Genomic DNA, 55498 nt, shown 5'->3' with positions numbered 1-55498 from the left:
TCAGCGAAAACTCGGTTTCGCCGCCATCCGAACGCACTGAAATATCTCCGCCATGCAAATTGATGATATTCTTGACGATATACAGCCCCAATCCGGCGCCGGAACGGTCCAGACTGCGAGAACGGTCGGTTTTGTAAAAACGGTCAAACACGTGTGGGATGTCCTCCGGCGCAATGCCAGCGCCGGTGTTTTTGATGGAAAAGGCACACATGGTTCCTTCGGCGTGCGCCCGCAAGGTCAGTTTGCCGTCGGTGTTGATGAATTTGACCGCATTGTCCACCAGATTGTACACCGCACGGAATACATGGTCGCGGTCGCCGTTGACAATCAGGCCGTCCTGGAAGTCAATGTCCACCTCCAGGTTTTTGGACAAGATCTTGCGCTCAAACGACAGGATGATCTGGCTGGACATCTCGGTAAAGTCAAAAGGCGCGGTGTTGAGGATGAGTTCGCCCGATTGAATCTTGGCAGCATCCAGCATACGCACGACCATGCGGCTGAGCCGTCCGACTTCCTCGGAGATGATGCGCAGATATTTCTGCTGCTGGTCGGGCGGGATGGTGCCGTCCAGCATGCCGTCCACAAAGCCGCCGATGGTGGTCATCGGGGTCTTAAATTCGTGCGATACATTGCCGATAAAACCGCGCGTGAGTTCATCGAGCTGGGCCAGATCGCGCGCCATGTTGTTAAAGGATACGGCTAGTTCGTCGATTTCGGTACAGTGATTGTCCTCCGGGACCCGGATGTCGAAGTTACCGGCTGCATATTCCCGGGCGGCCAGCGCCATGATTTTGAGCGGCGCGGTCATGCGGGCCGAGATGAAATAGGAAATAATCAGCGTACCCACCAGCGCGATGAGCATGACCAGAATGAACATGCGGGATACATTGTCCATCATATCGGTGATGACGCTGGCCGGTGAGGTGACAAAGACATAAGCGGTGACCTGTTCGTTTTCATCCAGGCAGGCGGCGCCGACAAAATAGCTGGTCGAAGGCAGGACCCCACCCAGGGTGCTCAGACCGGAATATTGTCCATGGCGCAGCACCGCACGCAGGCTGGACTGCCCAATGGAATCCTTTTTGGGCTTTTCCAGTTCATCCGGAGCGGCATAAAACACCACGTCGCCCGAAGGATTGGCCACCAGAATGCTCACTTGATCGCTGTTGGCAATCTGGGTGATGTAAACATTGTACAGTTCGCGCACCAGTTCGTCATCGAGCGCCTGGGCCGCCACGGTGGTCTGGCTGGCGACCGCAGAAGCTGTCGATTCCAGCTGCTGCTGTTTTTCGTCTTTGACATAGCTGCCAAACTGATAGGAAAAGAGCGTGCCGGCCAAAAGAAAGGCAAAGACGATGAGCAGGCTGTGCGACAGGTAATTGCGGAAGAAAAAGCTGCGTTTCCCCATGACTTACCCCTTTGTTTCGAATTTATAGCCCACGCCCCAAACGGTTTTCAGTTCCCATTTGTCGGATACGCCTTCCAGCTTTTCGCGCAGGCGCTTGACGTGGACGTCGACCGTACGGGTGTCGCCGTAGTAGTCAAAGCCCCACACATCGTCCAGCAGCTGAGCACGCGTAAACACGCGGTTGGGGCTCTGGGCCAGGAAATACAGCAGTTCGATCTCCTTGGGCGGCGCGTCCACGCGCTTGCCGTCAATGACTAGGTCATAGGCCTGCTTGTCGATGACCAGCTTATCAAAGGTCAGTTTGCCGGTTTCATCGCCCGCAAAGCGGCGGAACACCGCGCGTACACGTGCGACCACTTCGCGCATCTCCAAGGGCTTGACGATATAGTCGTCCGCGCCCAGTTCCAGGCCAGATACCTTATCCATGGTTTCGCCCTTGGCCGTAATCATAATGATGGGCATGGTCGAACCCGCGGCGCGCACTTCCTTGCACACCTGCCAGCCGTCCATGACCGGCATCATCACGTCCAGAAGCATCATGTCCGGGTTTTCGGCCTTCCATTTGGACAGGCCGACCGCCCCGTTTTCCGCTTCGGTGATCTCGTATCCTTCGCGCTCTAAGTAGAGGCGCAGAAGTTCCCGGATGTTGTCATCATCTTCGACGATGAGGATCTTTTTTGCCATCTGTGTCATCCCCCATTTCGGTGATAGTCAAAATAAAATCATACATCTTTATTATAAACCTTTTTGGTGCGAACCGGGTGAATTTTTTGTGAACAACCACAAAAAGGCCCGCTGAAAAGCGGGCCTTTGGCAGAGAATCAAGCGCGGATGCGGGCATCCAGTTCGCCGCTGGCGCGTGCCAGCACGGGCAGCAGGACGACCGACAAAATCACACCGACCGCACCCTGCACGATGTTAAACGGTACACCGGCAGCGGTTGCGGACAGGGCCGCTGCAAACGAGCTGCCGCCGACGACCATCATACCGGCTTCGTACAGGTAATAACCGAGCACCATCACGCACTCGGCCGGGATGCCGCCCAAAATGGTGCGCACCGGGGTGCGGAATGCCGACGCATGCAGGTGATGGAACACCCAACCGCCGACAAAGGCGGTCAGCGCCTTGATGATAAGCGTGGCCGGCGCAAAGGCGGCATAGCCGGAAAACAGGTCGGCCAGCATGGAGCCGATGCCAGCTGCGGCGGCGCCCATGCCGGGGCCGAGCAGTACGCCGCAAAGGAGGACCAGCCCGTCGCCCAGGTGGATGTAGCCCAGGGTCGGGGTGGGGAATTTGATCATCATGGTGGCAACCGTGGTAAACGCCGCGAGCAGAGCGGCCAAAATCACGGTGCGGGTGGAACTGCGCTTCATAAACAGGAACCTTCTTTCGTCTGGTGATATTTTATGGTGCCATTGTACTCGGAAAATGGCCTGCCGTAAATCACCAGTTTTCGATATTTTCATAAGGTCAGTTTGAAGCAGTCAGCGCAGCAGGTGGATGCGCCGGAGGTCAGCGCACAAAGAAATCCAGTCCCCAGGCGCAAGGCGCAAGCCGTCTGCCTTGGGCAGGCGGCAGCGCAGCGGCTGCGCGCCGCCCGCGGGTAGCACGACAGCCAGCACATCGTCCGGGCATTCGATGACCCGTTGCACCTGGGCGCGGCAGGCGTCTGGTGCTTCACATAGGCGCAGGGCGTCGGCAGGGATACCCGCCGCGTGCACCGTGTATGCGGGCGTGGCCACACCGGCAAGGCGCAGCCCCCAGGCCGGGATGGACAGCACGCCGTCTGTGAGCGCTGCGGGCGCGATGTTCTCGCAGCCGATCAGCCGCGCGCCCGCCTGGGTTTCCGGGGCGCGGAATAGATCGTTTTTTGGCTTGTTGACTTCAATGCGGCCGTTTTCCATCACGGCCACCCGGTCGCACAGGCGATAGGCTTCGTCGCGGTTGTGCGAGACGAACAGCGTTTCCCCGCCATGGGCGGCGACTACTTCGGCGACAGTTTGCTCCAGTTCCCAGCGCAGAAAGCTGTCGAGCGCCGAAAAGGGCTCGTCCAGCATCAAAAGACGCGGCTCGCTGGCCAGCATGCGCGCCAGCGCGACCCGCTGCTGTTGGCCGCCCGACAGCATGGCGGGCAGACGCTTTTCCAGCCCTTCCAGATGGAACCGGGCGATGAGGGCCGCGATGCGGGCATTCTGCTCGGCGCGCGGCAGTCGGCGCAGGCCGCACCGGATGTTCTGCCAGACAGTCATGGTGGGGAACAGGGCGTAATTTTGGAACAAAAGCCCGACGTGCCGCTGCTGGGGCGGCAGGTTGATGCGCTTCGACGAGTCGAACAACACCTGTCCATCCAGTACAATACGGCCTTCGTCCGGCTTTTCCACGCCTGCGATGCACTTTAAGGTCATCGACTTGCCCGAACCGGATGCACCCAACAGGGCGACCGCCTGCCGGTCGGCTTTTAACTCGACTTCGAGCGGGAAGGCGTCCAGCCGCTTGACAAATTTAGCTTCCAGCACGGCGGGGTGCCCCCTTTCGGTTTTTCTTTTCCAGCAGATTGACGGCCAGCAGCACGGCAAACGAGATGATGAGATTGATGAACACCCACCGATAGGCCAGGGCGTCGTTGGATTCGCGCCAAAGCTGATAGACGGTCGTGGAGATGGTCGCCGTCCGGCCGGGGGTGTAGCCCGAAACCATGCTGGTCGCGCCGTATTCGCCCAGGCCGCGCGCAAAGGACAGTACGATCCCGGCCAGAATGCCCTGCTTGCAGCCGGGCAGCAGCACCCGCCAAAAGAGATAGGTATTCGACAGGCCGAGCGTACGTCCAGCGTACAGCAGATTGCGGTCAAAGCTTTCAAACGCGCCGCGCGCGGTGCGGTACATGAGCGGGAAAGTGACGACCGTAGTCGCAAAAATGGCGGCATACCAAGTCATCGTGATATGCAGGTTCCACCATTCGAGCAGATACTGGCCGATCGTGCCGCGCGGGCCGAGCAGGCGCAGCAGAAAAAAGCCGACCACGGTTGGCGGCAGCACCATGGGCAGGGTCAGCAGACAGTCAAGCGCGCCCTTGAGCGCGCGCGGCACCCGCGCGATGTAATACGCGGCAAAGATGCCGGTAAAAAAGGTGATGACCGTGGAGATGAGCGCAATGCGCAGTGAGTTGTAAAGCGGAAACCAGTCCATACGAATCCCCCAGAAAAAAAGCGGCGCGGGTGCGCCCCACGCCGCCGATTCCGTATCGATTATAACACATCAAAACCAGCTTTTTCAAAGATGGCCGTGCAAGCGTCGGTCTGGAGGAAATCCAGGAACGCCTGGGCTTCAGCCTGGTGCTCGCTGGTCTTGAGGACCGCCACCGGATAGATGGCTGGGGAGCAGCTGCCATCGGGCGCTTCGGCCACGACTTCCACGCCTTTGGCTGCCGCCACGTCGGTCTTGTAGACCACGCCGCAGTCGACCGCTGCCGCTTCCACCTGGGATACGACTTCCTTGACGTTGGTGCCAAAGGTGATCTTACCAGCGGCGTTCATGTCCTCCCACAGGCCGAGGTATTCGTAAATCTCCTGCGCATACTGGCCGACCGGTACGTCCGCGCCGCCCAGCGCAATGCGCGAAACCTTGTCGGTGCCCGCGTCCTCAAACGAAGTGATGCCGTTCTCTGCGCCTTCGGGCACGATCAGCACGACTTTGTTTTCCAGCAGATCAAGCCGCGAGTCACTGAGCACAAAATCCAGCCCTTCGGTGTTGACCGAAGCGTCGGCCGCTGCGTCCAGCTGGTCCATCTGTTTCTGCCCCGCGGACAGGAACAGGTCGCACACTGCGCCCTCCTGAATCTGGGCCTTGAGCGTGCCCGAGGAGTCAAAGTTGTATACAATGGATACGTTGGGCGCTTCGACCTTGTACAGCTCGGCGATTTCGTTCAGCGTTTCGGTCATGGAAGCGGCGGCGAAGACGGTCAGTTCGACCGGCTCGGCGTCCTGCGAGGAGGATGCACCCGCGGAGTCCGCCGCGTTTGTGCCGCCGCAGGCGGCGAGCGATACGCACAGCGCCCCGGCCAGCAGGGCGGAAAGCAAACGATTCTTTTTCATAGTTTTCTCCTGTTTTATTTAGTATTGTTTGGTTTTGTTTATTATATCAAATGACCAAAGGACTGTCAATCGCGGCTGGTTTGACAGGGATTTTTCCGGCCAGTATAATAAAAACAAAAGGAGGCGCATCGGGCATGACGGAGCGTTATTTGACCGCCCAGGAGGTGGCCGACCGGCTGAAAATCAAAAAAAGCACGGTCTATGACATGATCAAAAAGGGGACGCTCCGCGCCACCAAGATGGGCAAGCAGTTCCGCGTGAGCGAGGAGGACGTATACGCCGTGCTGCGTGCAGCCCAGCCGACCGCGCATACCGCGCCCGCCCAGGCGGGACGGTTTATCGTATGCGGACAGGACGCCCTTCTGGACCTGCTGTGCGACAGCGCCAACACGGCCTACGGCGAGCCATTCTTTTTCCGTTCGCACATGGGCAGCTACAACGGCCTGCACGCCATGTATCAGGGGCAGGCCGACGCCGCGACCGCCCATCTGTGGGACATGGAGACCGACACCTATAATCTGCCCTTTATCTCCAAACTGCTGCCCGGCGAGCGGGTGCAGGTCTATCATCTGGTGGGGCGCACGGTGGGACTGTATGTCGCGGCGGGCAATCCCAAGGGCATTCACCGCATCGAGGACTTTGCCCGGCCGGACGTCACCATGGTCAATCGGGAGAAAGGCAGCGGCATCCGCGTGCTGACCGACAGCCTGCTGCTGCGCGCCGGGCTTTCGCCGCGCATGCTCCGTGGCTATGAAGATGTCGTGGGGTCGCATCTGGCGGCTGCGGCCGCGGTCGCGGGCGGTCAGGCCGACTGCGCGGTGGGCAATCAGAAAGCCGCCTTGCAGACCCCGACGATTGATTTCATCCCGCTGCGGGTCGAGCAGTATGACATCGTGTTCCGACAGGACGATCTGTCCCATCCGGCGGTGCAGGCGCTTTTGGGCGTCATGCAGTCGGAGGCGTTCCGCGCGGCTTTGGACGCTCTGGGCGGGTATGACACCACCGGACTGGGCCAAAAGCTTTAAAAAACCCATCCTCCAACACGAGGATGGGTTTTTAAATGACATGCAGCAGGCAAAGCACACAAAACAGCAGCAAAAACAGGGCAGCGGCCCAGAAAAACAGGGTGACAAGCCAACTCCAGAACCGGCGCCAAGGCCGGTCGGCAGCGGCGAGCGCCCGGCCGACGGCATCCGGGTCGCCCATGGAGGCGACAGCCTGCCGGGCAGCCTGTTCGGGGGTCATCCCTTGCGCTTCCAAAAGACGTATGCGGTCGTTTAAATGGTCCAGCAGTTCCTGCCGGACGGCCTCTCGGCGGCGTGGGCTGCGGATGTGTGCACAGACCCGATGGAGCCAGCGGTCAATCGGATGGTCGGGCACAGGCTTCACCTCCCACCGAGCCGCCAAACGAGCGGCAAAGCCGATGGCATTCGGCGCTGTGACGGCGCAGCAGATGCACGCCCGCGCGCGTGAGTTTATAAAAACGCCGGGGGCCTGCTGCGGTCTCTTTTTCGTAGGAACTCACCTGGCCGTCGTCACACAGACGGTACAGAAGGGGATAGAGCATCCCTTCCTCCAAAGCAAAGGACAGGTCTTTGCGGGTTTCCAGCACGTGGATGATCTCAAACCCGGTCTTGTCCCCTTCGCGCAGCAGCGCCAGGATGAGCAGGATGCGGGTCCGGTCGGATGGTGTGAAGTTTTGCGCCATGGGGATTCACCTCCGCATCAAGCGCAGCAGGGCGGGGCGGACAGGGCAGGTTTGTCCATCCGGGAACATCGAGTGATTTTAGTATACCACGCTTTGCCGGAAAATAGAACCCCTGGGGTTGTATCTGTGCGGAGAATCGCCTATAATGAGAGAAAAAAGGAAGAAAGGCAGAATTCCGATGGCAGAGAACAAAACCAATGTCATGCGCATTTTGGAGCAGCATAAAATCCCCTATACCCCGCACGAATACCCGCACGGCAAGGAAGCCGTGGACGGGGTGCATGTGGCCGAACTGCTGGGGCAGGATGTTAAACAGGTGTTTAAAACCCTGGTCGCGCGCGGCAAGAGCGGCAGCATTTATGTGTTTGTCATCCCGGTGGCCGAGGAGCTAAACCTCAAGAAAGCGGCAAAGGCGGTCGGGGAAAAGGCCATGGAGATGATTCACGTCAAGGAACTGCTCGGCCTGACCGGCTATGTGCGCGGCGGCTGTTCGCCGGTCGGCCTGAAAAAGCCCTATCCGGTCACGCTACACGAAAGCGCAAACGACATCCCGACCATCATTGTCAGCGCGGGCAAGATCGGCTACCAGATCGAACTGGCGCCCGCCGACCTCATCGCGCTCGTGCAGGCCAAAACAGCTGACCTCATCTCATAACAGCGTACGCACGTCGGGATACAGCGCAAACACCGGCTGAATGCCCAGCGCGTCCAGTCGCACCAGCTTGGCTTCCAGCGTGCTGTCGTCGTCAAACAGGACAAAATGGCCGTCACCCTTTTCGTCCATATAGGTGAAATATTTGGCGCACAGGTCGCGGGAGAAGAACGACTGGGCGCCATATTTCTGTTGGAGCGCCACGCGGTCGGTCCGGGAAAGCGGCGTGCCCTCACTGCTTTGAGCGGGCAGCCGGTAATCGGCCGAAATAGGCCGCAGTGCAGCCGCCAGCCGTCCCGGATATTGTTCGAGCAAATCGCCCAGATAATCCTCCAGATTGCCGCCCGAAAGTGCGGTTTCGGCCACCAGATGGGCATGCTGCACCTGCGCGGCCTGCCCGACCGGTACGAAAAGCGGCAGGTGGGCGGCTGCGAGCAGCGCATCCAGATCGCGCAATAAGGTATGTACTGCCGGGGTATCCCGTTCAAAATCGGCAAAAATACCGCGCATCCGCCGCTTTTTGACTTCAAACACCAACGCTTCAGCGCAGAATTTGGGGATGCTCCCCTCGATACCGAAGTCGCTGACCCCGAGATATTGTCCTTGGGTCTGTGCGGGCAGGCGCAGCCGCCGGATGCCGCCGCCCGGCCCCACTCCCATGCACAAATGCAGCAGCGGCAGGCCGTAGGCCGAAGCCGCCACCGCATCCGCACCAGCACATACCAACGTCAGGTTCTTTTTCAGCTCCATTGCGAAACACTCCTTTTTTCTGGACTTTTGCGGGTCGGTCGCGTACAATACTATATGTACTCAAAGAGAAATTCAGAAGGAGAAGATTTTCCCTTATGTTACGTTATTTAACGCCAGACTGCGTTTTTGATAGCATTTATGACATCACCCCGGAATTTTTGAAAAGCCGGGGCATCCGCGGTGCACTGATCGATATTGACGGCACGGTATCCTCCCACCGCATCAAACACCCCACCGAAAAGCTGTGCGCTTATATCAAGGGTATGCAGGAAGCCGGCATCAAAGTCCTGTTTTTGTCCAATAATAAGGCTACACGGGTCGGAGTTTTCAGCGAACCCATGGGCATCCGCTGGATCAGCCGGGCAACCAAGCCGCTGACGCGCGGGTTCCGCAAGGGGGCTGCCATGTTGGAGCTTCCCATGCACGAGATTGCGGTCATTGGCGACCAGATCTTTACCGATGTGCTGGGCGGCAACCGCATGGGCGCGCTGACCTGTCAGGTGCAGTCGATCGACCGGGGCGAGTTTTGGGTTGGCGTGCGCTGCCGGTTGGAGCACGGCTTCATCGAGCGCGGCCGCCGGAAAATGCGGGAGGAGATGAACCATGGCAATTAAATTTGGTCCAGCCGGCAATTCCGATTCGTTTGCCGCGGCTGGGTTCAAGGCTACCGTGGATGCGCCCAAGTGGCTGCAAGGTTTGGGGCTGAACGCCTATGAATATCAGTGCGGCCGCGGCGTCAACGTGGGCGAGGAGACTGCCCGCAAGATCGGTGCCCAGGCGGCTGCCCATGGCATCACCCTGTCGCTGCACACGCCGTATTATATCAACCTGTCCTCGAGCGAAGCCGAGCGGATGGAAAAGAACATCGGTTATGTACTCAAAAGTTGCGCCGCCGCCCAGGCCATGGGCGCCGACCATCTGGTCGTGCATTGCGGCGGTGTAGGCAAGCAGTCGCGCGACCGAGCCTTTCAAAATACGATCGTCAATGTGAGGGCCATTTTGCAGGCCGTTCAGGACCATGGCTATACCCAGACCATCTGTTTGGAAACCATGGGCAAACAGAGCGTCATCGGCAGCGCCGAGGAGATTTGCACCCTGGTCGCGTTGGATGACCGCCTGCTGCCCTGCATCGATTTCGGCCACCTCAACGCGCGCACCGGCGGACAGTACAACAGTGCCGAAGCGTTTGCCGCATTGTTTGACCGCATGGAAAACGAGATCGGCCACGAGCGCACGGCGCATTTCCACAGCCATTTTTCCAAGATCGAATATTCGGCCAAGGGTGAGGTGCGGCATTTGACCTTTGCCGATACCGTCTATGGACCGGAGTTTGCGCCTCTGGCGCAGGTACTGGCCGCGCGGGGCTACGAGCCGACCATCATCTGCGAATCGGCGGGCACCCAGGCCGAGGACGCCTGCGAGATGAAACGGCTGTATGAGCAGGCTCTGACGAAAGTTTAAAAAAATACGAAAAAACACTTGCAGTTTTGCGCAGGACATGCTATACTAATTAAGCTGCATCGCAGAACTGCATATGGAGCGGTATCGAAGAGGTCATAACGAGAACGACTCGAAATCGTTTGACGGGTGAAACCGTCCGTGGGTTCGAATCCCACCCGCTCCGCCAGGAAAAAAGACTCCAAACCAAGGGTTTGGGGTCTTTTTGTTTTGCCTGCATGCAAAAAAATCCCCCGGCCAGATAGCCGGGGGAACGGGGTCAATAATCATCGGGCAGCGTGCGCACCCGGCGCGGATTGTCGCGCACCGATTCGGGGAACATGCTGTCAAAGTCGTAGTTTTCCACCAAGTCGCGGAAGAAAGCGTGCATGGCGGGCATGTCATCGGCGGTCATGCCGTCGTTTTTGGCCATGTATTCGGCCAGATAGCGGCTGATTTCGCCCGAGAAATGCACTTCGTCCGTGTAGTTGCCCAGCGGGATGGTGACTTCATCCACCGCAAAGCAATAGTAGTGGACATTCTCATACTGCGGCAGCTCTTCCAGCAGCCGGTCATAGAGCTTCAGCACCGCGGTATAGCTGCCGTCGCGCAGGATACGGTCCCAGTACAGCATGCTGTATGGCGGCGTCATCAAATAAAACTCAGTGTCCGGGTGCGCCTTGACAAACGAAAGCACACACTCTAAATTCTGGTCAATGATGTCGTCATAGGCGTCGGCCGGTTGGGGTTCTTCTTCCCAGTCCGGGCGCACATAACTCCATAGGGCATGCTCGTGGGAAAATTCATACTTGGTGTCCCAGGTAAAGGCATCGTCAAGCGACTGTCCTTCCCCCGAAAGGGTGGCCAGGATGCTTTCGCCGCACTGCTCAAGAATGACATCCTTGTTGAACAGATACTTGACATCGTCAAAGGGATTGAAGTTGTACAGATATTCGGGCAGCGGGGTGGGCTCCTCGTCGTAAGGAGTCATGAGGATTTTGGGGTCGATGCTCCAAAAGACCCGCTTGACATCGTGGGTTTCAAAGCACAGGTTGAGCGCGGTTTCAAAGTCGGAAAAACAGCCGCCCGGGAAGGTCAGCTTGACCGTTTGGGCGTCAAAGAGTTCATTGAACTGCGACAGGCGGAAATTGGCCGTGACCGACGAACCTAGGATGACCGTGTCATATTCCAGGTTTTTGGCCAGACCGGCGTTTTGATACCGCTCGTTGAGATACACGGCCTTGATGTTTCCGTAGGGCAGGTGATACTGGAACGAGGGGTCGATGCCATACACCACCCCGGCGCAAATGGCCAGCAGGGCGATGACGGTCGCCAGGAAACCGGCAAGATATTTACGATACATGGCGGCCTCCTTTTAGAACGTAAAATACAGGAAAGTGCTCACGCCAGTCAGCGAGAGGATGGACCAGAACAGCAGCACCGACGACCCCAGACACAGGGGAACGCTGGGCTGGAAATTTTCCAGCCGCCGCTGCATGTTGCGCGGAAAGACGGCTCCAGCCAGCGCCAGCAGCAGGAACAGCACACAGATGACCGTGCCAAAGACAGTCGCTTCCATGGGCACGAACTGTTCGATCGACGCAAATTCGGTGATGAGGAAACAGTCGGTCAGCCCGGAGGGCAGAGCGCCCCAGCCGCCAACAAACAACCGGCTGAGGAGGGTGCCCGCATCGGCAAACGACGGCGCCCGGAAAAAGACCCAGCACAGGTTGACGAACGCAAAGGTAATCAGCCAGCCGAGCGGGTACGGCAAATGCCGGTCGGTGCGCGAGGCCAGCAGACGGGAGCCGACCATGGCCAGGCCATGCAGCGCACCCCAGAAAATAAAGGTCCACGCCGCGCCATGCCACAGGCCGGACACCAGGAAAATAACGAGCGTATTCAGACAGGTGCGCGCCAGACCGTGGCGGTTGCCGCCCAAGGGGATGTACAGATAGCGGGTAAAGAAGCGGGTCATGGTCATATGCCAGCGCTTCCAGAAGTCCGCGATGCTGCGCGCGCGGTAGGGGGAGTCGAAGTTGATGGGCAGCTCAATGTTAAAGCACAGGGCAATGCCGGAGGCCATGTCGCTGTAACCGGCAAAGTCAAAATAGAGCTGCAAGGTATAGGCGACAATGACAATCAGAGCCGCGGGCAGATTGAGGTCGGACAGGTTGCCCCAGCCCCAGTCGGCCGCCTTGCCCAGCGTATCGGCGATCAGTACCTTTTTAAATAGGCCAAAGGCAAAGGCCGTCAGGCCGCGTGAAAGGTTATAGGCCGACGGGCGGCGCTTGTCCTCATCCCGGATCTGCGGCAGAATCTCCGAATGGAAGGCGATCGGGCCGCTGGTCACATAGGGGAAGAACGATGCAAACAGTGCATATTCGCTCAGCGAATAGCTGGGCGCATCGCCGCGGCGGGCATCCACCAGATAGGAGATCTGCTGGAAGGTGAAGAAACTGATGCCGAGCGGCAACAGAAGCTGGATGGGGTCATAACTTTGTCCCAGCACCAGCGAAACATTTTGCAAAAAGAAATTGAGGTATTTAAAGATGCCGAGCGCGAGCACATTGCACAGCACGCCGCAGACAAGTAGAGCGGTCTTGGTGCGCCGGTAGGGAGATGACAAAATCGAGGTGCCGATCAGGTAGTTGAGCACAATGCTGGCCAGCAGCACAGGCACCGAGCGCAGGTCATTGGCTGCATAAAACCACAGGTTCATCACCAGCAGGAAATACTGCGCATACCGCGGGCGGGTGAAGCGGTTTAACACAAAGTAACCGGCCACACTCAGGGGCAAAAAAACAAAAATGAAAAAATGGGAGTTAAATAACATCGCTTTTCGACTCCAAACACGGTGTTGTATCCGGCCCAAGCGGTCCGGCGAACAAAGATACATCTATTATACCACACAAAGCAGCCGCTTGACAAACCGCCATGCCAATATACAGGAAAATGATCAAAATGGCGTTTATGCAGCCAAAAATGAATAAATATACATCGGCGCAGTCGCTGTCCGTCCGAGCCGCGCAGAGAACCAAAAAAAAGCCGCAAAACGTTCGATTTTTTGGAAAACAAGCCCTTGCTATTCGCCTGAAAGCGTGTATAATAATACCTGTATCAAAAAATAGAAACTGGTAGACGAGGGGTTTACCACACTTTCTTTGATGTAGGAGGAAAGGATTCATTATGAAGAAGAAATTTGCGCTCGTTCTGGCTGCCCTGATGATGGCAGGCACGCTCGCAGCTTGCGGTGGCAGCAACGACCAGCCGGCAGCTGGCAGCTCGGCATCCACCGGTTCGGCATCGTCCGCAGGCAACAGCGCGACCCCGACCGTTGACGCAATCAAGGAAAAGGGCGAAATCGTCATGCTGACTAACGCACAGTTCCCGCCGTTTGAATATCTGGCAGATGACGGCACGGTGCAGGGCGTTGACCCGGATCTGGCACAGGCGGTTGCTGACAAGCTGGGCGTAAAGCTCAAGATCGTAGACATGGACTTTGACGGCATCGTAACCGCACTCAAGTCGGGCAAGGGCGACTTTGCGGCTGCTGGTATGACCATCACCGAAGAGCGTCTGAAGGAAGTTGACTTCACCGACGAATACGTTACCTCGTCGCAGATGGTCATTGTCCGTTCGGACTCCGACCTGGACGGCGATAAGGATGCACTGGATGCTGCTCTGTCCGGCAAGAACATCGCCGTACAGCAGGGCACTACGGGCGACTGGTACGCTTCGGGCGATGAAACCACCGGTTCGACCATCAAGGATGCCAATGTTCTGCAGTTCAAGTCGGCTGTGGAAGCTGGTATGAACCTGGCAAACGGCAAGGCAGATGCGGTGATCATTGACCAGAAGCCGGCCGAAGCCATCGTTGCTTCCCAGGACGGCAAGCTCAAGATGCTGGAAACCAAGCTGACCGACGAGCAGTATGCGTTCGCAGTACAGAAGGGCCAGGAAGATCTGCTGGCTGTCATCAACGAAGTACTGGCTGAGTACAAGGGTGACAAGGTCGATGAGCTGATCAACAAGCACATGGGCATCTAAAAAAGAATAGAAACCACAAGCAGCAGGGGCTGACAGGCTCCTGCTGTTTTGGCAATCGTGAAAACTTTTGTTAAAGGGGAGATGTATGTGAGTGAATGGCTGACAGCCCGCGGCGACCAGCTCTATGGTGCATTCGTAGAGGGTGACCGCTGGAAGCTTTACTTCCAGGGCTTGGGCAAGACCTTACAGATCGCAGCCTGTGCTGTTATCCTGGGTATCGTCATCGGTATTGTCATCGCAATCATCAAGGTGTCGGCCGCCCAGCAGCGGGAAAAGGGCAAGTGCAATGCGATCTTGTGGCTGGCCGAAAAGATTTGTAACCTGTATTTGACCGTCATCCGCGGCACGCCGGTCATGGTACAGCTTTTGATTATCTACACCGGTATTTTCGTCACCATGACCGACGGCACATTGGCGGCTGTGGTCGGTTTTGGTATCAACTCGGGCGCGTATGTGGCCGAAATCATCCGTGCGGGCATCCAGTCGATCGACCGCGGCCAGACCGAAGCCGGTCGTTCGCTCGGTCTGACGTCGGGTATGACCATGCGGCTGATCATCCTGCCGCAGGCGGTACGCAACATTCTGCCGGCGCTGTTCAATGAGTTCATTACACTTCTGAAGGAAACTTCGGTTGCCGGTTATGTCGCCGTACAGGATGTGCTGAAAATGGCGACCAACATCCAAAACCGTGTGTATAACATCGCGCCGCTTCTGATTACCGCGGTGTTCTATCTGGTGCTCGTCGTGCTGATGACCCAGGTACAGAAACTGATCGAAAGGAGACTGGCAGCCAGTGATCGACGTTAAAGACCTACATAAATCGTTTGGGGATCACGAAGTGCTCAAGGGGGTCAATGAACATATCTCCAAGGGCGAAAAGGTGGTTATCATCGGTGCGTCCGGTTCGGGCAAATCGACTTTTCTGCGCTGCCTGAACCTGCTCGAACAGCCGACTTCGGGCACGATCACCTTTGAAGGCACCGACATCACCGACCCCAAGCAGGATATCAACCGCCTGCGCCGCAAGATGGGCATGGTGTTCCAGCAGTTCAATCTGTTCCCCCATCTGTCGGTCAAGGAAAACATCAAACTGGCTCCGGTCCGCCTCAAGATCATGAGCGAAGCCGACGCCGAGAAAAAGGCCATGGAACTGCTCGCGCGGGTTGGCCTGCCGGATAAGGCAGACGCGTATCCGCGGCAGCTTTCGGGCGGCCAGCAGCAGCGTATCGCCATTGCGCGAGCGTTGGCGATGAATCCGGACGTGATGCTCTTTGACGAACCGACTTCGGCACTCGACCCGGAAATGGTCGGCGAAGTGCTCGAACTGATGAAGGAATTGGCCGAAGAGGGCATGACCATGGTGGTCGTTACCCACGAGATGGGCTTTGCCCGTTCGGTGGCGACCCGCGTCATGTTCATGGACCAGGGCGTCATCGCCGAGCAGAACGACCCGGAAACCTTTTTCGACCATCCGCAGCATCCGCGTTTGAAAGAATTCCTCAGCAAAGTGCTGTAATGAAAAAGCCTTCCCCGCTCTATGCGGGAAAGGCTTTTTTTCATGGCCAAAACGGATTGCGCAGGCAGCCGGTTCGGACAAAATATCCTTCGTCCTGCAAGGTTTCCTGGACCGGGCGGGCGGTCTCCAGACGATTGGGGGTATCGGCCTGATTGATAAGGATGCGCAATTGTTCTTTGGCGGCACCGCAGGCACGGATGCTGTCGCGGATGGTTTCCAGCAGATCGGCAGGGTCAAAAGGCCGCTGCGGGTCCTGTGCCATCCGAGGCGAAAGCTGGAACCGATGGCAGACTTCACCGACCGGGCGGTCCAGCGCCCGCAGACCGGCCAAGATCAATACGACATCGGTATCCGGATAGATGACCGGCTCATCCGAACGGTGCAGCTTGGCTGGCAGCTTGCTGGCACCGTCGGCCTCATATAAAATGGGCGTGTCCGCAGCCCGGGCGGCCGCGAACAGGGCAGGGGACAGACCGGTGCACTTGTCCTCCGGGCCAGGATAAGCCGCACAGACCACCTGGCCAGGGAGCAATTTGGCTTGCAGCGCCTCCCAGCAATCGGGCGAATCGAACACATCGCAGGCGTCCGGCGACGGACGGAGGATGTGGGTCGAGGTGGTGATGAGCGCGCCATCGTCCCGCCGTTCGGCGGCCAGACGCCATAAGGCAGTCGTTTTACCGCCCGCGCCAATGATCGCCACCGTATCGCCGGGTGAAAGCTGAAGAGCCTGATGCAGCCGCATGAAAAAGATTCCCCTTTCTAAAAAAAACAGGCGGTCTCTTGCGCGAGACCGCCCACATGATCGATTTATTCCTGCGCCGCCGGAATGAATTTCCGGAAAAAGGACACCGCATAATAGCCTGCCGCTTGGGTCATTTCGCGGGAAGCCACGATTTTATCCGCCAGGGTGATGATCCACGCCTCGGTCGAGCGGGGCACGGAAAAACAAAGCGGAAACATGTGGCTTGCAATGGCATCGCGCTGCCGTTGGCTCAGCCCAAAATGAGCGTGTGCACGGTCGGCGGCAATATCGCCATGAACAAAAGCGTGCATGTGCCGAAAACGCTGCCATCCAGAGAACTGCCGGAGATAGCCTTTAAACCAATCCCCATGCCAGTCATAGCCAAAGAAATCGTGAAGCAGTGCCGCCCGCGTGACCGAACGGACCTGATCGTCCGTAAGCCCAAAGCGATGTGCCAAGGAAAAGGCCACTTTGGCGGTTGCAAGCGAGTGGTCATACACCGAATTTTCGCCGCCATGGTGGACAAACGAACGGGTTTCCAGGAAGAGCGGGTCCCTTAATATGTCGCAGGTGATCTGCTCGAATTCGCTGTCCATTGGAATCACCTTCTAATCCTATCGAGTTTGTACCTTTATTGTATGCCTTTTTTTCGAAAAATACAAGCACAGATTTTTTAGAGTCCTGGGATCTCTCGAAAGACCCGGCGGCTGAGCAGCCAGGCGATGGGCAGGGTCACGATCTCGGCGAGCGGGAAGGCAAACCAGAGCACTGGAAAGCCCACAAGACCGAGCAGCCAGGCGGCTGGCAGCAGCAAAACCAGCTGCCGCAGCGCAGCGGCCAACAGGGCAGTTCCGCTGCGGCCCAGTCCTTGCAGCACGCCGCACAGTGTCAGCGTGATGGCAGAGGGTAAGAAAGACAGCGCAATGATACGGATGGCCAGAACGCCGCCGGTAAACCGTAGTCCTTCCTCGCCGAACAGCGCCAGCAGCGCATGGGGGAACAGCAAAAACAGCAGAGAACCGACCCACATGATCCCCAGCGCAAATAGAACGGCATTGCGGGTCACCCCACGGATGCGGTCATATTTTTTCGCGCCCAGATTGTAGCCAATGATGGGTACCATGGTGTTGGTCAGCCCATACAGGGGCATGTATAAGAAGTTTTGCAGCTTATAATAGACCCCGAAGAAGCCGACCGCAGAAGAACTAAGCGGCATCAGGATGGCATTCATGCCAGCGGTCATGGCGGTCGAGAGCGCCTGCACGGCGGCTGCCGGCAGGCCGATGCGGCACATGCGGCGCACGATGGTTTTGTCCGGTCGTAGCGCGGCCACCGAAAAATGAACATCATGATTGAGTTTGTAGTTGAGCAGGAAGCCGATGGCCATGGCCGTACACTGGCCGATGACCGTGGCAATGGCGGCACCCTTCACGCCCAACGCCGGCGCGCCGAGCAGACCAAAAATCAAAATTGGGTCCAAAACCACATTGATGACCGCGCCGATGCACTGGATAATCATATGATAGACCGTTTTTCCAGTGGCCTGCATGAGCCGTTCGGCGGTGAACAGCAGGAACACCCCGCAGGAAAAGAGGGTGCATACGCGCAGATAGTCGGTGCCCATGGACAGGATGGCGGCCTTTTTGGTAAACAGTGCCAAAAACGGCGTACTGCCAAACCATCCAATCACCGCAAACAGCCCCCAGCATACCAGCGAAAGGAAAATGCCGTTGCCCGCAATGCGGTCGGCCGAGGTACGGTCCCCAGCGCCCAGCGCCTGACTGAGCAGCACATTGAGCCCTACGCCGATGCCGGTCGCCAGCGCGATCATGAGCAGCTGCACGGGAAAACAGAGGCTGACCGCCGTGAGCGCGTCATCGCTGATGCGCGCGATGAACATGCTGTCTACTATATTATAGAGCGCGCTGACCAGCATGGACAGCATCACTGGGATGGACATGGACCACAGCAGCGGCCCGGTGGGCATAACCCCCATTTTATTTTCCTGCGCCATTGCATGATCCCCCTCGATTTGTAGAATGTATAAAAAATGGATGCGTTATAGTGCATGCAATTAGTATATCAGACAAAAAACAAAATGTCATGACTTTTCTGAAAAAAGAAAAAACGGAAGGAAACCCTTCCGTTTGACGTCACACCCATTTGAGGATATCTTTTTTCATCCGCGCGATGATGCGCTTTTCCAGGCGGGAGATATAGGACTGCGAAATGCCCAGTCGGTCGGCGACCTCCTTTTGGGTCAGGCTGTCCCTGCCGCCCAGTCCGAACCGCATGGCGATGATGCGCATTTCGCGGGGCGGCAGGCGGGTGAGCGCCCGGCGCAGCAGTTCGCGGTCCACATCGTCCTCGATGGGACGCATGACGCTGTCCGGTTCGGTGCCCAAAATGTCGGATAGCAGTAGTTCGTTGCCGTCCCAGTCGGACGAAAGCGGCTCGTCAAACGATACCTCGGCGCGTTGGCCGGATACCTTGCGCAGGTGCATGAGGATCTCGTTTTCCACACAGCGCGAGGCATAGGTCGCCAGCTTGACTTTCTTGTCCGGCTTGAAGGTGCCCACGGCTTTGATGAGGCCAATGGTGCCGATGGAAATGAGGTCCTCCACCCCGACGCTCGTGTTTTCGAATTTGCGCGCGATATAGACAACCAGCCGCAGATTGTGTTCGATCAGCTTGTCGCGCGCCCAGCTTTCCCCGGCTTGCAGGGCTTCCAGCGTACGGGCTTCTTCCTCGGGCTTCATCGGCGGGGGAAGTACTTCACCGCCGCCGATGAAGTAGATGCCGTCCTCCCGCCGCAGCCCGAGTCGGAGGAGAAGTTTGTGTAACCATTGGAAAAGCATGCGATTTCGTCCCCTTTCATAGTCCGATGAGTCCTTCGTATCGTCCGCCCGCCACCTGGGCGGGCGAGATGGCCGCCAGCCCGGCCCAGGGCTTTCCGTCCCGCGACGCCTGGTCGGGACGGAAAGCGAGCAGCAGACCGCTCTCTTTCCCGACCGCCCGGTAGGGCAAAAGCTGGAACCGGCCCCGGCAGGCCCCCGGCAGGGCGGCCAGAACGGCCGGTGCGTTGCCCGAGGTCAGTCCGGCCAGTGGCACGGCCGCTTCGACTGGCAGCACCCGGGCCGCGGCCCGCCGGTCGAGCACCAGCGCGGGCCGCCCGCTGACCGGGTCGGCCAGTTCGTTGCCGCTGTCGACCAGAAGGGTAAATTCAGCCGTCTGCCCGGCAAATTCCAACCGGACCCGGGCGGTCTGCCGCCCGCGGACGCCGTCTCCAGCCTGCCCGCGGAACACAAACCCGGTCAGTACCCAGCACAGCACGGCCGTCGCCGCGACCACGCGCAGCGGCACGTCGATATAGTAGCCGCCGCCGGCGAAAAAAGAAGCGTCGCTCACCTGGCCGAGGGCCAGTGCGCCGCCCGCGCAGGCGCAGGAGATCAGCCAAAACAGCAGCGTCAGACGGGCCAGTTCGGCGGCCCGGCGGCCGCCGAAAGCCAGACGGACCATCGCAAGCCCGGCCAGCCCCTGGATGGGCAGGCTGGACAGCAGCTCCAGCCCGGGAAGGCAGCTGAGGACTGCATACCCCGCGCCGCCCGCAGCACCCAGCAGCAGCCGGGGCCGGGTGGCAAAGGTGCCGCTCAGCCGCGCCGTTGCGCACAGGATCAGATAATCCATCGCCAGGTTGACCCCAGCCAGTACGTCCAGATAGATGACCCGCATCACGCCCCTCCTTTGTCCAGCTTCCATTATAGGAGGCGGACGGGCGGGATTTTGTCAAACCGGACGGATGGGTTTTGCCGGACGTGTCCCCAAAACCGGCAGGATTCCCGCAGACAAGCCGGGAAAGGGGGAGAAATGGGGGATTCCCCTGACCGGGGCTTTGTACTATAATAAAGGCAGGTGATGCTATGAATATTTTGATTATTGAAGACGAACGCCGCCTGGCCGATGTTCTGGTGAAGATCATGCAGGAACAGAAATATGCGGCCGAGGCGGTCTATAATGGGCTCGATGGCCTGGAATATGCCCGTTCGGGGCAATACGATGTGGTGCTGCTCGACGTGATGCTGCCCGGTATGAGCGGGCTGGAAGTCGCACGCACGCTCCGGCGCGAAAAGAACACCACCCCCATCCTCATGCTGACCGCGCGCAGCTCGGTCGCCGACCGGGTGGAGGGGTTGGACTGCGGCGCAGACGATTACCTGACCAAGCCGTTTGCCACCGAGGAACTGCTCGCCCGTGTGCGGGCGCTGTCCCGCCGCCAGGGCGAAGTGGTGCTCGAAGCGCTCGAATACGGCGACCTCAAACTCGACCTGAGTACCCACGACCTGCGCCGCGGCAACCGGTCGGTGCGGCTCAACCGTAAGGAGTTTGACGTGCTGCATCTGCTGATGGCCAATTCGCGCATCATTGTGCCCAAGGAAACGCTTATTACCAAGGTGTGGGGGTATGAATCCAACGCCGAGGCCAACAATGTAGAAGCGTATATTTCCTTTTTGCGCAAAAAGCTGATTTACCTCGATTCGTGTGTGAGCATCATCACCCTGCGCAAGGTGGGGTATCGCCTGGAGGGCGGGGAAGCATGATCTCCAAACTGCGGCGCAAATTTGTGCTGGTCAATATGCTGCTCGTGCTGGTGGTGCTGATCGTCGCCTTTGGAGCCATCTCCTTTGCGTATAAAAGCGTCCTGAAAGCCGAGACCGAACAGGCGCTCAGCCAGGCGATTTTGCAGCACAGCAGCACGACCTGGACCAAACCCAGCATCGGCACCGATGAGCATGAAGCGGGCGACCGTGTGCCGACCTTCACCCTGGTGCTCGACAGCGAAGGGGATGTGTCGCAGATCCTGGGCCGGGGAGGGGTGTCGGTCAGCGACGCCGTCGTGGAAAAGGCGGCGCGTCTGGTGCAGGAAGAAGAGGACGACCGCGGTTTTTTGCCCGAACTCTCGCTGCGGTATCTGCGGCGGTATACGATGTCGGGCTGGAAGGTAGCTTTTGCCGACACCAGCCATGAGACCCAGGCCATGCGCAATTTGATCCTGATTCTGTTTGGCATCGGGACACTGTCGCTCGGAGCCTTTTTGTGCATCAGTCTGTTTTTGTTCCGCAAGGCGCTCCAGCCGGTCGAACGTGCCTGGGCGCAGCAGCGGCGGTTTGTGGCAGATGCCAGCCATGAACTCAAACCCCCGCTGACCGTGATTTTGGCCAATCTGGGCATTCTGCTTGCCCATCCCGAGGACTCCATTGCCCAGCACCGCCAATGGGTGGTCAATTCCCGCGAGGAAGCCGAACGCATGAAGAGCCTGGTCGAGGACATGCTGTTTCTGGCGCAGAGCGACGCCGGAGCCGTACCAGCCGAGACCGAACTGGTCAATTTCAGCGACCTGTGTTTGAGCAGTCTGCTGTCGTTTGAGGCGGTGGCGTTCGAACAGGGCATCCGCGTGCGCTCGGATATTGAGCCGGATTTATATTTGCAGGGCGTGGAAGCACAGCTGCGGCAGCTTATCGGCATTTTACTGGACAATGCGGTCAAATATGCAGGCGAGAGCGGTTGGCTGCGGGTAGCCCTGACCCGGTCGGACGGACGGCCCACGCTGGTGGTCAGCAACTCGGGCGACCCCATCCCGGAAAAAGACCTGCCGCATATCTTTGACCGGTTTTACCGGGTCGATGAAGCCCGCGCGGGCGATTCGGGCGGATATGGCCTGGGACTGGCCATCGCCCAGCGCATCGTGCGCAACCATGGCGGACGCATCAGCATCGAAAGCAGTCAGGAGCAGGGCACCGTGCTGCGCATCCGGTTTTAAACATCAAAAAAGACCTTCTGGTTTTTCCAGAAGGTCTTTTTTTTTAAATCTCCATAATGATCGGCAGGATCATGGGGCTGCGCTTGGTCTTTTTGAACAGATAATCGCTCAAAGCGCCCTTGACGGCCAGTTTGATGCCGTTCCAGTCGCGTACGCCCTCGTCCAGGCAGCGGTCGAGCGAGATCTGGCAGGTGGTGCGCAGTTCTTCCATCAGCTTTTCGGCTTCCTTGACATAGACGAAGCCGCGGGATACGATGTCCGGGCCAGCGATGACCACGCCCGAAGTCGCGTCGATGGTCATGACGACCACGAGCAGACCGTCTTCGGACAAGTGCTTGCGGTCACGCAGGACAGCCGAACCAACGTCGCCAATGCCCAGGCCATCGACCAGCACACGGCCGGACGGCACCGGATTGCCCAGACGCGCCGATTTTTCCCCGATTTCGATGGGGCGGCCGATTTCGCCGACGATGACGTTTTTCTTGGGCACACCCATCTGTTCGCCCAAGTGCGCGTGCATGCGCAGCATACGATGTTCGCCATGGACCGGGATGAAGTACTTGGGCCGGCACAGGGCAAGCATCAGCTTTTGCTCCTCCTGGCAGGCGTGGCCGGAAACGTGCAGGGCGGCATTGCGGTCGTAGATGACCTCGGCGCCCTTCTTGTACAGCTCGTTGACCATGTTGTTGATCGACTTCTCATTGCCCGGAATGGCCGACGCTGCAATCAGAATGCGGTCGCCCGGTACAACCTCCACCTGCTTGTGGCTGTTGTAGGCCATGCGGTATAGGGCCGACATGGTTTCGCCCTGGGAACCGGTCGAAACGATCACCAGCTTTTCCCGCGGGTAACGGCGCATTTCGTTCATGTCGATCATGACCTTGGCTTTATCGGTCAGATAGCCCAGTTCGCCCGCGACCTGGGTGATCTTTTCCATGCTGCGACCGCATACGGCAACCTTGCGCCCATATTTGGCGGCAATGTCCAAAATCTGCTGCAAGCGCGATACGTTGGAAGCAAAGGTCGCAATGATGATGCGTTCCCGACAGTTCTTGAAGAACTTTTCCAGACCGGCGCCCACCGTCTGCTCAGACGGGGTATAGCCGGGGCGCTCCACGTTGGTCGAATCGCTCAGCAGTGCCAGAACGCCTTCCTTGCCCAGTTCGCCAAAGCGTGCCAGGTCGATCATCTCGCCCGAAGCCGGGGTGAGGTCAACCTTGAAGTCGCCTGTGTGGATCACCGTACCCAGCGGGGTGCGGATGGCCAGCGCGACCGAATCGGCGATGGAGTGGTTGGTGTGGATGAATTCGATCGAGAAACAACCCAGCTTGATCACGTCGCCTGCCTTGATGCGGTTGAGGCGCACCTTGGACGGCATGCGGTGTTCGGCCAGCTTGGCTTCGATGATGCCGCAGGTCAGGCGTGTGCCATAGACCGGCGCGTTGAGTTCGCGCAGGACATAGGGCAGAGCGCCGATGTGGTCCTCGTGACCGTGGGTGATGAGATAGCCGCGCAGCTTTTTCTGGTTGCGCTTGAGGTAGGTGGTGTCCGGGATGACCAGGTCCACGCCCAGCATGTCGTCATCCGGGAAGGCCAGGCCGCAATCGACGACGATGATGTCGTTTCCGAACTCGATCACGGTCATATTTTTGCCGATCTCATCCAAACCGCCCAACGGGATAATCTTCAGTTTTTCTTTCATAATACAGATATCACTTTCCTTTTCAAAACACAAATTTTCATAAACATCCGGAAAAATCCGGTATTTCAAGGAACAGCCGGAAGCACCGCCAGCCTTCCAAAAACATCCGTGCAAAGGGGCGCGCCACAGCGCCCGCTGACCTGCGCCCGAGGGGGCGCACAAAAAAACACTTATTTAAAACTATATCACATTCGGCGCTGTTTGTACAGAGGGAATCTTGTTATCAGTGTATCATCGGGCGCCGGGATTTATACATGCCGGCGGGATATTTCCCGGCAGGCGCAAAAGATTACAACGCAGATTACAAATTGTAACCTTGTAAATTCGCAGGAGAAAGGACTGTATTCCAAATACAGGAAAAACGAGCTCGAAAAACGATTATAAATCGTAATATAAGAATTAAATATTACGTAATGTATTCGAAAAATAAAAAACTTTTGAAAATCGTTTGACAAAGCGGGGTCCGATGGGTATCATGTGATTACAGAACGGTAACAAACCGAAAACAAACCGGTAACACCGCGAAAACAAAGCGGTAACGCTGGTTTGCCTCACCCGTCTGCGGGTGAAATCTATTGAAATTTAGGAGTTTCTTTTATGTCTTTTTGGAAGAAGAATTTGCTGCGTCAGGTACCTGCGATCGCGTTGTGCGCGGCGCTGGGTATGAGCCACGTTTCGGCGTACAGCGATAGCGCTGCGGCGCTGAGCGAGCTGCCCGCAGCAGATACCACCACGGCGGCCATCGGCATGATCACTTCGGCGGAAAAGAGTGCGGTCGGTTCGGTCCGCACCACCGAGGAGATGACCAAGGCGAAGGAAGACCTGGCGGCCAAGAAGGCGGCTGAAGAGGCAGCCCGCAAGGCGGCCGAGGAAGCTGCCCGCAAGGCGGCTGAGGAAGCCCGCCTGGCAGCCCTCCAGTATACGCCCACCTACGGCCGCACGGTCACCCGTTCGTCGGCTTACAGCGTGACCGAGGCCATTCAGGTCAACGGCCAGGTGATGGGCAACTTTAAACTGACGTTCTACTGCGCTTGCTCGTCGTGCAGCGGCGGCTATGGCGACGGTACCGCGACCGGTACCCGCTGCACCGAAGGCCGCACGATTGCAGTCGACCCGCGTGTCATCCCGCTGGGCAGCAAGGTGTATATCGAAGGCTTCGGCGACTTCATCGCCGAGGACACCGGCGGCGCGATCAAGGGCAACAAGATCGACATCTACCTGAGCGATCACGACCGTTGCTATGAACTGGGCGTCACGAGCGCAAACGTTTATCTGATGAGCTAAGCAAAAGGCCTGCACGAAAATACCGTGCAGGCCTTTTTGTGCGCTTACAGCGCCGCTTCTCCGCGCTCGCGCGTGCGGATGCGCACCGCATCGACCACATCATAGACAAAAATTTTGCCGTCGCCGAATTTGCCGGTGGCGGCTACGTCACAGATGGCGTCAATGAGCGGTTCGGCATCCTCATCCCGCACCACGGCGTCGATGCGGACTTTGTGCATCAGCCCAACTTCGACCTCGATGCCGGGCACGAGCGGGATGCCCGTGATGTTGGGGTCCGCCTTTTGCCTGCCGCAGCCGAGCACATCGCTGACCGCCATGCCGCCCGGTGTGCGGTCGTGCAGCACCTGTTTGACCGCATCCAGCTTTTCCTTGCGCGTGAAGATGATCAGACCTTTCATAGAAGATTCCCCCTCCGATGCGTCCTTCCTTATATTATAGGGCATGACCGGCAGCGGCGAAAGTCCCTTTTGCGTTTTCCATAAAAAATATGCTGCAAGCCGGAAGGCTGGAAAAAGGCGGTTTTGGTAAAAAATTTGTGTCGAAGTTCTGGTCAGAAGGGCACAGACATGCTAAAATAATAAAAGCCCTGTCGAGCCGGCGGGGATGAGGAATGTCGGGGGCGTTTTCCGCCCCTGATTCGATATATAAAGGAGAGATACGCAAATGCGAGTCACTCAGCATCCAATTTTGGATGAACTGGATACATCAAAAACCGTGACCATCTATTTTGACGGCAAGCCGGTGGAAGCGCTGGAGGGCGAACCGATCGCCGCAGCGCTCATCCATGCCGGCATCCGGTCCTTCCGCACCACGGCCAAGCGGCATGAGCCGCGCGGCATTTTCTGTGCCATCGGCCGGTGCACCGACTGCATGATGATCGTCGATGGGGTACCGAACACACGCACCTGTGTGACCCCGGTGCGCGACGGCATGCAGGTGCGCACCCAGCACGGCCTGGGCACCTTTGACGGGGAGGACGGCAAATGAAACAGATCGTAACCGATGTGGCGGTGGTCGGCGCCGGGTCGGCCGGGCTTTCGGCCGCCTATCAGGCCGCAAGCGCGGGCGCCAAAGTGCTGGTGCTCGACGAAAACCATCGCCCGGGCGGACAGCTTTTCAAACAGATTCATAAATTCTTCGGCTCGCGCGCCCATCAGGCGGGCACGCGCGGCTATATCATCGGCCGGGAACTGCTCGCGCGCACGCAGGAGAGCGGCGCCGAGGTCTGGCTGGACAGCTTGGTCTATGGTATGCAGAAGGACAAGTCCCTGGGTGTTATCCATGAGGGCAAGCCGTGTGTCGTCAAGGCGCAGAAGGTCATCATCGCCGCAGGCGCCAAGGAAAATTATATGGCCTTTCCGGGCTCGACCCTGCCGGGCGTCATGGGCGCCGGCGCGGCGCAGACCATGGTCAATGTCAACCGTGTGCTGCCCGGCGAGCGTATTTTGATGCTCGGTTCGGGCAATGTGGGCCTCATTGTATCCTATCAGCTCATGCAGGCCGGGGCCGAAGTGGTCGCGCTGGTCGAAGGCGCGCCCAAGATTGGCGGCTATGGCGTGCATGCGGGCAAGATCCGCCGCGCAGGGGTCCCGATTTATACGGCGCATACGATTAAGCGCGCCTTTGGCGACGGCAAGGTCGAGGGCGTGGAGATCGTAGAGGTCGGACCGGGCTTTGTCCCGATTCCGGGCACTGAAAGGACCTTCCAGGTGGATACCATCTGTCTGGCGGTCGGCCTCAACCCCATGACCGAACTGGTGTGGATGAGCGGCTGTAAATTCTGCTTTATCCCGGCCTTTGGCGGGCATGTGCCGCTGCATGACAGCAATATGGAGACTACGGTGCCGGGCCTGTATGTCGCGGGCGATGTGACCGGCGTGGAAGAAGCCTCCTCGGCGATGGAGGAAGGTAATCTGGCCGGTGTGGCGGTCGCCGAATCGCTGGGGCTGCTCAGTCCGGTGGAGGCCGCCGATAAAAAGGCCGAGATCATGCACCGATTGGATACGCTGCGTTCCGGCATGTTTGGCGAACGCCGCCGCCTGTCCAAGGGGCAGCAACTGCAATATATGGCCGATTACCGGTCCCAAAAGGAGGCGCTGAAATGAAAGGCGTAGTCTATACCGGTGTGCCGTCCAAAGACGAACTGGCCGCCTGTCCGGGTGTGCCGAGCGAAGCGCGCATGCGGCGCGGCCGGGTGGCCTGCATCGAATGTGTGCAGGAGATTCCCTGCAACCCCTGCGAGGGCATCTGCCCGGTGGGGGCCATCACGGTCGGCGAACAGATCACCAATTTGCCCCATTTGCAGGAGCAGAAATGCACGGGCTGCGGCCTGTGCGTGGCAGGCTGTCCGGGGCTTGCCATTACGCTGGTCGATAAGTCGGTGTCGGACGCCGAGGCGGACATCGATTTTCCGTTTGAATATCTGCCTTTGCCGAACGTCGGCGACACGGTGGATGCCGTCAGCCGCGCAGGCGAGGTCATTTGCAAGGGCCGCGTCATGCGGGTGAACAAGCCGGCCGCGTATGCGGGTACGGCGGTCATCCGGCTGCGGGTGCCGATGGAATATGCCGATGAGGTGCGCAGTATGAAGCGCCTGAAAAAGGAGGAAACGCGGGGATGAAGGAAGAAGAAGTACTGATCTGCCGCTGTCAGGAAGTAACTGAGCAGGAGATTTTGGACGCCATCCGCGACGGCGCGACCACGGTCGATGGCGTCAAGCGGCGCACCCGTGCGTGCATGGGCCTGTGCCAGGGCAAGACCTGCGGACGGCTGGTGCAGCGCATCGTCGCGCAGGAGACCGGCAAGGACCCGGCGGAAGTTCTGCCGCAGAAGAGCCGGATGCCGGTGCGCCCGGTCAAGATCAGCGTATTCGGAGGGGACAGCGATGCGTGACGCAGATGTGATCGTGATTGGCGGCGGCATCATCGGCTGTTCGGTCGCCTGGCAGCTTTCCAAGCTGGGCAAAAGTGTGCTGGTGCTCGAGCGCAAGGATGTGGCGTCCGGTTCGGCGGGCGCGACCGACGGCGTGGTCGGTTACCACACCAAAAAACCGGGCAAGCAGATGGATTTGGCCGTGCAGTCGATTGCCATGTTCCGCAACCTGGGGCGTGACTTGGGCGAGGAGATCGAATATGGCTTCCAGGCGGGCGGCATGCAGCCGGTCGAAGATAAAATGCAGTGGGACATCCTGTCCGAGATCGTGGAGCAGCAGCGCAAGAGCGGGGTCGATATCCGCATGATCTCGACCGAGGAGGCGCGGCGCATTGAGCCGCAGCTCTCGCCCGATATTTACGGGGCGCTGTATTCGCCCACGGGCGGCAAGGTCAATCCCTTGAAACTGACCATGGCTTACGCCCGCGCGGCCAAGCGCCTGGGCGCACGCATCCAGACCGAAACCGAAGTGACCGGCTTTATCCGGGAAGATGGGGCGGTCAAGGGCGTGGAAACCAACAAAGGTCCCTTCCGGGCCGATGTGGTCGTGGACGCCTGCGGAGCGTGGGCGGGCAAAGTCGCTGCCCTGTTGGGGCTCGACCTGCCGATCAAGCCGCGTAAGGGCCAGCTGGCCGTGACCGAGCCGGTCGGACCGTTCATGAAGGCTACACTCCAGTGCGCGCGGTATAATGTCATCAAGTTCCGGCCCGACGCCGTGACCGATCCGGCTGTCAAGCGGCTGGGGGCATCCCTGTCCATCGAGCAGACACGCGAGGGCGGCATGATCATTGGCGGCACCCGCGAATTTGCCGATTATGAAGGCGAAAATACCTTTGAAGCCGTGGAAGTGATGCTCAAACGGGCGGCACGGTTCTTCCCGGCGCTCAAAAACGTGGCTGTCATCCGCTTTTTCTCGGGTTTCCGTCCGTTTACGCCCGACGGCATGCCGCTTTTGGGCCCTGTGCGCGGGGTACCGGGCTTTTACATGGCCGCCGGACACGAGGGCGACGGCATCGCGCTTTCGCCCATTACGGGCAAGCTGGTGGCCGAGCAGATCGTCTTTGGCGAAAGCTCGTATAATATCGATGCCTTTAGTCCCAATCGTTTTCTGTAAACCGGAAAACTTGGGCAACAATTTGGAAAAGACACGCGAAATCTCTTGAATTTTTGTGCATGTTGCGGTATACTGAAATCCAGCATGGTGCATCGTTACAAGATGGAAGAAGAAGCAAAGCGCCTGTAAAGCTGAGGCTTGCAGGCGCTTTTTTTCACAGCAAGGGGGAGAAAGAATGCTCAAAGTCGTCATTCCAATGGCCGTCCTTTTGATTATCGTCCTGTGTAAAAAAATCCCGGTGATCGGCGGCAAGATCAATGTGGCGCTGGTCGTCACCGGCGCGCTGACATTGCTGCTGGGCGGGCTGTATAACCCCGGCCAGTGGGTGGCCGCCTGGATCGATGGACTGGACCGCCTGTCGTGGATCATTGCGCTGTCCATTGCAGGCAGCCTGTTTGCCGAGATTTCCATCCGGCTGGGCACGATCGATACCATCATCGGCGCGCTGACCGCCAAATTCGGGCGGCATCCCCGGATGCTCATCATCTGCATCCTGTTTGCGCTGACGCTGGCCGGTTCGCTGCTGGGCGACGCGATCGCTGCGTCCACGGTCATCGGCATGCTGACCATCGGCATTCTGGTGTCCATGAACATGTCGTATGAAAAGATCAGCGCCATCATCGTCATGGGCGCCTGCGTGGGTTCGATCATGCCCCCGATGACCCAGGCGCTGGCGCTGGCGTCCTCGTTGGTGGGGACCCCGGCCGACCCGGTCATCAACCTGGGCTATGTGACCGTTTCCATTTCGTTTATCGTCGTGGCCATCTATTCGGCCTTTTTCCTGGTGCACAAAGACAATGTGCCGGGTGCTAACCCCGAAGTGCAGATTCGCTTTGCCGACCAGAGCGCGTCCAGCATCCTGCGCGCCAACTGGAAATCGCTCATCCCGCTGCTGTTTTTGATCGTGGTCGTGCTGCTGCGCACGGTGGAGATTCCCTATCTGTCGGTCGACCTGGGGCCGTCCATTTTGCAGAGCATCCGCTTTTTGACCTTGGAGGACGGTACGGTCCTGTCCCTGTATGACCTGTTGTCCGGCATGTCGATCGTCAATGGCCTGACCAATGGCATCGTGCTGTCCATCCTGTGCGCGATTGCGGTAGCGTTTTTCTTCCCGGTCATCAACAAGAATGCGGCCAATATCTGCAAGGAGAGCTTTTCCAAGGTCAAGATGACCGTAGTATTGCAGATTTGCTGCGCCTTCATGCTGGGTAGCTTTTATGCGGCCGGCTCGGTGGATGCGGTCTCCGAGTTTGCACAGGGCCTCAATGGCAATGTGCTCAAGATCGGCGGCGCGGCGGCCATGATTTTGCTGGGTATGCTGACCGGTTCGCAGTCGACTACGCAGAACGTCGTCTTTTCGTTCTTTGGTCCGGCGCTGGTCGCCTTTGGCGTCAATCCGACCTATGCAGCCGTAGCGGGCGCCCATCTGGCGACCGCTGGTCAGGGTCTGCCGCCGGCCGACCTGACCACCTTTGTGGTCGTCGGCATCGTAGCCAGCCAGTTCGGTAAAAAGGTCGATCCGCTCAAGTCCATGTTTTATTCCATGCCTATGTGCATCTGTATGATGCTGGTCGGCCTGTTCTTCCTGTATATTTGAGGTGAATCATGCAGCAGACCTTGGGGATTTTGATGCTGGACACCCGGTTCCCGCGGATTCCGGGTGATGTGGGAAATGAAAAGAGTTTCCCATTTCCGATTCGGAAAAAGATCGTGCGCGGGGCGAGCACCGAGCGCGTGGTGCACGAACACGACCCGGCGCTTTTGGAGCCGTTCTGCGCGGCCGCGCGCGAACTCGAGCGCGAGGGCGTAGCGGCCATTACGACAAGCTGCGGATTTCTCGCCATGTTCCAGCGCGAGTTGGCGGCTGCGGTGCGCGTGCCGGTGTTTACCTCGGCGCTGCTGCAAGTGCCGCAGGCGGCGGCCATGCTGCCGCCCGGCCAGGCGGTCGGGATTTTAACGGCCGACGCGCGCACACTGGGCGACAAGCAGTTTGCCGGTGTGGGCATCAGCGGCCTGCCGCTGGCCGTATATGGCATGGAGGGCACCGGCTTTGGCCAAGTTTTTGTGGGCAATACGCCCGAACTCGACCGCGCGGCGGCCGAGCGAGAGCTGGTCGCGGTCACGCGCCGCATGCTGGCCGAACGGCCCGACGTGGGCGCCATTGTGCTCGAATGCACCAATATGCCGCCCTATGCGCACGCGGTGCAGCAGGTGTCCGGCCTGCCGGTGTATGACATCACCACTCTGGCGCGGTTCGTCATGGACGGACTGGCACGCACAACCTTTGATTAAACAAAACAGCACCCCGGCATCCTTCGAGGATGCCGGGGTGTTTTGTTAAGGCGTATTTAAGTTCCAGTCGATCGGGGTTTCGCCGTGCGCCTGCAAAAATTCATTGCATTTGGAGAAATGGCGGCAGCCAAAGAAGCCGCCAAAGGCCGACAGCGGCGAGGGGTGCACGGTTTCGAGCACTAGGTGCTGCGGGTTTGTGATGAGCGGCTTTTTCGACCGCGCGTTGCCGCCCCACAGCAGAAAGACGATGGGGGTTTCCCGGTCGTTTAATTTGCGGATGATGCCGTCGGTGAAGCCGGTCCAGCCGATGTTCTTGTGGCTGTTGGCCTGACCACGGCGGACGGTCAGGGTGGTGTTGAGCATTAAAACGCCCTGCTTGGCCCACTTGGTCAGCGTGCCGTTTTGCGGGGGCGGATAGCCCAGGTCGCTTTCCAGCTCCTTAAAGATATTTTTCAGCGACGGCGGCGGCTCCACGCCCTCCTGCACCGAAAAACAAAGGCCGTGCGCCTGCCCCGGACCGTGATAGGGGTCCTGCCCGAGAAGGACGGCCTTGACGCTGTGATAGGGCGTATAGCGCAGGGCGTTGAAGATGTCCTCCATGGGCGGGTAGATCGTCTGCTCGGCGTATTCTTTTTTCAGCCAGTAGCGGATGCGCTTGTATGCGTCGCTTTGGAAGTCGTCTGCAAGGACGTCGTCCCAGTCGTTGCCGATGTGTACCATGGTTTCCTCCCAGTGTGTTTTCCCCATTATATCACAAATGGTCGATTGGGGGCGGAAAAAATTTCACGGCTCCCTCTTGACAGAGCAAGGGAAATCGAGTATCCTAAGTGTACTAGCAAGACTAGTACAGATAATACACGTGGAGAAAGGAGGCGCGCAATGCTCCGTATCGATTTTCGGGATGCACGGCCGATCTACGAGCAGGTCGTGGACGGGGTAGAAGAAATGGCGATGCATGGCGTTTTGCAGCCAGATGAACAATTACCCAGCGTGCGGCAGTTGGCGGTGGAACTGTCCATCAATCCGAACACGATCCAGCGCGCGTACAATGAACTGGAGAACCGAGGGGTGGTCTATTCCGTGAAAGGACGAGGAAACTTTATTGCCAGCGACTGCGCGGCGCTGCGCGAGCGCCGGCTGGAGGAGATTGCAAAGCAAATCGCTGACCTGGCGCGCAGCGCGCGGGAGCTCGGCGTGGATGACGCAACACTGCAAGCATGGCTGAGTGGGAAGGAGGAAGAAAAATGATCCGTGCCATCGATGCGACCAAGCGGTTCGAGAAGATCTGTGCGGTCGATCATGTCAATGCAGAGATTCAGACCGGTTCGGTATTTGGTCTGATCGGCTCCAATGGCGCGGGCAAATCGACGTTCCTGCGTATGTTGGCCGGCATCTTAAAGCCGGACGAAGGCCGCACGACCATTGATGACGCCGATATTTTTGAGAATGTGGACCTCAAGCAGCGCTGCTTTTACATTTCCGATGAGCAGTATTTCTTTTCGGGCATCACCCCGGAGGAGATGAAGCAGTATTATAAGACCTTGTATCCGGCCTTTGACGAGGACCGGTACAAACGCCTGATGAAAGCCTTTGACCTGGATGAGCGGCGCAAAGTGCGCACCTTCTCCAAGGGCATGAAAAAGCAGGTATCGGTTATCCTGGGCGTGTGCGCGGGCACCGATTACCTGTTCTGTGACGAAACATTCGACGGTCTGGACCCGGTGGTCCGGCAGGCGGTCAAGAGCCTGTTTGCTGAGGATGTGGCCGAGCGCGGCATGACGCCCGTCATCGCCAGCCACAACCTGCGCGAACTGGAGGACATCTGTGACCACATCGGTCTGCTGCACCGGGGCGGTATTCTGTTCTCCCGCGACCTGGACGAAATGAAGCTGGGACTGCACAAGCTGCAAGTCATCTGGCAGGGCGAAGCGCCCCAGGCGGCGCTCGAAGGGATGGAAATCCTGCATCAGGACCGCCGCGGCTCGCTGTATACGATCACGGCGCGCGGCAGCCGGGAGGACATCCAAAACCGTATCGCGGCCACGCAGCCGGTGTTCTTTGAACTGCTGCCCTTGTCGCTTGAGGAGATCTTTATCAGTGAAACGGAGGTGGTCGGTTATGACATCAAATCGCTCCTTCTTTAATGTCGGCTTGCTGCGCCAGACCCTGCGCCGCAATCTGTGGGCGACCGTCCTGTCGTTTGTCGGCTTTTTCTTCTGCCTGCCGCTTCCGATGGCGATAATTGTGCAAAATATGTCCCGGGATGAAAACAGCAAGGCGTGGGAGGCTATTTTGGAAAGTACCTCCAGTGAAGCAGCTGGAATCCTGCTGGGTACCAACCCCCTGGTCAAGATGGGCATGTGCATCATGGCGGTGCTGTGTGGCGTAGCACTGTTTAACTATCTGCACACCCGCAAGCAGGTCGATTTTTACCATGCGCTTCCGATCAAGCGGGACGCCCTGTTTGTCAACAACTATCTGGCTGGCATTTTGGCGGTGCTGCCCGCGTATCTGATCATGTATGTGCTGGCGCTGGTTCTGGCCGGCGCGGTTGGCGTGGCCGGTTATCTGACTCCGGGGCGTGTTGTACAGGCGCTGCTCCTGAATGTGCTGTTCTTCCTGCTGATTTACACCGTTTCGGTGCTGGCGACCATTTTGACCGGCAATACCGTCCTGGCGGTGCTGCTCGACGGCTGGATGCTGTTTTCCATCCCGCTGGTGGCGCTGCTCGTGCAGACGTTGTGCGAAAGCTATTTGCAGACCTGGGGCACGAGCGCAACGCTCAACTGGATCATGAAATACACGTCCCCAGTGGTGCTGTATTTCATCACGGAAAACTATGCGAGCTTCCTGAGCTGGACGGCAAGCCGGATTCCATACCATGCGCTGTGGGGCGTAGCGGCGTTGTGGACTGTGCTGACCGTACTGGCGTTCTTCCTGTTCCGGCATCGCAAGAGCGAGCGGGCCGGTACGGCCATTGCCTTTGAGGGTTTCAAACCGCCGCTCAAGTGGTATATGGTGCTGGTCATTGCGCTGATGTTCGGCATCATCTTCTGGAGCATTGGCGGCGCGTTCTGGATTTGGTTCGGCTTGCTGGCGGGCACCGTGCTGGGACACATCGTCATCGAAATGATTTATCACTTTGACCTCCGGTCGGCGTTCGCCCACTGGAAGACCATGATTGTACTGGCTGTGGCGGCGGTCGCGATCGTGGTTGGCATCCAGCGGGATGTGATGGGATATGACAAGTGGATTCCGAACGAAGATAAGATTGAGGCAGTCGGGTTCGATTTTAATCTGTATTACAGCGAGGACCAGGAGAATACACGTGTTTATAACAACGGCGATTTTGGTATCTCGCAGCCGGTACTGACCGACCCGGCGATCATCCACGCGGTGCGGAATATCGCATCGGAATGCGTTGCCGGTCTGGATACGGCGCCGCACAATGGATATGTGGAAGTGATCTATTTGATGAAAAACGGGCAGACCGCACGGCGCAGTTACACCAATGCCGGTGTAAGCAAGGAAGCTTGGGAACAGCTCCATGCGATCCGTTTTACCGAGGACTATATCCGTCACTCCAACAGCATCTTTGAGGTGAACCCCGAGGCGGAGATCGACACATTGGAGCTGAGTATTCGCACCAATGCCGATTTGTCGGAAACGATGGCGGCGCTCATTACCGATCGGGAATCGGCGATGGAGATCGTGCAGACGCTCCAGGAAGAAGCGCTGACCCTGACACAGGACATCGCAGAAAGCACCATCCCCGTGCTGCGTATGGATGTGGATTACATAACGGTGGATGACCGTGGGCTTACCTACAACAACTTGGAGTATATCCCCATTTATCCGACCTACACCAAGACCCTGGCTCTGCTGAAAGAGTACGGTGTCGAACCCAAGGCGCTGAGCGTCGAAGACCTGAGACAGATCACGGTATCCTGGTATGAAACATCGGACGATATCATGCAAGCCGAAGGCGAAGTGATAGAATACGGTACAATGACAGCTTCCGCATCGCAGGTCGTAGACAACGGCTCGGTGACGGTCACCGACCCGGCCCAGATGCAGGCGCTGCTGCAAAATGCCGTGCTGGAGCCGGTGGCGGCATCGTGCGATGTTTCGCTGGGGCTGGAATACGATGATGTCTATACGGTGCAAGCGGTCTTCAACAATTATGCTACCTGCACCTTGTACTACCGGACGGGTACATTCCCAAAGCAGGTATGCGAAATGGTGCGAAACAGCTAATTGGCAAAACGGAAAAACCTGCCCAAAAGGGCGGGTTTTTCTTTTTATCAGGCCATAAAGAGCGAATGCAGAGGATAAAATCTGGATTTTTCAGTTTAATTTCAGTTTCAAAGTCTACATTAAGAACACAGCGTGAGTAAGTTCGGATTGCCGCGCTGCGCCGCCGGTGTACAGCCGCCATCACGTACCCGGTGGACATTCATATCCCACGCCGACGGGACGCGCCGGGGAGGATCGCCCCACCGTTTCTCCACATCTTCATGTTGTCATCGTTTATTCTTCGGTGCCGTCCCGCTGGGCATTTTTTTGGAAGCGTGCAGGGAATTGTCCCGTGCGCTTTTTTTGTTGCTTCTTTGGGGAAATCGGGTATAATATAAAGCAGTAGGATTTTGTAGAAACGGAGTGAGAAGGGTTGGCATATTATCGCAGGCGGCGCGGGGGCTATGGTGGCTACCGGCGGCGCAGGAGCCCGAAAGTCATTTTGAAGATCATAGGGGTGCTGCTCATCGTGGCCGTTTGTGCTGTGGCAGCCATCCAGACCAAGCGGTTGTGGGATGCCGATGCAACCATCGCAAAATTGCAGGGAGATACCACCGGTGCACAGAATGCGTCCGCACAGACCGACGGCCAAAAGACCGGCAGCAAAGCGCTCAAATACCAGACACTTTACCCGGAGATGAAAGCCGACAGCACCGGAACTTTTGAGGAAGGCAATGCCAAGGCAGTTTACCTGACCTTTGACGACGGCCCCTCGTCCAACACCGAGGAGATTTTAGACGCGCTGGCCGAACATGACCAGAAAGCCACCTTCTTTGTGGTCGGCAAAAACATCGAAGGCCGGGAAGAAACCCTTCAGCGCATTGTGGACGAAGGCCATACCCTGGGCATCCATGGATATTCGCATGATTACGACGAGATTTACAGCTCGGTCGACGCCTTTTTGGAGGACTTCCACGAGGCATACCAGGCTGTCTATGACGCCTGCGGCGTGTATCCGACTGTGTTCCGTTTCCCGGGCGGGTCGATCAATGCGTACAACCGGGACGTCTACCAGCCGATTATTGCAGAAATGATCCGCCGCGGATTTGTTTACTACGATTGGGACGTATCCGGCGGTGATGCCACCGGAGAAGACCTTTCGGCAGAGGAAATCTGCGAGAATGTCGTTCAAGGCGTATCGGAAACCGAGCATCCGGTCGTGCTGCTGCACGACGCAGCCGATAAGGACGCCACCGCCGAAGCGGTGAGCGAGATCGTCGAGCAGCTGCTGGACATTGGATATTACTGCGACAAGCTGACCCCGAATATTCAGCCCGTCACCTTTAGTTATGACGAATAAAAAGAAAGACGGCTTCCAGTGAAATGGAAGCCGTCTTTTTGTGTTATACCGAAGTGACCTCGATGCGGGAAATGTAGGGGATGGAGGACAGGCGCGCTAAAATATCCGCGGTGTTGCGGGTGCGGCTGCGCCAGCCCAAATACAGTTCAAACCGGATGCGGATGTGGTCTTCATCGACATCGCGGCTGGAAAAATTGCTGATGTTGGCCTGTTCCAGTTCGAGTGTCTGGCAAATGCTCTGGAAGCAGTTTTCCTGCTGGCTGCAAAGAAAGGACACTTCAAACCGCGGGAATTTAAATACCCGTAGTGCCAGCATGGCAACCAAAAATCCGCCAAAGGATACTACATATTGTCCGGCGCCGACTGCCAGCCCCAGACAGGCGGCCACCCACAGCGTCGCGGCCGTGGTCAGGCCGCGCACCGAGCGGCCTTCTTTCATAATGGTACCAGCGCCTAAAAAGCCGATACCGGAAATGACCTGTGCACCCAGACGAGCCGGGTCGGAATTGGCCGTTCCGGCAAATTCTCCGACCGTCTGACTGCCTAAAAGCATAACAACAGCCGCGCCGATGGTCACCAGCATGTGGGTGCGGATACCGGCTGGATGATGAGCCCGGGCACGTTCCCAGCCGATGCCGCCGCCGATGCACATGGCAAGAAGCAGCCGGACAGCCACCTCAAACATCAGGGTTACATGCTCCATACCGGTTACCTCCTTGGATGGATAAACAGGGGATTGGTAAACGCCAGATGCTGTCCGGTCCGGCCATAATAGGTGCCGATCAGGTCAGCACGCAGCCAGCCGTCGGATAGGTCGAGCGATACCGTCTGCTGCGGCTGCATCGGTCCTTCCCAAACGATTTGGCCGTTGTGCACCAGCCGGAGCTTTTCGGGATGGATTTGAGCGCGGTCCCAGTCGTGCGGCAGCGTGTCGGCATCTACCGATAGGTCGATGGACAGCAAGCCCGGAGAAACTTCATCTCCGATGTCCCAGGGCTGGCCCGCAGCATCGGTGCCGCGCATGGTCAGCAGCGGCCCGGCAGCCAGGCAGATATGTCCGTCGCGCACGGCTTGCAGGATGGCGTCTTGCAACAGCGGCTCGTTTAAGCCGACATAGGTGTGAGCATAGGCAAAATGGTCCTCGCGGTGCCAGTCGCGGCCGCTGGTGGCCGTGATGCGGCAGCCGCGGTTTAGAAGCTGTTCCCAGAGGGCAAAGGCGCGCAGGCTCTGGATTTTGCACGGCGCGTCATCGCGCGACCAGACTTCGAGAAAGTCCACGGCCGTCCAGTCGGACACCTGGAACTCCCAATGATACCCGGTGTTGATCGGGTTGGACAGGGCAAAGGGATGAGCAATGCCGACTACGCCATGGTTCTCGTGGATGGCGGCAATCGCTTCATCGATCTGGCCCGGACGCACGCCGCGCCAATCGGTATAGCCCTGTTCGCCTAAGACCAGCATATGCCCGAAGTAGGTGGTCCATTCGATGCCGGCCACGCCGGTCAGCCCCTCCCGCGCGAGCGCGGGGGCAAATTCCGCCAGACCGGAAGCCGTATTGTGGTCGGTCAGCGCCACGGCGGTAAAGCCGCGGTCCTTGGCCGCATGCACCAGACCGGCAACAGTAAAGTCGCCGTCGCTGTGTTCGGTGTGGGTGTGCAGTTCAACCGGATACCATTTCATACGCTTCCCTCCCTTCGATGCGCAGCTTGCCATGGCAGGCGGGTGAGATGACTTCGTGCAGATGGAGCATCCCCGCCCAATGACCGGGCAGACGGTCGGGCGGCGTAAAGCCGAGCGACGCCTGGGTTTCGGTCAGGATATGCGCCTGATCGGGCGCCCAGCGGTGGGCATTGCCCAGATAGCGGCCATCCTTATCGAGCGACAGGGTGATGAGGTTCTTGACCGGCAGGAATTTTTGCGCGTCCATGGGCTGCAAGTCGCGCGGATAGCAGTCATAATAGCGGGTGAGTGCCTTTTCCACCTGCGGGCGGCAGATTTCGTCTGCGATTTCCAGCCCCGGCGAAAAAATGAAATGCAGCCGGATTTTCTGGACCGAATCCGGGCAGTCAAAGGAAAAGGGGACGTCCTGGGACGAGTCCGCGGGGGTCCAATCGTATTCCTGTTCAAACAGAACCATGGGAAGCAGCCTCCTTTGCATAATACGGGGTGCAGCGCGTCGGCTGCCCAGGCTGGCAGCACAGCGCGCAGGGCGGCTGGCCGTCTTGCAGGCCAAAGGATTCGGCCAAAAGGCCGGTCGTGTACACCTGCACCGGCCGCCCGCGTTCGGTGAGATAGGCGGCTGCCCGCGCCTGTACCTCGTCGCAGGCGCTGCGGAAGGTGCGTGCGGTATCCGCGCACATGAGAAAGACCTCGGGGTCGGAAGCATCGACCAGGCTTTGCGGCATGCCGTCGCGCTGGCCGTGGTGGGTCAGCTTGAGCAGCTGTCCCTTGGGGAAATGGGGCGCGGCGCACCGCTCGTCCCAGCCGCTGCACAGGTCGCCGGTCAGCATGGCCGTCCAGCCGTCCACTTCCAGGCTGCACGCCAGACTGCACGTGTTTTCCACCTTGTCAAAGGCGCGCATGGCATCGCGCTGAGCCGCCGGGTCCTCCATGCGGCAGAAGGCTTCGAATTGCGCGCGGCGCTGGGCGATCTGCGCTTCCTCCATGCCAAATAGGCGAATGCGGCAGCCCGGCCACAGCTCTTCAAAATCGGCGGTCGCAGCCCGTTCCCGGATGTGCGCGCCCGATAAAAGCGGACGCAGACGCTCAAGGTGCTGCAAACCGGTGGTGAACAGGCGCAGGCTCAAATCATCCGGGCATTCGGGCAGCGCAGCCTCGATGGCGCGCGCGGCGCTTTCTTGCGGCCAGCAGTTGACCCAGAATTCCCCGATGGAAAAGCGCTCGGCCACATCGACCAGACCGCTTAAATGATCATTATGCAGATGGGTGCAGAGCATCACATCGATGTGAGATACACCCTGCTGCGCCAGAAAATCGGCCAGATGGATGGTGCCGGGATGGGTATAGGCTTCATCCCCGCGGCCCGGACCGCCGTCGATGACCAGGCAATGGCCGTCATCCAGCAGGACCATGGCTTCCCCATAGCCGACATGTAAAAAGTAAAGTTGCATGAAAATCCTCCGTAGAAAACAGGCAGATGGGCAGCCTGCTTGACCGCCCATCTGACAAATGCTTTAACGGACCGAAGCCGTTTTTTCCTGATTGCGTTCTGCCAGAACCAGTGCGACGCGCTCTTCCTCGGTATGGGTGGAGGGAGGAGTCAGCAGGCTGACGACGATGCAGAAGATAAAGGTAACGATGGTTACCGGGAGTGCCGGGCCCTTAAAGACCTCGGTGATCCAGGCATTGAACGGCTGGTATACCAGATACACGACGCCGAAGGCAATGCCGCTGGCCATGGTTGCCACGCCGCCCTGCCAGGTTGCGCGCTTCCAGAAGCGGCCGACCAGCAGTGCAACCGCCATGCCGGGGGTAAACGAACCGATGACGTTGTTGATGTAGCTCATGATGTCGTTTGCGAAGATGGTCATGCCGAACGCACCAACCAGCATGATGACCAGGATGATACGGGAATACTTCGGGATGTCCTTATCTTCGACCGGCTTTTTGAAGATGAGCGCATAAACGTCGGTCAGGAAGGTGGTAACGCCCGCGATGGCGTCCGAGTCTGCCGACGACATGATGGCCGACAGGCCCGCGATCAGGCAGATCAGACCAATGGCCGGCGGGAAGACCGTGGTTGCCATGTAAGCAAAGGTAAAGTCCGGATTTGCCAGGACGCTTTCCGCGCCCGTATTGCTGGCAATGGTGAAGCCCGACATACCGACGATGGCCGGCAGGATGGAGAAGCAGCCAACGACTGCTGCCGCGATCAGAATGGCCTTGCGAGCAGTTTGGGGGCTCTTGGCGGTGTAGACGCGCATGTGAGCGGTCGGGCCGGCCATTGCGCCGTAGTAAGAAGCCAGAGCAACGGCCAGAACGCCGAGTACACCCTTGGAACCAACGCCGAATGCGGTCATCGCGCCCGGGTTGCCGGCTGCTTCGTAGGTTGCGCGGATGGTGTCAAAGCCGCCCGCTGCCGGGATGGCCAGAATAGCGATGGTCACAAAGCCGCCGAACAGCAGGACCGCCTGAATGGCGTCGGTCCAAACAACGGCCATATAACCGCCGACGAATACATACACACCAAATGCCAGAACGGTGATGATCTTGGCCGGGATCATATCCATGCCGATCAGATAAGCCAGGTAGTTGGCGCCGCCGTTGATGGCGCTGCCCACCCAAACGATGGAAACGATGAAGATGACGACCGACATGAACTTGCGCATGTACGGGCTGCCGTCATAATAGAATTGCAACTCTTCACACAAGGTGCGGAACTTGTGCTTACGAACGTGCGAGAAGCAGAAGGCAACGGTCACCAGGCCGATGGCGTTGGCCAGCGGATACACCGCGCCCAGCCAGCCATCGCGGAAGCCGTTGGCGGTTGCGCCGACCGAAGTACCGGTGCCGACCGCGGTTGCGGCGGCGGTGCAGATGAGGAGCAACAGGCCGACGTTGCGGCCGCCCATCAAATAATCTTCCCCCTGTGTTGTGCCTTTTTTACTGGTGAGATAGGCGATGAGTATCATCAAGCCGATGTACACAAAGAATCCCACGATGAACAATGCAGCGTATTGTCCGGATACCATACTCTTTTCTCCTTTCCGTTTCGCCAAATTGTATAGACGACTTGTGCTTATTGTATAACGCGCCCTCTAAGTTGTAAAGACCTCTTAATAAAATTTGTCGAAACGACATTTTTATGAATGGTAAATTGTGCATATTCACTAAAGTGGTCGGATAGATTCTTTGGAGATTCGCTTGAAATCTAAAAGAAATGAGATATAATAAATAAAAAGTGTACGCGGCATGCCCCGCGTTAACAGGAGGACCATAAGCAGCATGAAACAGAAATCTTCCGCTTTGCGGGCCAAAGAGGCATTTTTGTCTTTATATCAAGCCGGGGAGTTTGCACCGGGCAGCAAGATCCCATCCGAAGTGCACATGGCCGAAAGGTTGGGCGTGAGCCGGGAAACCTGGCGCAAGACCCTGGACCTGCTGCGAAGCGACGGATTGCTGGTCTCCAAGCACGGATCGGGCACCTACCTTTTGGAAAAACCGCGCCGCATTGCCAACGATCTGGCGCAGCTGCAAAGCATGAGCAAGATGATCGCCGCGGCGGGCATTCAGGAAAAGGAGTCCGAAATGGTCTGCCGCATCGATACGGCGCCGCCCGAGGTCAGCCGGTTTTTTGAAACCCCGGAAGAAGAAAAGTTCTTTATCTTACAGCGCATCCGGCATGCGGATTTTGGCATCATTTCGGCCAGTCTGGGCTATTTGCCGCAGAAATACACCAAAGGTCTGGCCGAGCACCTGCCGCCGTCGTTGTTTGCCTACTTAGAGGAAACGCAAGGTCTGCGCATCAGCCGGGCATTGACCGAGCTGTTCATCCCGGACAAGGCCGACCCGCTGCGGGTACTGCTCCAGCTGCCCGAAGGGTGCGATGCGTTCGGGTTCCGGCAGTACCATTACGATTCGCGCGGCAACCCGCTGCTCTATTCGCTCGATTATCTGCGCAGCGATCTGTTCCACTTCACGATCCTGCGTAACCGGCCATAAAAAAACCATCCTTTCCCTCGGGGGAAGGATGGTTTTTTTGTTTACTTGATGGAAATTTCGTATTTGTCTTTGCCGCCTGCCAGCGATTCAATGAGCGACTGGGTTGCTGTTTTGGCCTTGTCCGAGGCTTCGACCAGCAGACCATCGGCTGTGGCTTTTGCCTGTGCGACCGGCTGCTGCGCCTTCTCAAAACCGGCAAAGTCGGTCACCTGAATGGTGACAAATTCACCCTGGTTGCTGTTGTAAACCGAAAGGCTGTCCTGGGTGATCTCATTGGAAGAAATCGCGGGTTCGGGCAGCGTGACCGTGACTTTCTTGCCCTTGACTTCGACCTGGATCTTGGTCGGGTCGATGGCTGCCGTGATGACACCCGAATAGGACAGCGTAAAGCCCGAGGAATAATCGGAAGCATCCCAGCCATAAAAATCCTCCACGTTTTCAAAACGTTCCACATTGGTGTAGTGGTAGGAGGTGCTGGACAGGGTGGTCAGCGCCGCCAGCTGGGTGGTGACATTTTCGTTGGTCAGTTTGGTGCCGCGGCCCTTGCCCCAGGCCGAGCCCATCGAGAAAATCACGAAAAAGATGACAAGCACCGTGGCCAGCACGATCAGCCGGCGCTGCAAGACGCGGGCGCGCTTGGTCTTTTTCTTTTTGCGGGGCTGCTGCGGACGGGGGGCAGCCCGATGCTCCCCCTGCGTTTGGGCCGGCGCCTGCGCGGCCTGCGGAAATTCTCTTACGTTTTCATCCATGTGTTACACCGTGATCCTTTCTTTATTCTCCACTCCTGAAAAAAGTTAGCCGAAATGAATGGCCCGCTGGCCCATGACAATGCCATGCACTGCCCCACGCAGCGGTTTGCCGGTAAAGGGCGTGTTGGACGATTTGGACTGGTATTTCGTGTAGACCTTGTCGGCGTCCCAATCCAGAATCGCCAGTTCGGCGTGGTTGCCCGGCTCGATGGATTTGCCCGTCAGGCCGTAGATCTGCGCCGGATTTTTGCTCATGCAGGTCAAAAGCTGCATGCGGGTCATGCGGCCGGTCTTGACCAGCGCGGTGTTGCACACCGAAAAGGCGGTTTCCAGACCCGTGATGCCCGAAGGGGCAGACGCAAAGTCCTGTGCCTTTTCTTCGGCAGCGTGCGGCGCATGGTCGGTGGCGATCATATCGATGGTGCCGTCCTTCAGACCAGCGATGAGCGCCTGTCGGTCGGCTTCGGTGCGCAGCGGCGGATTCATCCGCGCCAGCGTGCCGTGTTCGAGGACCGCATCTTCGGTCAGCGCCAGATGATGGGGCGTGACCTCGGCATAAATCTTGGCGCCCAGTTCCTTACCCGCCCGGATGAGCGATACCGACAGGGCGCTGGATACATGCTGGAACACCACACGCGCGCCCGAGCGCAGCGCCAGGGCGATGTCGCGCGCGATCATGACTTCTTCCGAAATGGGGCGCGCACCGGGCACACCAAACTTGGCAGCTGCCGCCGAACCGAAGTTCACGCCCGGCGAATCGACAAATTCGGGCGCTTCCTCATGGAAGGAAAGCAGGGTATCGTTTTTAACGGCTTGCTCCATGGCCCGCATGACCAGGGAAGCGTCGCGCAGCGGGATGCCGTCATCGGTAAAACCGGGGGCTCCGGCGGCCTTGAGGGCGGCAAAATCGGTCAGTTCCTGGCCTTTCAGGCCCTTGGTGATCGCGCAGGCCTGCAAAACATGGATGAGCGGGTCCTGTGCGGCTGTCTGCTGGGCATATTCGAGCGTTTCCAGGCTGTCGCAGACCGGTTTGGTGTTGGCCATGCACACCACAGTCGTATAGCCGCCCGCGGCGGCGGCCCGCATACCGGTGTGAATATCTTCTTTATGGGTCTGCCCTGGATCGCGGAAATGCACATGGGTATCGATAAATCCCGGCGTGACCGTGCGGCTCTTGGCGTCCAGCAGGGTGACGTCCGGTCCGGCCGAAGCCCAGTCGATATGTTTTTCCACTTGGGTGATGACCCCGTTGTCATCGATCAGAATATCGCGCAGGCCATCCAGGCCGGTGTAAGGGTCCATGATATGCGCGGTATAAATGAGTAGCATGAAGTTCCTCCTTTTGGATGGACGAATTTTACATCTGGTGATCGACGGTGATCACGGCATGGAACCGGCGGTCACGTGCGCGCAAAGCCCGCCGAATCTCTTTTAAAAGCTGCTGTTGTTTTTCGCCCTGGTATTCAAAGGGCGCAACAATATCGAAAATCAGGTTGATCTGACGGTCGCCATCGACCACGCGGAAATCGTGCATGGTCAGGCGGTTGTCGATCTTGACAATGGCCGAAAGCGTCATATCCCGCAGCTGCTGGATGTGTTCATCATCCACCGAAACCGGGTCCATATGGATGACCAGAAACACGCCGGTCTGCTGCCAGACCGCCTTTTCGGCTTCGTCGACCACCTCATGGATGGCGACAAAATTGGCCGAATCGGGCACCTCGACATGAATGGAAGCCAGCGACTTGCCGGCGCCATAGTTGTGAACGATCAGGTCGTGCACGCCGATGATGCCGTCAAACGACAGAACAATATCTTCGATGCTCTGGACGATGTCCGGGTCCGCCGCCTGGCCGATGAGCGGGCTGAGCGTATCGCGTGCAATGCCGATGCCCGACCAAAGAATGAATACGGCAACGATTAAACCGATATAGCCATCGGCCGGGATGGACGTAAATTGCGATGCGATCATGCCGATGATGACCACCGACGTGGTGATGACATCGTTGATGGAGTCCTGCATGGCTGCGCGCAGCACGGTCGAATCGATGCGGTTGCCTAAATTGCGGTTAAAAGCGCCCATCCACAGTTTCACGAGCATGGACAGCGCTAAAATCACCAGGAGTACCGGCGAAAACAGGACCGCCGAAGGGTGCAAAATGTGGTCGATCGAAGTTTTGGCAAATTCCACGCCGACCATACCAATCAGGAAGGCGACTGCCAGACCGGCCAGATATTCGGTGCGGCCATAGCCGAAGGGATGTTTGCTGTCCGGGGCTTTGCCGGCCAGCTTGAAACCGACCACCGAAATGAGAGAGGACAGGCCGTCCGATAAATTGTTGACAGCATCGGCAGCGATCGAGATCGACCCGGTAATCAGGCCAATGACCAGTTTGATTGCAAACAGGAACACATTACAGAAAATGCCCACAATGCCGGATACCACGCCATAGCGTTCGCGCACCTGGGCATCCCGCACGTTGTCAGCGTCCGGGATAAAATGCCGGATAATAAATTGTGTCATGATTTACAGTCCTTCGCGGAAATAATAGACAGCCGCCAACAAGGCAAGCTGTAAAAGAAAAATCGCGGGAATGCCCCACATGAACCGTTTGTGCAGGGTTTTGTGGCGGCAAAGGCGCATCGTCAGGTAAACACCCGGGCAGCCACCCAGAAAACACAGCAAAAACAGTGTTTTTTCGGGCACCCGCCATCGATGCCGCCGGGCTTTCCATTTGTCCACCGCGACCAGTACCGCGCCAGCCAGGTTGACCAGCAGCAGATAAAAAAGTACATAGGGCAAGAGAAATCCCTCCTCTGGTCGGCTTTTCGAAAGGTGTGGTATAATAGCCGCTCTGCGGCCATGCTGCCAGACTTGGCAGCATCATGCAATCAGCATGGTATAATAGCCGCTCTGCGGCTATTATACCACAGGAAGAGCAAAATTTGGAGAGGGATTTCACGGTTTCAAGAAATCTTAAAATTTTTTGGGTTTTCCGGCTCGAAACCGAACGAAAAATGTATCTTTTTGGCAAACATCTTGCGATTGGCCGGCGCATCGTGTATGATAAGAGAAATTTGGGGGAAGATAAAAGCAATAAATGGAAGAAAGGAACCCAGATGAAACGGATTTTAGGATGGGCCATGGCCCTACTCATGTGTACATCTTTTGCCGCCGCAGCGGCCGAGCCGCCGGTGCTGCAAAGCCGGCAGGCGGTGCTCTACTGCGCAGAAAATGGACAGGTCTTGTTCGATCAGGAGATGGATACACCGGCGCATCCAGCGTCGATCACCAAGCTGATGACCGCCCTGCTGGTGCTGGAAAGCGGGATCGATTTGGACCAAACGGTCACGGTCAGTCACGATGCCGTGTATTCCATCGAACGCGGGTCCACCCACATTGCCCTGGATGAGGGCGAACAGGTCACGCTCGAACAGATGATGTATGCCATGCTGCTCACTTCGGCCAACGATGCCGCCAATGTGCTGGCCGAAGCGGTCGACGGTACCCAGCAGGCCTTTGCTAAGCATATGACCGAACGCGCCAAGGAACTCGGCTGCCGGCATACCAATTTTGTCAATGCGCATGGGCTGGATGACCGTTTGCATTATACGACCGCTTATGATATGGCGTGCATCACCCGGGAGCTACTGCAATACGATACATTTTTGACCATTGCAGGCACCCAGGTCTATACCATGCCGCCGACCAACAAACAATCGGAACCGCGCTCCTTCTGGAACAAGCAGAATATTTTAAATCCACAGTCGGAATATTATGACCCTTCGGCCATTGCCGGGAAAAATGGATACACCAGTCAGGCGGGGCATACGCTGGTCACGGTCGCCCGGCGCGACGGCGTGACGCTGATTGCAGTCGTTTTAGGCGACGATAAAACCGGAAAACTGGTGGATACCACCGCCCTGTTCGCCTACGGATATGACCAATTCCACAAAACGGAGCTCAGCGCGCAAACCATCGTCCAGAAGGCCGAGAAAGCAGGACTGTCGCCCGATGCCGACGCCGTCCAGGCAGAGATGATCTTGCTGCCAAACGATACCCAAACTGATGCGCTGACCTATACCGCCCAGGATGACGCTTTGCTGGTCGATGCCGGGGCAGGCGATCCATTGCTGCTCGAAGTGCCGCAGGACACCGTGCCCACCGGGGCAGCTCAGGCCGAACCCAAGGAGGACGGACACCCGGTCCCCGGGACAACCGAAAAGGCGTTTTGGATTGGCGCCGGGGTGGTCGGCGGTCTGGTGGTGCTGGTGGCAGGCCTGTCCTACCGCCGGGCACGGATACGAAAGCGCCGACGCATTTCCTGGATGCAGCGCCGTTAAGAGCAAACAACCCCCGTTTCTGCGTATGCGGAAACGGGGGGTTTTTATGCGCCGCACGGCCTCAAAAGGCAAAGGGAAAGATAATGCAAAAAAAGTGCAAATCCGTTCAAGAAAATCCAAGGGTAAAATGGTACCATAAGATCAAACAAAGGCTGCGGCAACAAAGAGCAGCAAGCGATTTGAGATGAAATTTTGAAAAGAGGAGATCATGGTAATGAGTGTTTTGAATGACATCAGTTCTTGGCTGCAACAGGGCCGCGCGCCCAAGGTAAAGGCTTGCGTACAGCAGGCGCTGGACGAAGGCATCCCGGCATCCGATATTCTGGAGCAGGGCCTGCTGGACGGCATGAACGTCATCGGCCAGAAATTTAAGAATAACGAAGTGTTTGTTCCCGAAGTGCTCATTGCCGCTCGCGCAATGACCAAGGGCATCGAGCTGCTCCGTCCGCACCTGGTTGCAGACGGTGTGGAAGAAAAGGGTACGGTCGTTATCGGTACGGTCAAGGGCGACCTGCACGACATCGGCAAAAACCTGGTCCGTATGATGATGGAAGGCAAGGGCCTGAAGGTCATCGACCTGGGCGTTGACGTGCCAGTCGAAAAGTTCATGGAAGCGGCTCGCGAAAACGATGCCAAGATTATCGCTTGCTCGGCGCTGCTGACCACCACCATGGGCGAGATGCGCGACGTAGTCGAAGCCGTCAATGCTTCCGAACTCAAGGGCAATGTCAAGGTCATGATTGGTGGTGCACCGATCACCCAGGCATTCTGCGATCAGATCGGCGCAGACCGCTATACGCCCGACGCAGCTTCGGCTGCCGACGTGGCATTGGAAATTTGCACTGCTTGATTTTTTTCATAATTCCGGTAAAAGAGGACGGTATGAACCGTCCTCTTTTGCTGTGCAAATCAAAAAACCGCCCCGGCATAGGATAAGTTCCTGCCGGGGCGGCTGCTTTATTAAAAGGTCATAAACGACATGCAGTCGACATAATAGTCCATAAAATCCGGGCTGGCCGACAGCGAAATCTCGGTCGCGTTTTGCGCCATCTGTTCACTTTGCGCGCGCAGCGAACGGTTCATCAGCAGCATGGCCGCGCCGCCAAGCGCGCCGTTACCGATGAAGTCGGCCTTGTCCCGCAGCGCGGCGGGGAATAGACCGATGGCACAGGCTGAATCCATATTCATCGAACTGCCGAACCCGCCCGCGATGACGAACCGGTCGACCGCGTCCGCGGGCAGGTCCTGTTCTTCCAGCAGGGTGATGAGCCCGGCAAAGATGGCCGACTTGGCCAGCTGGATCTGGCGCACGTCGCGCTGGGTGATGGTCACCTCGGTGCCGTCCACCGTGTAATCTTCATCCAGATAGCCGGTGTCTTCCAGGGTTTCGTCCTCCAGCAGAACGGCCAGTGCATCCAGAATGCCCGAGCCGCAGATGCCCACCGGCGGCGCATCCTGGACGGTCTGATAGCAAATTTTGCCGCCCTCGCGGCGCACGGCGCGGATCGCGCCCGCGGCGGCGGGCATGCCGCAGCTGAGCCCCGCGCCCTCAAAGGCCGGTCCGGCTGCCGTGGCGCAGCAGGATAGGTTGCCGTCCCGCATGAGGGCCATTTCGCCGTTGGTGCCGATGTCGGTCAAAAGCTGCACACCGCCGTCCTGCATCCCGGCGGCCAGGATGGCGCAAATAATGTCCGCGCCCACATAGGCGCCCACGCACCGCGGCAGATAAACGGGCGCACCCGAAAGCGTGTGGCGGCTCATGCAGCCAAAGTAAGACTGCACGTCAAACGGTACGACCGCGAGCGAGGCCGGGTCCAGCCCCTCGTACAGATGGAGCATGGTGCTGTTGCCGGTCACGACCGCTTCGTCGATGTGGTCGATGCCCGCCTCATGCAAGCAGGCAGCCGCCATGCGTTCGAGCTGTTCACGGATGCGGCTGGATAGGGTGTCCAGCCCTTCGGTCTTACACGCCTCGATGCGCGAGATGACGTCCGCGCCAAAGCCACGCTGCGCGTTTTCTTCCAGCCGTTCGGCCAGCACCTGACCGCTGACACGGTCAAACAGCTGCATGGCGACCGTGGTGGTGCCGATGTCGGCCGCAATGCCGTAGCCGGTCTCGGTGCGGTCAAAGGGTACGGTCTTGTTCCAGGCCACGATGCGCGCCGGACCGCTTTCCGCGAGATGAACGGTCATGCCGTCTGTGACCGGGCACGAGCAGGCCAAACGCACCCCGGCATCCCGTTCTTGCTCGCTGAGCAGCCGCAGGTCGCTGGCCGAGGGGGCCGGAGCCGCACCTTCGAGGATGACCCGGCACTTGCCGCAGGTGTGGTTGCCGCCGCAGGGCTGCGCAAAGGTGGGGATGGCGCGGCGCAGCATATCGCCCAGATTTTCGCCGGGCGCGGCCTCGAGCGCAAGCGTCTGCGCGCCGGTTTTTACCGTGATCGTCATATTCAGCAAACCTCCTTCATCGTACGGCCCAGACAAGTGCTGGCCGTCACGCGGATGCGGGTACACAGCTTGCAGCCTCCGCCGGTCACATCCTCGGTGTGGGTCACAATGGACAATTCACCCGCCGCGCCCTGTTCGCGCACGCGGGCAGCCGCATGTTCGGCCAGCCGCGCCGAAGCCCAGGCAACGGCTTCGCTCTCGGTAGCAAAGTAGCAGGGCGGCTGTCCCTCGCAAAGCACTTCATAATCGCCTTGCTGCTCGTCCTCGGGCGACAGGCCATGCGGCCGGATTTCGGCTGTGGCCGTGCAGGTCGTCTGCCCGGTCACGGCGCCCGCGGCATTGGCCGTGGACGCGCCCTCGGGGATGATGCACTCCGCGCCCAGCGCTTTCGCGGCAGCGGGCAAGAACAGATGCACCGGCCCGCCGATGCCAATGATCTTGGCCGGGGTGCGGAAGGCGTATTGCAGCAGACCGCTGCCGCCCGATGCCCGGTTTTCCCATTGCAGGCGGAGCAGTTCACGCATGCCGTCGTCCAGCCCGTGGGTGCGGTAATAGGGGGAAGCATGCTCAAGCAGCATCTGCGACACCGCGTCGAACACCCGATGCGAAACTTCGGTATAGATGTCATCGCACAGGGCTTCGAGTTCCACATGCAGCGACCCGGCGGCAAACCGTGCCGCCCAGATGGACGCGTTGCGGTCATACCGGGTGTAGTCGCCGCGTACGTGCATGATGTCGGTCGGGGTCAGACCGGCACGCAGCACGATGCCCGCCTGCTCGAGCGTGCGGGTGCGCAGCTGGTATTTGTCGATGCCGAGCACGTCGGCCGCCTGCTGTACGCTGAGCGGCCCGGCTTCGAGCGCAAGGCACAGCTTTTGCTCATGCGCTTCGAGTGAGAGCGGTAAATCGGCCCAGTCGGCCCGGGCCAGGGTGAGAAATTCGTGCAGCATGAGAGTGTGGGTGGGTGTCTCCAATACCTGGCGGCGCAGCGTCTCGGTCACTGCCGGATAGCGGGTCGCCAGCACGCACAACGGGATGATACGCTCGGGTCCGAGCGACCGATTGCCGTGGACATCCCAGCGGATGGCACTGTCCCCGCCCAGGGCAAACGAGGTCGAGAACAGCCCGCGGATGAGCGTTTTCCATTGTCCCACACGGATGCCGTCGTCTGAGAGGAGGGGTGCACCGTCCTGCACCAGTGCCACGTCGGTGGTCGTGCCGCCGATGTCAACGATGACCGCGTCCGGCTCCCCGGTCAGCGCGCTGCCGCCCAGCGCCGAAGCGGCCGGGCCGGACAGCAGGGTCTCGACCGCGTGCTCAGCTGAATAGTTTAGTCCCATCAGGCTGCTGTCCGAACGCACGATGTGGATGGCGGCATCGATGCCGCGCGCGCGGAAGGCGCGCTGTACGGCGTCCAGAAAGTCGCGCGTGACCGGCAGCAGCCCGGCATTGAGCACCGCGCTGGCCGCCCGTTCCAAACTGGACAGGCCGCCGAACAGCAGGCTGGCGCATACGGTGGGCAGGCCGGTCTGCTCGCGCACGATGCGCGCCGCCTTTTGTTCGAGCACCGCGCCATTGCGCATGCCGTAGATTTCACACACGGCGCAGGCTTCCACCCCGGCAAACCAGTCCTTGGCGCTCGCCCGCAAAAGGTCCCAGTCGGGTTCTTCTTCGATGCCGCCCGTAATGGTCGTGCGGCAGGACAGGTAACGGATGTCATCCGGGTCGGTAAAGCCATAGGAGGCGCCGTATTTTTCCATGCCGCGGCGGTCGATGCCGAGCAGCAGCAGACGGGTGCGGCGGAATTTGCCTTCCACGCAGGCGTTGGTCGCCAGGGTGGTGGACAGGCCGGCCAGCCGCGCCTGGCGGCACAGGGTCGGGTCCAGACCATCAAGCGCCTGCAAAATGCCGCGTGTCAGATCGTCATAGGTGGTCAGGGCCTTGCTGCTGCCCAGCACCCGCCGGGTGTCAAAATCATAAAGGACAGCATCGGTGCAGGTGCCGCCCGTATCGATACCAATGGCCAGATTCATGTGGGTCCTCTCCTTCTGCCTGTTTCCTGCTTTCAGTATAGGCCGCCGGACCGGGCGGCGTATAGGAAAATCATGCGCCGCTTTGGGAGGAAATTGCCCTTCCTTTGCACTTTCGTCCAAAACCGCGGGCCATGCCTTGCCCCGCGCCGGGCGCGGGCGTATAATAAGGCCAATCCAACCGAAACGGAGGGGAAATGATGCGTATTGCCATCATCGGCTGCATGGTCATGAACCGGGAGATCTCCCATCTGGTGGCCGAAAGCCGGCATATGGTGCGGGTGTGGTGGCTGCGGCAGGGCTTGCACGATACGCCCGACCTGCTGCGCACCAGCTTGCAGGAAACCGTGGACACCATTGAGCGGGAAAACGAACATCTGCCCGAAACGCTGCGTTTTGAAGCCATCGTGCTGGCCTATGGCCTGTGCTCGAACGGCGTGATCGGTCTGCGCAGCCGGTCGCTGCCCATCGTGGTGCCGCGGTGCGACGACTGCATCTCGCTCTTTTTAGGCTCGGCCGACCGGTATCGGGAGCTGTTTGCACGATTGCCGGGCGTCTATTGGTACAACGCCGGATGGATCGAGCAGGCCTTCACACCGTCCAAGGAAAACTATGCCCGCCGTCGGGCCGAGTACGCGGCTGAATACGGCGAGGAAAACGCCGACTATCTCATGGAATGCACGAATAATTGGATGACCAATTATAAACACTGCGGTTTTATCACCTGTCCGCTGGCCGAGCGGCCGGAGCATGAAGCCTATGCCCGGCAGGCGGCCGCCGATTTTGGCTGGGAATTTACCAAAGTCGAGGGCGAAATGGGCTTTTTGGACGCGCTGGTCAACGGGCCGTGGGACGATGAACGGTTCCTGTCCTGCCCGCCGCACAGCCGCATTGTCGCCGATTACAGCAACCGGAAGTTTCGCAGCGAACCGGCGCCGCTGGACGATTTTGAGCGCGCAGACGAGACCGGGGAGTGAGCGGACGCTGCAAATGACAAAGTCAATTATATCCGAAATCTGAACAATTTTCTCCTAGCAGCCGCCCGGCGGGGCGTGCTATCTTGAATACAGCGATATGCAGAAACTACATTTTCGGAGGTCGATCGTTTATGAAGAGAAATATGGATCAGTGGTGCCGCGAACTGCTCGAGGCGCCGGCGAAGAAAGCATTACCGGTACTCTCCTTCCCGTCCATCCAGCTTCTGGGCATCACGGTGAAGGAACTGATCGCCGACAGCGACGTCCAGGCGCGCGGCATGAAAGCGGTCGCCGACCGCACCCCGCAGGCAGGCGGCGCGGTGAGCCTGATGGACCTATCGGTCGAAGCCGAATGCTTCGGCGCGCCCATTCGGGTATCCGACGATGAGGTGCCGACTGTGACCGGCCCGGTCATCTCCACCGAGGTCGAAGAAGATGAACGTATGGAACAGGCCGAGACGCTCGAAGTGCCGCCCATCGGCGCAGGCCGCACCCAGATCTACATTGACGCCATTGAAAAGGCCATGGGCCTGATCGAAGACCGTCCGGTCTTTGCGGGCGTTATTGGACCGTTCTCGCTGGCGGGCCGCCTGCTCGACGTGACCGAGGCGCTCATCTACTGCTACGATGAGCCGGATATGGTCCATGTTGTGCTGGAAAAGAGCACTCAGTTTATCATCGAGTATATCAAGGCTTACAAGGCCGTGGGCGCTAACGGCGTGGTCATCGCCGAACCGCTGGCCGGTCTGCTGTCCCCGGCGCTCGCGCAGGAATTCTCGGGCGATTACTGCAAGCGCATCGTGGAAGCCGTACGCGACGAAAACTTTGCCGTCATCTACCACAACTGCGGCAATACGGCCAACATCACGCTCGACTCCATCTTCTCCTGCGGTGCGAGCGCTTACCACTTCGGCAACGCGGTCGATATGGCTGAAATTCTGGAAAAGGCTCCGGCGGACACCATCTGCATGGGCAACGTTGATCCGGCGGGCGAGTTCCGCGGCGGCACGCCCGAATCCATCCGCAAGACGACGCTCGGCGTCATGGAAGCTTGCTGCAAGCACCCGAACTTCGTCATTTCTTCGGGTTGCGACATCCCGCCGCTTTCGAGCTGGGACAACATCGACGCCTTCTTTGCAGCGGTCGATGAATTTTACGGACGCTAAACAAAAAAGTCAGGCGATTTCGCCTGACTTTTTTTCGGACCGCCGGGGATTTCCCGGCGGTCATTTTGTCTTTTTGGGACGGTTTTCGCGGTATTTTCCGGGCGCGACGCCGGTCTGCTTTTTAAAGATGCGGGTGAAATAACTCTGGTCATCAAAACCGACCGCACAGGCCACTTCGGCGATCGAGATGCCGGACGAGCGCAGCAGCACTTTGCTGCGTTCGATGCGCAGGCGGTTGACATATTCGGTGAATGTGCAGCCCAGTTCCTCCTTGATGATGCGGCAGAAATAGGACTTGGACAAATACACCTGCTCGGCCACCTGGTCGAGCGACAGCTTGTCGGTCAGATGGTCCTTGATGTAAGCCGTGGTCTTAAAGATTACGTTCTGATGCTTGATGTCGTTGAAGTCAAACACAAAGCTGACGAACTTGTGCAAGATCGCGCCCACCCAGCGGTTGAGTACCTCGGGGGTGGTAAAGGAATCGACCTGCTGTTCATACCGGCAGCACAGGTTGAAGATTTCGTCCACATCGGCGCCGCCGTCGATGGCCGCCCGGCTCATCAGCACCAGAAGTTCGCGGATGCGCGCCTTGATGATGTTCAGGTCATTGCCCGCAATGCAGTACAGATGCACGAGCAGTTCGTTGAGCAGGGCCTGCGCGGCTTCTTTATCGCCCGAGCGGACATGTTCCTGCAAGCGGCGCTCGGTTTCGATGGGATAGGTTCGAGGACCAGCTTCGTCGGACGAAAGGTCGTACATCATTTGCAGGATACCGGCCTGATTGCCCGAATCGACATCGGGTGGCAGCGAATCGAGCGCAAATGAGGACACCGCCGCGGCGACGATTTCGCTGAGCGAGCGGGTCTGCGCCGTGGTCAGGCGGGGCACATCATGCAGCGGGTCAGGCACCGCCGAGGGGTCCTCAAAGGGGTCGTCGGCGCTGTTGGTCATGATGATCGGGCCGGTGATGATGCAGTACTGCATGGTTTCCCCGGTTTGAATCGGCGG

57 protein-coding genes and 1 tRNA gene (2 of these 58 cut by a window edge) are annotated in these 55498 nt (G+C 58.5%); 27 read left to right on the top strand and 31 right to left on the bottom strand.

Annotated elements, in window-relative coordinates; all coding sequences use genetic code 11:
- The 6 genes from EFB11_RS06675 to modA all read right to left on the bottom strand — a co-directional run.
- On the bottom strand, positions 1–1408 hold the 5' portion of the coding sequence (locus tag EFB11_RS06675; RefSeq protein WP_122789488.1) for a HAMP domain-containing sensor histidine kinase. It extends 65 nt beyond the left edge of the window; only the first 1408 of its 1473 coding nucleotides appear in the window; its start codon is at positions 1406–1408; the stop codon falls past the left edge of the window.
- A gap of 3 nt (positions 1409–1411) precedes the next feature.
- A complete protein-coding gene (locus tag EFB11_RS06670) occupies positions 1412–2092 on the bottom strand; it encodes a response regulator transcription factor (protein ID WP_122789487.1) in 681 nt (226 codons plus the stop codon).
- 137 nt (positions 2093–2229) lie between these two features.
- Positions 2230–2781: an ECF transporter S component gene (locus tag EFB11_RS06665; protein WP_122789486.1), complete on the bottom strand. Its 552-nt coding sequence runs from the start codon at positions 2779–2781 to the stop codon at positions 2230–2232.
- Between the two features lie 111 nt (positions 2782–2892).
- The gene (locus EFB11_RS06660; protein ID WP_243115171.1) at positions 2893–3924 is read right to left on the bottom strand and encodes a sulfate/molybdate ABC transporter ATP-binding protein; all 1032 of its coding nucleotides are present in this window, start codon (positions 3922–3924) and stop codon (positions 2893–2895) included.
- Complete coding sequence (gene modB, locus EFB11_RS06655) at positions 3911–4594, bottom strand: molybdate ABC transporter permease subunit (RefSeq protein WP_122789485.1); 684 nt, start codon at positions 4592–4594, stop codon at positions 3911–3913. The genes EFB11_RS06660 and modB overlap by 14 nt, the downstream gene beginning before the upstream one ends.
- Positions 4595–4653: 59 nt before the next feature.
- The gene (modA, locus tag EFB11_RS06650; RefSeq protein WP_122789484.1) at positions 4654–5499 is read right to left on the bottom strand and encodes a molybdate ABC transporter substrate-binding protein; all 846 of its coding nucleotides are present in this window, start codon (positions 5497–5499) and stop codon (positions 4654–4656) included.
- Between the two features lie 134 nt (positions 5500–5633).
- Between modA and EFB11_RS06645 the strand changes: the two genes are divergently transcribed.
- A complete protein-coding gene (locus EFB11_RS06645) occupies positions 5634–6524 on the top strand; it encodes a helix-turn-helix transcriptional regulator (protein WP_164706646.1) in 891 nt (296 codons plus the stop codon).
- Between the two features lie 31 nt (positions 6525–6555).
- Here the strand turns inward: EFB11_RS06645 and EFB11_RS06640 are convergent, their stop codons facing one another.
- On the bottom strand, positions 6556–6879 hold the full coding sequence (locus tag EFB11_RS06640; protein WP_122789482.1) for a permease prefix domain 1-containing protein: 324 nt from the start codon (positions 6877–6879) through the stop codon (positions 6556–6558).
- Positions 6860–7207, bottom strand: a complete 348-nt coding sequence (locus tag EFB11_RS06635; protein ID WP_122789481.1) for a PadR family transcriptional regulator — start codon at positions 7205–7207, stop codon at positions 6860–6862. Before EFB11_RS06635 ends, EFB11_RS06640 begins: the two co-directional genes overlap by 20 nt.
- A gap of 178 nt (positions 7208–7385) precedes the next feature.
- Here EFB11_RS06635 and ybaK point away from each other — a divergent pair, with 178 nt between their 5' ends.
- Positions 7386–7862, top strand: coding sequence for a Cys-tRNA(Pro) deacylase (ybaK, locus tag EFB11_RS06630; protein WP_122789480.1), 477 nt, complete (start codon positions 7386–7388; stop codon positions 7860–7862).
- Here the strand turns inward: ybaK and EFB11_RS06625 are convergent.
- Positions 7857–8609, bottom strand: coding sequence for a hypothetical protein (locus tag EFB11_RS06625; protein WP_122789479.1), 753 nt, complete (start codon positions 8607–8609; stop codon positions 7857–7859). The genes ybaK and EFB11_RS06625 overlap by 6 nt on opposite strands.
- A 95-nt stretch (positions 8610–8704) precedes the next feature.
- On the opposite strand from EFB11_RS06625, the gene EFB11_RS06620 reads away from it, so the two are divergent.
- The 3 genes from EFB11_RS06620 (at position 8705) to EFB11_RS06610 (ending at position 10236) form a co-directional block, all read left to right on the top strand.
- A complete protein-coding gene (locus EFB11_RS06620) occupies positions 8705–9223 on the top strand; it encodes a YqeG family HAD IIIA-type phosphatase (protein ID WP_122789478.1) in 519 nt (172 codons plus the stop codon).
- On the top strand, positions 9213–10070 hold the full coding sequence (locus EFB11_RS06615; protein WP_122789477.1) for a TIM barrel protein: 858 nt from the start codon (positions 9213–9215) through the stop codon (positions 10068–10070). The genes EFB11_RS06620 and EFB11_RS06615 overlap by 11 nt, the downstream gene beginning before the upstream one ends.
- A gap of 75 nt (positions 10071–10145) precedes the next feature.
- Positions 10146–10236 (top strand) — tRNA-Ser (locus EFB11_RS06610).
- A gap of 90 nt (positions 10237–10326) precedes the next feature.
- Here EFB11_RS06610 and EFB11_RS06605 read toward each other — a convergent pair.
- Both EFB11_RS06605 and EFB11_RS06600 read right to left on the bottom strand, forming a co-directional pair.
- On the bottom strand, positions 10327–11409 hold the full coding sequence (locus EFB11_RS06605; RefSeq protein ID WP_122789476.1) for a hypothetical protein: 1083 nt from the start codon (positions 11407–11409) through the stop codon (positions 10327–10329).
- A 12-nt stretch (positions 11410–11421) separates the two neighbouring features.
- Positions 11422–12882 (bottom strand): MBOAT family O-acyltransferase, encoded by a 1461-nt coding sequence (locus EFB11_RS06600; RefSeq protein ID WP_164706645.1) that lies wholly within the window; start codon positions 12880–12882, stop codon positions 11422–11424.
- A 353-nt stretch (positions 12883–13235) separates the two neighbouring features.
- Between EFB11_RS06600 and EFB11_RS06595 the strand changes: the two genes are divergently transcribed.
- From EFB11_RS06595 to EFB11_RS06585, 3 genes are all read left to right on the top strand, one after another.
- Complete coding sequence (locus EFB11_RS06595) at positions 13236–14096, top strand: transporter substrate-binding domain-containing protein (protein ID WP_122789474.1); 861 nt, start codon at positions 13236–13238, stop codon at positions 14094–14096.
- Positions 14097–14177: 81 nt separating this feature from the next.
- The gene (locus tag EFB11_RS06590) at positions 14178–14903 is read left to right on the top strand and encodes an amino acid ABC transporter permease (RefSeq protein ID WP_122789473.1); all 726 of its coding nucleotides are present in this window, start codon (positions 14178–14180) and stop codon (positions 14901–14903) included.
- Positions 14890–15612: an amino acid ABC transporter ATP-binding protein gene (locus EFB11_RS06585; protein ID WP_122789472.1), complete on the top strand. Its 723-nt coding sequence runs from the start codon at positions 14890–14892 to the stop codon at positions 15610–15612. The genes EFB11_RS06590 and EFB11_RS06585 overlap by 14 nt, the downstream gene beginning before the upstream one ends.
- Positions 15613–15652: 40 nt before the next feature.
- On the opposite strand, the gene yqeC is transcribed toward EFB11_RS06585, so the two are convergent.
- The 5 genes from yqeC to EFB11_RS06560 form a co-directional block, all read right to left on the bottom strand.
- Complete coding sequence (gene yqeC, locus EFB11_RS06580; RefSeq protein ID WP_122789471.1) at positions 15653–16354, bottom strand: selenium cofactor biosynthesis protein YqeC; 702 nt, start codon at positions 16352–16354, stop codon at positions 15653–15655.
- 65 nt (positions 16355–16419) lie between these two features.
- On the bottom strand, positions 16420–16950 hold the full coding sequence (locus tag EFB11_RS06575; RefSeq protein ID WP_122789470.1) for an HD domain-containing protein: 531 nt from the start codon (positions 16948–16950) through the stop codon (positions 16420–16422).
- A 77-nt stretch (positions 16951–17027) separates the two neighbouring features.
- Complete coding sequence (locus tag EFB11_RS06570; protein WP_122789469.1) at positions 17028–18368, bottom strand: MATE family efflux transporter; 1341 nt, start codon at positions 18366–18368, stop codon at positions 17028–17030.
- Positions 18369–18507: 139 nt separating this feature from the next.
- The gene (gene sigE, locus EFB11_RS06565; protein ID WP_122789468.1) at positions 18508–19212 is read right to left on the bottom strand and encodes an RNA polymerase sporulation sigma factor SigE; all 705 of its coding nucleotides are present in this window, start codon (positions 19210–19212) and stop codon (positions 18508–18510) included.
- A gap of 16 nt (positions 19213–19228) precedes the next feature.
- The gene (locus EFB11_RS06560) at positions 19229–20086 is read right to left on the bottom strand and encodes a sigma-E processing peptidase SpoIIGA (protein WP_164706644.1); all 858 of its coding nucleotides are present in this window, start codon (positions 20084–20086) and stop codon (positions 19229–19231) included.
- A 188-nt stretch (positions 20087–20274) separates the two neighbouring features.
- Here EFB11_RS06560 and EFB11_RS06555 point away from each other — a divergent pair, with 188 nt between their 5' ends.
- Positions 20275–20952: a response regulator transcription factor gene (locus EFB11_RS06555; protein ID WP_122789466.1), complete on the top strand. Its 678-nt coding sequence runs from the start codon at positions 20275–20277 to the stop codon at positions 20950–20952.
- Positions 20949–22172 carry a sensor histidine kinase gene (locus EFB11_RS06550; RefSeq protein WP_122789465.1) on the top strand — a complete coding sequence of 408 codons (1224 nt, stop codon included), beginning with the start codon at positions 20949–20951 and terminating at the stop codon, positions 22170–22172. The genes EFB11_RS06555 and EFB11_RS06550 overlap by 4 nt, the downstream gene beginning before the upstream one ends.
- Before the next feature lie 43 nt (positions 22173–22215).
- On the opposite strand, the gene EFB11_RS06545 is transcribed toward EFB11_RS06550, so the two are convergent.
- Positions 22216–23874, bottom strand: coding sequence for a ribonuclease J (locus tag EFB11_RS06545; protein ID WP_122789731.1), 1659 nt, complete (start codon positions 23872–23874; stop codon positions 22216–22218).
- A gap of 597 nt (positions 23875–24471) precedes the next feature.
- On the opposite strand from EFB11_RS06545, the gene EFB11_RS17350 reads away from it, so the two are divergent.
- Positions 24472–25158, top strand: coding sequence for a 3D domain-containing protein (locus tag EFB11_RS17350; protein WP_206424150.1), 687 nt, complete (start codon positions 24472–24474; stop codon positions 25156–25158).
- A gap of 44 nt (positions 25159–25202) precedes the next feature.
- On the opposite strand, the gene EFB11_RS06535 is transcribed toward EFB11_RS17350, so the two are convergent.
- Entirely contained in the window at positions 25203–25556 is a 354-nt protein-coding gene (locus EFB11_RS06535; protein ID WP_164706643.1) for a P-II family nitrogen regulator, read from the bottom strand.
- A gap of 265 nt (positions 25557–25821) precedes the next feature.
- Here EFB11_RS06535 and EFB11_RS06530 point away from each other — a divergent pair, with 265 nt between their 5' ends.
- The 7 genes from EFB11_RS06530 to EFB11_RS06500 all read left to right on the top strand — a co-directional run bounded on the left by EFB11_RS06530 (position 25822) and on the right by EFB11_RS06500 (position 31495).
- Positions 25822–26145 carry a (2Fe-2S)-binding protein gene (locus EFB11_RS06530; protein WP_122789463.1) on the top strand — a complete coding sequence of 108 codons (324 nt, stop codon included), beginning with the start codon at positions 25822–25824 and terminating at the stop codon, positions 26143–26145.
- A complete protein-coding gene (locus EFB11_RS06525; RefSeq protein ID WP_122789462.1) occupies positions 26142–27263 on the top strand; it encodes an NAD(P)/FAD-dependent oxidoreductase in 1122 nt (373 codons plus the stop codon). The genes EFB11_RS06530 and EFB11_RS06525 overlap by 4 nt, the downstream gene beginning before the upstream one ends.
- Positions 27260–27778, top strand: a complete 519-nt coding sequence (locus EFB11_RS06520) for a 4Fe-4S binding protein (RefSeq protein WP_122789461.1) — start codon at positions 27260–27262, stop codon at positions 27776–27778. The genes EFB11_RS06525 and EFB11_RS06520 overlap by 4 nt, the downstream gene beginning before the upstream one ends.
- Entirely contained in the window at positions 27775–28050 is a 276-nt protein-coding gene (locus EFB11_RS06515; RefSeq protein ID WP_122789460.1) for a (2Fe-2S)-binding protein, read from the top strand. The genes EFB11_RS06520 and EFB11_RS06515 overlap by 4 nt, the downstream gene beginning before the upstream one ends.
- On the top strand, positions 28043–29203 hold the full coding sequence (locus EFB11_RS06510) for an NAD(P)/FAD-dependent oxidoreductase (RefSeq protein ID WP_122789459.1): 1161 nt from the start codon (positions 28043–28045) through the stop codon (positions 29201–29203). Before EFB11_RS06515 ends, EFB11_RS06510 begins: the two co-directional genes overlap by 8 nt.
- A 175-nt stretch (positions 29204–29378) precedes the next feature.
- Entirely contained in the window at positions 29379–30800 is a 1422-nt protein-coding gene (locus EFB11_RS06505; RefSeq protein ID WP_122789458.1) for a TRAP transporter large permease subunit, read from the top strand.
- An 8-nt stretch (positions 30801–30808) separates the two neighbouring features.
- Complete coding sequence (locus tag EFB11_RS06500; protein ID WP_122789457.1) at positions 30809–31495, top strand: aspartate/glutamate racemase family protein; 687 nt, start codon at positions 30809–30811, stop codon at positions 31493–31495.
- 45 nt (positions 31496–31540) lie between these two features.
- Here EFB11_RS06500 and EFB11_RS06495 read toward each other — a convergent pair whose 3' ends face one another.
- Positions 31541–32215, bottom strand: a complete 675-nt coding sequence (locus EFB11_RS06495) for a uracil-DNA glycosylase (RefSeq protein ID WP_122789456.1) — start codon at positions 32213–32215, stop codon at positions 31541–31543.
- 159 nt (positions 32216–32374) lie between these two features.
- On the opposite strand from EFB11_RS06495, the gene EFB11_RS06490 reads away from it, so the two are divergent.
- The 4 genes from EFB11_RS06490 (at position 32375) to EFB11_RS06475 (ending at position 37091) form a co-directional block, all read left to right on the top strand.
- The gene (locus EFB11_RS06490; RefSeq protein WP_122789455.1) at positions 32375–32743 is read left to right on the top strand and encodes a GntR family transcriptional regulator; all 369 of its coding nucleotides are present in this window, start codon (positions 32375–32377) and stop codon (positions 32741–32743) included.
- Positions 32740–33639, top strand: a complete 900-nt coding sequence (locus tag EFB11_RS06485; protein ID WP_122789454.1) for an ABC transporter ATP-binding protein — start codon at positions 32740–32742, stop codon at positions 33637–33639. The genes EFB11_RS06490 and EFB11_RS06485 overlap by 4 nt, the downstream gene beginning before the upstream one ends.
- Positions 33614–35752 (top strand): DUF6449 domain-containing protein, encoded by a 2139-nt coding sequence (locus EFB11_RS06480; RefSeq protein WP_122789453.1) that lies wholly within the window; start codon positions 33614–33616, stop codon positions 35750–35752. The genes EFB11_RS06485 and EFB11_RS06480 overlap by 26 nt, the downstream gene beginning before the upstream one ends.
- A 412-nt stretch (positions 35753–36164) precedes the next feature.
- Positions 36165–37091 carry a polysaccharide deacetylase family protein gene (locus tag EFB11_RS06475; RefSeq protein ID WP_164706642.1) on the top strand — a complete coding sequence of 309 codons (927 nt, stop codon included), beginning with the start codon at positions 36165–36167 and terminating at the stop codon, positions 37089–37091.
- A 43-nt stretch (positions 37092–37134) separates the two neighbouring features.
- Here the strand turns inward: EFB11_RS06475 and EFB11_RS06470 are convergent, their stop codons facing one another.
- From EFB11_RS06470 to EFB11_RS06450, 5 genes are all read right to left on the bottom strand, one after another.
- Positions 37135–37794, bottom strand: coding sequence for an MgtC/SapB family protein (locus EFB11_RS06470; protein WP_243115169.1), 660 nt, complete (start codon positions 37792–37794; stop codon positions 37135–37137).
- Positions 37795–37799: 5 nt separating this feature from the next.
- Complete coding sequence (locus tag EFB11_RS06465; protein WP_122789451.1) at positions 37800–38771, bottom strand: CehA/McbA family metallohydrolase; 972 nt, start codon at positions 38769–38771, stop codon at positions 37800–37802.
- Entirely contained in the window at positions 38752–39228 is a 477-nt protein-coding gene (locus tag EFB11_RS06460; protein ID WP_122789450.1) for a hypothetical protein, read from the bottom strand. The genes EFB11_RS06465 and EFB11_RS06460 overlap by 20 nt, the downstream gene beginning before the upstream one ends.
- Complete coding sequence (locus EFB11_RS06455; RefSeq protein ID WP_164706641.1) at positions 39215–40222, bottom strand: ComEC/Rec2 family competence protein; 1008 nt, start codon at positions 40220–40222, stop codon at positions 39215–39217. Before EFB11_RS06455 ends, EFB11_RS06460 begins: the two co-directional genes overlap by 14 nt.
- A 63-nt stretch (positions 40223–40285) precedes the next feature.
- Entirely contained in the window at positions 40286–41803 is a 1518-nt protein-coding gene (locus EFB11_RS06450; protein ID WP_122789448.1) for a sodium:solute symporter family protein, read from the bottom strand.
- A 253-nt stretch (positions 41804–42056) separates the two neighbouring features.
- On the opposite strand from EFB11_RS06450, the gene EFB11_RS06445 reads away from it, so the two are divergent.
- Positions 42057–42773, top strand: a complete 717-nt coding sequence (locus tag EFB11_RS06445; protein WP_164706640.1) for a GntR family transcriptional regulator — start codon at positions 42057–42059, stop codon at positions 42771–42773.
- Positions 42774–42814: 41 nt separating this feature from the next.
- Here EFB11_RS06445 and EFB11_RS06440 read toward each other — a convergent pair whose 3' ends face one another.
- The 4 genes from EFB11_RS06440 to EFB11_RS06425 are packed head-to-tail and all read right to left on the bottom strand — an operon-like array spanning position 42815 to position 46325.
- Positions 42815–43522 carry a DUF4230 domain-containing protein gene (locus tag EFB11_RS06440; RefSeq protein WP_122789446.1) on the bottom strand — a complete coding sequence of 236 codons (708 nt, stop codon included), beginning with the start codon at positions 43520–43522 and terminating at the stop codon, positions 42815–42817.
- Between the two features lie 45 nt (positions 43523–43567).
- A complete protein-coding gene (locus EFB11_RS06435; protein WP_122789445.1) occupies positions 43568–44851 on the bottom strand; it encodes a dihydroorotase in 1284 nt (427 codons plus the stop codon).
- 28 nt (positions 44852–44879) lie between these two features.
- Positions 44880–46046 carry a cation diffusion facilitator family transporter gene (locus tag EFB11_RS06430; protein ID WP_122789444.1) on the bottom strand — a complete coding sequence of 389 codons (1167 nt, stop codon included), beginning with the start codon at positions 46044–46046 and terminating at the stop codon, positions 44880–44882.
- 3 nt (positions 46047–46049) lie between these two features.
- Positions 46050–46325, bottom strand: a complete 276-nt coding sequence (locus tag EFB11_RS06425; protein WP_122789443.1) for a DUF1294 domain-containing protein — start codon at positions 46323–46325, stop codon at positions 46050–46052.
- 317 nt (positions 46326–46642) lie between these two features.
- Here EFB11_RS06425 and EFB11_RS06420 point away from each other — a divergent pair, with 317 nt between their 5' ends.
- Positions 46643–47866: a D-alanyl-D-alanine carboxypeptidase family protein gene (locus EFB11_RS06420; RefSeq protein ID WP_164706639.1), complete on the top strand. Its 1224-nt coding sequence runs from the start codon at positions 46643–46645 to the stop codon at positions 47864–47866.
- 214 nt (positions 47867–48080) lie between these two features.
- Entirely contained in the window at positions 48081–48716 is a 636-nt protein-coding gene (locus EFB11_RS06415) for a corrinoid protein (protein ID WP_122789441.1), read from the top strand.
- Positions 48717–48826: 110 nt separating this feature from the next.
- On the opposite strand, the gene EFB11_RS06410 is transcribed toward EFB11_RS06415, so the two are convergent.
- Together EFB11_RS06410 and EFB11_RS06405 are read right to left on the bottom strand one after the other, a co-directional pair.
- The gene (locus EFB11_RS06410) at positions 48827–50314 is read right to left on the bottom strand and encodes an ASKHA domain-containing protein (protein WP_122789440.1); all 1488 of its coding nucleotides are present in this window, start codon (positions 50312–50314) and stop codon (positions 48827–48829) included.
- 2 nt (positions 50315–50316) lie between these two features.
- A complete protein-coding gene (locus EFB11_RS06405; protein ID WP_122789439.1) occupies positions 50317–52347 on the bottom strand; it encodes a hydantoinase/oxoprolinase family protein in 2031 nt (676 codons plus the stop codon).
- A 197-nt stretch (positions 52348–52544) separates the two neighbouring features.
- Between EFB11_RS06405 and EFB11_RS06400 the strand changes: the two genes are divergently transcribed.
- Both EFB11_RS06400 and EFB11_RS06395 read left to right on the top strand, forming a co-directional pair.
- Entirely contained in the window at positions 52545–53321 is a 777-nt protein-coding gene (locus EFB11_RS06400; RefSeq protein ID WP_164706638.1) for a DUF1638 domain-containing protein, read from the top strand.
- Positions 53322–53452: 131 nt separating this feature from the next.
- The gene (locus tag EFB11_RS06395; RefSeq protein WP_122789437.1) at positions 53453–54487 is read left to right on the top strand and encodes a uroporphyrinogen decarboxylase family protein; all 1035 of its coding nucleotides are present in this window, start codon (positions 53453–53455) and stop codon (positions 54485–54487) included.
- Positions 54488–54547: 60 nt separating this feature from the next.
- On the opposite strand, the gene EFB11_RS06390 is transcribed toward EFB11_RS06395, so the two are convergent.
- Positions 54548–55498: the 3' portion of a helix-turn-helix domain-containing protein gene (locus tag EFB11_RS06390; RefSeq protein ID WP_164706637.1), read on the bottom strand. It continues 243 nt past the right edge of the window; the window shows 951 of its 1194 coding nt (coding positions 244–1194); the start codon falls outside the window, past its right edge; its stop codon occupies positions 54548–54550.

This window comes from Intestinibacillus sp. Marseille-P6563, assembly GCF_900604335.1.
Taxonomy (GTDB): domain Bacteria; phylum Bacillota; class Clostridia; order Oscillospirales; family Butyricicoccaceae; genus Butyricicoccus_B.
Note: the sequence above shows the minus strand (reverse complement) of the source record. Positions and strands in the feature narration are given on the sequence as shown.

Coding starts and splice junctions, on each gene's coding strand:
- EFB11_RS06665 (WP_122789486.1), bottom strand. CDS start 2,781: ATGAAGCGCAGTTCCACCCGCACCGTGATTTTGGCCGCTCTGCTCGCG.
- EFB11_RS06490 (WP_122789455.1), top strand. CDS start 32,375: ATGCTCCGTATCGATTTTCGGGATGCACGGCCGATCTACGAGCAGGTC.
- EFB11_RS06485 (WP_122789454.1), top strand. CDS start 32,740: ATGATCCGTGCCATCGATGCGACCAAGCGGTTCGAGAAGATCTGTGCG.
- EFB11_RS06400 (WP_164706638.1), top strand. CDS start 52,545: ATGCGTATTGCCATCATCGGCTGCATGGTCATGAACCGGGAGATCTCC.
- EFB11_RS06530 (WP_122789463.1), top strand. CDS start 25,822: ATGCGAGTCACTCAGCATCCAATTTTGGATGAACTGGATACATCAAAA.
- EFB11_RS06505 (WP_122789458.1), top strand. CDS start 29,379: ATGCTCAAAGTCGTCATTCCAATGGCCGTCCTTTTGATTATCGTCCTG.
- EFB11_RS06575 (WP_122789470.1), bottom strand. CDS start 16,950: ATGGACAGCGAATTCGAGCAGATCACCTGCGACATATTAAGGGACCCG.
- EFB11_RS06470 (WP_243115169.1), bottom strand. CDS start 37,794: ATGGAGCATGTAACCCTGATGTTTGAGGTGGCTGTCCGGCTGCTTCTT.
- EFB11_RS06420 (WP_164706639.1), top strand. CDS start 46,643: ATGAAACGGATTTTAGGATGGGCCATGGCCCTACTCATGTGTACATCT.
- EFB11_RS06395 (WP_122789437.1), top strand. CDS start 53,453: ATGAAGAGAAATATGGATCAGTGGTGCCGCGAACTGCTCGAGGCGCCG.
- EFB11_RS06405 (WP_122789439.1), bottom strand. CDS start 52,347: ATGAATCTGGCCATTGGTATCGATACGGGCGGCACCTGCACCGATGCT.
- EFB11_RS06415 (WP_122789441.1), top strand. CDS start 48,081: ATGAGTGTTTTGAATGACATCAGTTCTTGGCTGCAACAGGGCCGCGCG.
- modA (WP_122789484.1), bottom strand. CDS start 5,499: ATGAAAAAGAATCGTTTGCTTTCCGCCCTGCTGGCCGGGGCGCTGTGC.
- EFB11_RS06535 (WP_164706643.1), bottom strand. CDS start 25,556: ATGAAAGGTCTGATCATCTTCACGCGCAAGGAAAAGCTGGATGCGGTC.
- EFB11_RS06620 (WP_122789478.1), top strand. CDS start 8,705: ATGTTACGTTATTTAACGCCAGACTGCGTTTTTGATAGCATTTATGAC.
- yqeC (WP_122789471.1), bottom strand. CDS start 16,354: ATGCGGCTGCATCAGGCTCTTCAGCTTTCACCCGGCGATACGGTGGCG.
- EFB11_RS06450 (WP_122789448.1), bottom strand. CDS start 41,803: ATGGTATCCGGACAATACGCTGCATTGTTCATCGTGGGATTCTTTGTG.
- EFB11_RS06520 (WP_122789461.1), top strand. CDS start 27,260: ATGAAAGGCGTAGTCTATACCGGTGTGCCGTCCAAAGACGAACTGGCC.
- EFB11_RS06605 (WP_122789476.1), bottom strand. CDS start 11,409: ATGTATCGTAAATATCTTGCCGGTTTCCTGGCGACCGTCATCGCCCTG.
- EFB11_RS06500 (WP_122789457.1), top strand. CDS start 30,809: ATGCAGCAGACCTTGGGGATTTTGATGCTGGACACCCGGTTCCCGCGG.
- EFB11_RS06435 (WP_122789445.1), bottom strand. CDS start 44,851: ATGCTACTCATTTATACCGCGCATATCATGGACCCTTACACCGGCCTG.
- EFB11_RS06465 (WP_122789451.1), bottom strand. CDS start 38,771: ATGAAATGGTATCCGGTTGAACTGCACACCCACACCGAACACAGCGAC.
- EFB11_RS06550 (WP_122789465.1), top strand. CDS start 20,949: ATGATCTCCAAACTGCGGCGCAAATTTGTGCTGGTCAATATGCTGCTC.
- EFB11_RS06635 (WP_122789481.1), bottom strand. CDS start 7,207: ATGGCGCAAAACTTCACACCATCCGACCGGACCCGCATCCTGCTCATC.
- EFB11_RS06625 (WP_122789479.1), bottom strand. CDS start 8,609: ATGGAGCTGAAAAAGAACCTGACGTTGGTATGTGCTGGTGCGGATGCG.
- EFB11_RS06440 (WP_122789446.1), bottom strand. CDS start 43,522: ATGGATGAAAACGTAAGAGAATTTCCGCAGGCCGCGCAGGCGCCGGCC.
- EFB11_RS06645 (WP_164706646.1), top strand. CDS start 5,634: ATGACGGAGCGTTATTTGACCGCCCAGGAGGTGGCCGACCGGCTGAAA.
- EFB11_RS06460 (WP_122789450.1), bottom strand. CDS start 39,228: ATGGTTCTGTTTGAACAGGAATACGATTGGACCCCCGCGGACTCGTCC.
- ybaK (WP_122789480.1), top strand. CDS start 7,386: ATGGCAGAGAACAAAACCAATGTCATGCGCATTTTGGAGCAGCATAAA.
- EFB11_RS06495 (WP_122789456.1), bottom strand. CDS start 32,215: ATGGTACACATCGGCAACGACTGGGACGACGTCCTTGCAGACGACTTC.
- EFB11_RS06430 (WP_122789444.1), bottom strand. CDS start 46,046: ATGACACAATTTATTATCCGGCATTTTATCCCGGACGCTGACAACGTG.
- EFB11_RS06595 (WP_122789474.1), top strand. CDS start 13,236: ATGAAGAAGAAATTTGCGCTCGTTCTGGCTGCCCTGATGATGGCAGGC.
- EFB11_RS06545 (WP_122789731.1), bottom strand. CDS start 23,874: ATGAAAGAAAAACTGAAGATTATCCCGTTGGGCGGTTTGGATGAGATC.
- EFB11_RS06525 (WP_122789462.1), top strand. CDS start 26,142: ATGAAACAGATCGTAACCGATGTGGCGGTGGTCGGCGCCGGGTCGGCC.
- EFB11_RS06455 (WP_164706641.1), bottom strand. CDS start 40,222: ATGCAACTTTACTTTTTACATGTCGGCTATGGGGAAGCCATGGTCCTG.
- EFB11_RS06570 (WP_122789469.1), bottom strand. CDS start 18,368: ATGGCGCAGGAAAATAAAATGGGGGTTATGCCCACCGGGCCGCTGCTG.
- modB (WP_122789485.1), bottom strand. CDS start 4,594: ATGGACTGGTTTCCGCTTTACAACTCACTGCGCATTGCGCTCATCTCC.
- EFB11_RS06410 (WP_122789440.1), bottom strand. CDS start 50,314: ATGACGATCACGGTAAAAACCGGCGCGCAGACGCTTGCGCTCGAGGCC.
- EFB11_RS06510 (WP_122789459.1), top strand. CDS start 28,043: ATGCGTGACGCAGATGTGATCGTGATTGGCGGCGGCATCATCGGCTGT.
- EFB11_RS06480 (WP_122789453.1), top strand. CDS start 33,614: ATGACATCAAATCGCTCCTTCTTTAATGTCGGCTTGCTGCGCCAGACC.
- sigE (WP_122789468.1), bottom strand. CDS start 19,212: ATGCTTTTCCAATGGTTACACAAACTTCTCCTCCGACTCGGGCTGCGG.
- EFB11_RS06445 (WP_164706640.1), top strand. CDS start 42,057: ATGAAACAGAAATCTTCCGCTTTGCGGGCCAAAGAGGCATTTTTGTCT.
- EFB11_RS06615 (WP_122789477.1), top strand. CDS start 9,213: ATGGCAATTAAATTTGGTCCAGCCGGCAATTCCGATTCGTTTGCCGCG.
- EFB11_RS06560 (WP_164706644.1), bottom strand. CDS start 20,086: ATGCGGGTCATCTATCTGGACGTACTGGCTGGGGTCAACCTGGCGATG.
- EFB11_RS06600 (WP_164706645.1), bottom strand. CDS start 12,882: ATGTTATTTAACTCCCATTTTTTCATTTTTGTTTTTTTGCCCCTGAGT.
- EFB11_RS06515 (WP_122789460.1), top strand. CDS start 27,775: ATGAAGGAAGAAGAAGTACTGATCTGCCGCTGTCAGGAAGTAACTGAG.
- EFB11_RS17350 (WP_206424150.1), top strand. CDS start 24,472: ATGTCTTTTTGGAAGAAGAATTTGCTGCGTCAGGTACCTGCGATCGCG.
- EFB11_RS06555 (WP_122789466.1), top strand. CDS start 20,275: ATGAATATTTTGATTATTGAAGACGAACGCCGCCTGGCCGATGTTCTG.
- EFB11_RS06590 (WP_122789473.1), top strand. CDS start 14,178: ATGTATGTGAGTGAATGGCTGACAGCCCGCGGCGACCAGCTCTATGGT.
- EFB11_RS06670 (WP_122789487.1), bottom strand. CDS start 2,092: ATGGCAAAAAAGATCCTCATCGTCGAAGATGATGACAACATCCGGGAA.